This is a genomic window from Azoarcus sp. PA01, assembly GCA_001274695.2.
In the GTDB taxonomy this organism is placed as follows: domain Bacteria; phylum Pseudomonadota; class Gammaproteobacteria; order Burkholderiales; family Rhodocyclaceae; genus Aromatoleum.
Map to the genome: position 1 here is coordinate 1,492,403 of LARU01000002.1, position 57,193 is coordinate 1,549,595.

Annotated in this window: 49 protein-coding genes, 3 tRNA genes and 3 rRNA genes (2 of these 55 cut by a window edge); 18 read left to right on the forward strand and 37 right to left on the reverse strand. The window is 66.5% G+C overall.

What is annotated here, in order from left to right:
• From PA01_07880 to PA01_07890, 3 genes are all read right to left on the reverse strand, one after another.
• A protein-coding gene (locus PA01_07880) for an NAD(P)-dependent alcohol dehydrogenase (protein KON81532.1) crosses the window boundary here: on the reverse strand, nt 1-243 show its 5' end (the start). Its footprint begins 831 nt before the window's first position; the window shows 243 of its 1,074 coding nt (coding positions 1-243); the start codon lies at nt 241-243; its stop codon lies beyond the left edge, outside the window.
• Between the two features lie 147 nt (nt 244-390).
• Nucleotides 391-879: a sodium:proline symporter gene (locus PA01_07885; GenBank protein KON81533.1), complete on the reverse strand. Its 489-nt coding sequence runs from the start codon at nt 877-879 to the stop codon at nt 391-393.
• A 49-nt stretch (nt 880-928) separates the two neighbouring features.
• Entirely contained in the window at nt 929-2,230 is a 1,302-nt protein-coding gene (locus tag PA01_07890; protein ID KON81534.1) for a DUF1615 domain-containing protein, read from the reverse strand.
• Between the two features lie 314 nt (nt 2,231-2,544).
• On the opposite strand from PA01_07890, the gene PA01_07895 reads away from it, so the two are divergent.
• The 5 genes from PA01_07895 to PA01_07915 all read left to right on the forward strand — a co-directional run bounded on the left by PA01_07895 (nt 2,545) and on the right by PA01_07915 (nt 10,182).
• Nucleotides 2,545-3,825 (forward strand): exonuclease SbcCD subunit D C-terminal domain-containing protein, encoded by a 1,281-nt coding sequence (locus PA01_07895; GenBank protein KON81535.1) that lies wholly within the window; start codon nt 2,545-2,547, stop codon nt 3,823-3,825.
• Nucleotides 3,822-7,673 carry an AAA family ATPase gene (locus tag PA01_07900; GenBank protein KON81536.1) on the forward strand — a complete coding sequence of 1,284 codons (3,852 nt, stop codon included), beginning with the start codon at nt 3,822-3,824 and terminating at the stop codon, nt 7,671-7,673. Before PA01_07895 ends, PA01_07900 begins: the two co-directional genes overlap by 4 nt.
• Nucleotides 7,674-7,866: 193 nt before the next feature.
• Entirely contained in the window at nt 7,867-8,238 is a 372-nt protein-coding gene (locus tag PA01_07905) for a transposase (protein ID KON82384.2), read from the forward strand.
• On the forward strand, nt 8,235-8,564 hold the full coding sequence (gene tnpB / locus PA01_07910) for an IS66 family insertion sequence element accessory protein TnpB (GenBank protein ID KON81537.1): 330 nt from the start codon (nt 8,235-8,237) through the stop codon (nt 8,562-8,564). The genes PA01_07905 and tnpB overlap by 4 nt, the downstream gene beginning before the upstream one ends.
• A 61-nt stretch (nt 8,565-8,625) precedes the next feature.
• The gene (locus PA01_07915; GenBank protein ID KON81538.1) at nt 8,626-10,182 is read left to right on the forward strand and encodes an IS66 family transposase; all 1,557 of its coding nucleotides are present in this window, start codon (nt 8,626-8,628) and stop codon (nt 10,180-10,182) included.
• 107 nt (nt 10,183-10,289) lie between these two features.
• Here the strand turns inward: PA01_07915 and rrf are convergent.
• The 5 genes from rrf to PA01_07940 all read right to left on the reverse strand — a co-directional run bounded on the left by rrf (nt 10,290) and on the right by PA01_07940 (nt 15,426).
• A 5S ribosomal RNA gene (gene rrf / locus PA01_07920) occupies nt 10,290-10,402 on the reverse strand.
• A 96-nt stretch (nt 10,403-10,498) separates the two neighbouring features.
• Nucleotides 10,499-13,383: ribosomal RNA gene (locus tag PA01_07925) — 23S ribosomal RNA — on the reverse strand.
• Between the two features lie 260 nt (nt 13,384-13,643).
• Nucleotides 13,644-13,719: transfer RNA gene (locus PA01_07930), tRNA-Ala, on the reverse strand.
• A 15-nt stretch (nt 13,720-13,734) separates the two neighbouring features.
• Nucleotides 13,735-13,811 (reverse strand) — tRNA-Ile (locus PA01_07935).
• 77 nt (nt 13,812-13,888) lie between these two features.
• Nucleotides 13,889-15,426 (reverse strand): 16S ribosomal RNA (locus tag PA01_07940).
• The 16S, 23S and 5S rRNA genes sit together here with 2 tRNA genes alongside, the layout of an rRNA operon.
• A gap of 500 nt (nt 15,427-15,926) precedes the next feature.
• Here PA01_07940 and PA01_07945 point away from each other — a divergent pair.
• Nucleotides 15,927-17,237, forward strand: a complete 1,311-nt coding sequence (locus tag PA01_07945) for a DUF445 domain-containing protein (GenBank protein KON81539.2) — start codon at nt 15,927-15,929, stop codon at nt 17,235-17,237.
• A 110-nt stretch (nt 17,238-17,347) separates the two neighbouring features.
• Nucleotides 17,348-17,695 (forward strand): hypothetical protein, encoded by a 348-nt coding sequence (locus PA01_07950; GenBank protein KON81540.1) that lies wholly within the window; start codon nt 17,348-17,350, stop codon nt 17,693-17,695.
• Nucleotides 17,696-17,795: 100 nt separating this feature from the next.
• Here the strand turns inward: PA01_07950 and PA01_07955 are convergent, their stop codons facing one another.
• On the reverse strand, nt 17,796-18,362 hold the full coding sequence (locus tag PA01_07955) for a PRC-barrel domain-containing protein (GenBank protein KON81541.1): 567 nt from the start codon (nt 18,360-18,362) through the stop codon (nt 17,796-17,798).
• 302 nt (nt 18,363-18,664) lie between these two features.
• Complete coding sequence (locus tag PA01_07960; protein KON81542.1) at nt 18,665-19,321, reverse strand: MOSC domain-containing protein; 657 nt, start codon at nt 19,319-19,321, stop codon at nt 18,665-18,667.
• A gap of 268 nt (nt 19,322-19,589) precedes the next feature.
• Here PA01_07960 and lexA point away from each other — a divergent pair, with 268 nt between their 5' ends.
• Genes lexA through PA01_07980 form a run of 4 tightly spaced genes read left to right on the forward strand, consistent with a single transcriptional unit; the run spans nt 19,590 to nt 25,567 of the window.
• On the forward strand, nt 19,590-20,201 hold the full coding sequence (gene lexA, locus PA01_07965; GenBank protein ID KON81543.1) for a transcriptional repressor LexA: 612 nt from the start codon (nt 19,590-19,592) through the stop codon (nt 20,199-20,201).
• A gap of 34 nt (nt 20,202-20,235) precedes the next feature.
• Nucleotides 20,236-20,913 carry a translesion DNA synthesis-associated protein ImuA gene (gene imuA, locus PA01_07970; GenBank protein KON81544.1) on the forward strand — a complete coding sequence of 226 codons (678 nt, stop codon included), beginning with the start codon at nt 20,236-20,238 and terminating at the stop codon, nt 20,911-20,913.
• A complete protein-coding gene (locus PA01_07975; protein ID KON81545.1) occupies nt 20,895-22,328 on the forward strand; it encodes a DNA polymerase Y family protein in 1,434 nt (477 codons plus the stop codon). The genes imuA and PA01_07975 overlap by 19 nt, the downstream gene beginning before the upstream one ends.
• Before the next feature lie 38 nt (nt 22,329-22,366).
• Nucleotides 22,367-25,567 (forward strand): error-prone DNA polymerase, encoded by a 3,201-nt coding sequence (locus tag PA01_07980; GenBank protein KON81546.1) that lies wholly within the window; start codon nt 22,367-22,369, stop codon nt 25,565-25,567.
• A 329-nt stretch (nt 25,568-25,896) separates the two neighbouring features.
• On the opposite strand, the gene PA01_07985 is transcribed toward PA01_07980, so the two are convergent.
• From PA01_07985 to PA01_08020, 9 genes are all read right to left on the reverse strand, one after another.
• Nucleotides 25,897-26,385 carry a DUF1772 domain-containing protein gene (locus PA01_07985; protein ID KON81547.2) on the reverse strand — a complete coding sequence of 163 codons (489 nt, stop codon included), beginning with the start codon at nt 26,383-26,385 and terminating at the stop codon, nt 25,897-25,899.
• Nucleotides 26,386-26,636: 251 nt separating this feature from the next.
• Nucleotides 26,637-27,110 carry a VOC family protein gene (locus PA01_07990; protein ID KON81548.1) on the reverse strand — a complete coding sequence of 158 codons (474 nt, stop codon included), beginning with the start codon at nt 27,108-27,110 and terminating at the stop codon, nt 26,637-26,639.
• Nucleotides 27,111-27,177: 67 nt separating this feature from the next.
• The gene (locus PA01_07995; GenBank protein KON81549.1) at nt 27,178-27,621 is read right to left on the reverse strand and encodes a nuclear transport factor 2 family protein; all 444 of its coding nucleotides are present in this window, start codon (nt 27,619-27,621) and stop codon (nt 27,178-27,180) included.
• An 85-nt stretch (nt 27,622-27,706) separates the two neighbouring features.
• The gene (locus PA01_08000; GenBank protein KON81550.1) at nt 27,707-28,099 is read right to left on the reverse strand and encodes a YciI family protein; all 393 of its coding nucleotides are present in this window, start codon (nt 28,097-28,099) and stop codon (nt 27,707-27,709) included.
• A 64-nt stretch (nt 28,100-28,163) separates the two neighbouring features.
• A complete protein-coding gene (locus PA01_08005) occupies nt 28,164-28,532 on the reverse strand; it encodes a YciI family protein (GenBank protein KON81551.1) in 369 nt (122 codons plus the stop codon).
• A gap of 95 nt (nt 28,533-28,627) precedes the next feature.
• Entirely contained in the window at nt 28,628-29,416 is a 789-nt protein-coding gene (istB, locus tag PA01_08010) for an IS21-like element helper ATPase IstB (protein KON81552.1), read from the reverse strand.
• A 41-nt stretch (nt 29,417-29,457) separates the two neighbouring features.
• Complete coding sequence (locus PA01_18710) at nt 29,458-29,724, reverse strand: hypothetical protein (protein KAI5913075.1); 267 nt, start codon at nt 29,722-29,724, stop codon at nt 29,458-29,460.
• The gene (gene istA, locus PA01_08015; protein ID KAI5913076.1) at nt 29,721-30,983 is read right to left on the reverse strand and encodes an IS21 family transposase; all 1,263 of its coding nucleotides are present in this window, start codon (nt 30,981-30,983) and stop codon (nt 29,721-29,723) included. Before istA ends, PA01_18710 begins: the two co-directional genes overlap by 4 nt.
• Nucleotides 30,984-31,279: 296 nt before the next feature.
• Nucleotides 31,280-32,575, reverse strand: a complete 1,296-nt coding sequence (locus PA01_08020; GenBank protein ID KON82385.2) for an RNA polymerase sigma factor — start codon at nt 32,573-32,575, stop codon at nt 31,280-31,282.
• 350 nt (nt 32,576-32,925) lie between these two features.
• On the opposite strand from PA01_08020, the gene PA01_08025 reads away from it, so the two are divergent.
• Both PA01_08025 and PA01_08030 read left to right on the forward strand, forming a co-directional pair.
• On the forward strand, nt 32,926-33,180 hold the full coding sequence (locus PA01_08025) for a type II toxin-antitoxin system HicA family toxin (GenBank protein KON81553.1): 255 nt from the start codon (nt 32,926-32,928) through the stop codon (nt 33,178-33,180).
• Entirely contained in the window at nt 33,177-33,512 is a 336-nt protein-coding gene (locus PA01_08030; GenBank protein ID KON81554.1) for a type II toxin-antitoxin system HicB family antitoxin, read from the forward strand. The genes PA01_08025 and PA01_08030 overlap by 4 nt, the downstream gene beginning before the upstream one ends.
• Nucleotides 33,513-33,802: 290 nt before the next feature.
• Here PA01_08030 and PA01_08035 read toward each other — a convergent pair.
• Nucleotides 33,803-33,879 (reverse strand) — tRNA-Arg (locus tag PA01_08035).
• A gap of 135 nt (nt 33,880-34,014) precedes the next feature.
• Complete coding sequence (gene lysM / locus PA01_08040) at nt 34,015-34,530, reverse strand: peptidoglycan-binding protein LysM (protein KON81555.1); 516 nt, start codon at nt 34,528-34,530, stop codon at nt 34,015-34,017.
• Nucleotides 34,531-34,882: 352 nt separating this feature from the next.
• Between lysM and PA01_08045 the strand changes: the two genes are divergently transcribed.
• The 3 genes from PA01_08045 to PA01_08055 are packed head-to-tail and all read left to right on the forward strand — an operon-like array spanning nt 34,883 to nt 37,901.
• Nucleotides 34,883-35,341 (forward strand): c-type cytochrome, encoded by a 459-nt coding sequence (locus PA01_08045; GenBank protein KON81556.1) that lies wholly within the window; start codon nt 34,883-34,885, stop codon nt 35,339-35,341.
• A gap of 30 nt (nt 35,342-35,371) precedes the next feature.
• Nucleotides 35,372-37,285: a PhnD/SsuA/transferrin family substrate-binding protein gene (locus tag PA01_08050; protein KON82386.2), complete on the forward strand. Its 1,914-nt coding sequence runs from the start codon at nt 35,372-35,374 to the stop codon at nt 37,283-37,285.
• Entirely contained in the window at nt 37,269-37,901 is a 633-nt protein-coding gene (locus tag PA01_08055) for a response regulator (GenBank protein ID KON81557.1), read from the forward strand. Before PA01_08050 ends, PA01_08055 begins: the two co-directional genes overlap by 17 nt.
• A gap of 32 nt (nt 37,902-37,933) precedes the next feature.
• Here PA01_08055 and PA01_08060 read toward each other — a convergent pair whose 3' ends face one another.
• The 5 genes from PA01_08060 to PA01_08080 all read right to left on the reverse strand — a co-directional run bounded on the left by PA01_08060 (nt 37,934) and on the right by PA01_08080 (nt 45,653).
• Nucleotides 37,934-38,401 (reverse strand): hypothetical protein, encoded by a 468-nt coding sequence (locus PA01_08060; GenBank protein ID KON81558.1) that lies wholly within the window; start codon nt 38,399-38,401, stop codon nt 37,934-37,936.
• A 164-nt stretch (nt 38,402-38,565) separates the two neighbouring features.
• Nucleotides 38,566-41,649 carry a molybdopterin-dependent oxidoreductase gene (locus PA01_08065; protein ID KON81559.1) on the reverse strand — a complete coding sequence of 1,028 codons (3,084 nt, stop codon included), beginning with the start codon at nt 41,647-41,649 and terminating at the stop codon, nt 38,566-38,568.
• Between the two features lie 22 nt (nt 41,650-41,671).
• Nucleotides 41,672-42,760: a polysulfide reductase NrfD gene (gene nrfD, locus PA01_08070; protein ID KON81560.1), complete on the reverse strand. Its 1,089-nt coding sequence runs from the start codon at nt 42,758-42,760 to the stop codon at nt 41,672-41,674.
• A gap of 19 nt (nt 42,761-42,779) precedes the next feature.
• The gene (locus PA01_08075) at nt 42,780-43,520 is read right to left on the reverse strand and encodes a 4Fe-4S dicluster domain-containing protein (protein KON81561.1); all 741 of its coding nucleotides are present in this window, start codon (nt 43,518-43,520) and stop codon (nt 42,780-42,782) included.
• Between the two features lie 150 nt (nt 43,521-43,670).
• Nucleotides 43,671-45,653, reverse strand: a complete 1,983-nt coding sequence (locus PA01_08080) for a UvrD-helicase domain-containing protein (protein KON81562.1) — start codon at nt 45,651-45,653, stop codon at nt 43,671-43,673.
• Between the two features lie 293 nt (nt 45,654-45,946).
• Here PA01_08080 and dksA point away from each other — a divergent pair, with 293 nt between their 5' ends.
• Nucleotides 45,947-46,375: an RNA polymerase-binding protein DksA gene (dksA, locus tag PA01_08085; protein ID KON81563.1), complete on the forward strand. Its 429-nt coding sequence runs from the start codon at nt 45,947-45,949 to the stop codon at nt 46,373-46,375.
• 83 nt (nt 46,376-46,458) lie between these two features.
• Here the strand turns inward: dksA and lipA are convergent, their stop codons facing one another.
• The 11 genes from lipA to PA01_08140 form a co-directional block, all read right to left on the reverse strand.
• Complete coding sequence (lipA, locus tag PA01_08090) at nt 46,459-47,406, reverse strand: lipoyl synthase (GenBank protein KON81564.1); 948 nt, start codon at nt 47,404-47,406, stop codon at nt 46,459-46,461.
• A 46-nt stretch (nt 47,407-47,452) separates the two neighbouring features.
• Nucleotides 47,453-48,148 (reverse strand): lipoyl(octanoyl) transferase LipB, encoded by a 696-nt coding sequence (gene lipB / locus PA01_08095; GenBank protein KON82387.2) that lies wholly within the window; start codon nt 48,146-48,148, stop codon nt 47,453-47,455.
• Nucleotides 48,149-48,421: a DUF493 domain-containing protein gene (locus tag PA01_08100; protein KON81565.1), complete on the reverse strand. Its 273-nt coding sequence runs from the start codon at nt 48,419-48,421 to the stop codon at nt 48,149-48,151. It abuts the gene before it with no gap.
• Nucleotides 48,414-49,271, reverse strand: coding sequence for a D-amino acid aminotransferase (locus PA01_08105; GenBank protein ID KON81566.1), 858 nt, complete (start codon nt 49,269-49,271; stop codon nt 48,414-48,416). The genes PA01_08100 and PA01_08105 overlap by 8 nt, the downstream gene beginning before the upstream one ends.
• 31 nt (nt 49,272-49,302) lie before the next feature.
• On the reverse strand, nt 49,303-50,430 hold the full coding sequence (locus PA01_08110; protein ID KON81567.1) for a D-alanyl-D-alanine carboxypeptidase: 1,128 nt from the start codon (nt 50,428-50,430) through the stop codon (nt 49,303-49,305).
• 111 nt (nt 50,431-50,541) lie between these two features.
• Nucleotides 50,542-51,444, reverse strand: a complete 903-nt coding sequence (locus tag PA01_08115; GenBank protein KON82388.2) for a septal ring lytic transglycosylase RlpA family protein — start codon at nt 51,442-51,444, stop codon at nt 50,542-50,544.
• 19 nt (nt 51,445-51,463) lie between these two features.
• Nucleotides 51,464-52,606, reverse strand: coding sequence for a rod shape-determining protein RodA (rodA, locus tag PA01_08120; GenBank protein KON81568.1), 1,143 nt, complete (start codon nt 52,604-52,606; stop codon nt 51,464-51,466).
• Nucleotides 52,603-54,528 carry a penicillin-binding protein 2 gene (mrdA, locus tag PA01_08125; GenBank protein ID KON81569.1) on the reverse strand — a complete coding sequence of 642 codons (1,926 nt, stop codon included), beginning with the start codon at nt 54,526-54,528 and terminating at the stop codon, nt 52,603-52,605. Before mrdA ends, rodA begins: the two co-directional genes overlap by 4 nt.
• A 2-nt stretch (nt 54,529-54,530) precedes the next feature.
• Nucleotides 54,531-55,052, reverse strand: a complete 522-nt coding sequence (gene mreD / locus PA01_08130) for a rod shape-determining protein MreD (protein ID KON81570.1) — start codon at nt 55,050-55,052, stop codon at nt 54,531-54,533.
• A gap of 2 nt (nt 55,053-55,054) precedes the next feature.
• Nucleotides 55,055-55,951, reverse strand: a complete 897-nt coding sequence (gene mreC, locus PA01_08135) for a rod shape-determining protein MreC (protein ID KON81571.1) — start codon at nt 55,949-55,951, stop codon at nt 55,055-55,057.
• Nucleotides 55,952-56,008: 57 nt separating this feature from the next.
• Nucleotides 56,009-57,052, reverse strand: a complete 1,044-nt coding sequence (locus PA01_08140; GenBank protein ID KON81572.1) for a rod shape-determining protein — start codon at nt 57,050-57,052, stop codon at nt 56,009-56,011.
• A 109-nt stretch (nt 57,053-57,161) separates the two neighbouring features.
• Here PA01_08140 and gatC point away from each other — a divergent pair, with 109 nt between their 5' ends.
• On the forward strand, nt 57,162-57,193 hold the beginning of the coding sequence (gene gatC / locus PA01_08145) for an Asp-tRNA(Asn)/Glu-tRNA(Gln) amidotransferase subunit GatC (GenBank protein KON81573.1). The gene runs 256 nt beyond the window's last position; 32 of the gene's 288 nt are visible here — the first part of the coding sequence; its start codon is at nt 57,162-57,164; its stop codon lies off the right edge, out of view.

Consider the following 57,193-nt stretch of genomic DNA (forward strand, 5'->3'; position numbering starts at 1 on the left):
CTGCCCTTCGGCGTAGCCCTGCACGTTGCTGCCGAGCTGCTCGATGACGCCGACCGGCTCGTGGCCGATCGTCAGGCCGGCCGCAACCGGATATTCGCCCTTGAGGATATGGACGTCGGTGCCGCAGATCGTCGTCGTCGTGATGCGGAGCAGCGCATCGTTCGGACCGACTGCCGGAACCGGTTTATCGACGAGCTCGAGGCGACCGGGCGCTTTGAAGACGGCTGCTTTCATCGTGGTCATGGCAATGCTCCGGGGACGGTTGGAACAATGACAACAGTCTATTCCCCGATTCGGGGCGGCGCAAACGCCGCGCGAGTGGCCGGGACAGTGTTCGAAGAGGCGGCCTGCCGCAGGGCGGATATCCCCCTCGCCGGCGCCGCTGGCGCGCTATCGCGCCGTCAGCAGTCGGCAGGCAGCGGCTGCCGTGACGCCGAACACGACGTGGGCCGCGGCGGTGATCCAGTCTCTGGCGGCATCGAACCACGGGAACACGAGCGTGAAGCCGTACATGTTCAGCACGAACAGCGCGAGGCCGAACACGCCGCCGGCCGCCAACGCCCGGGGCGCGTCGAGCGCGGCGACCAGCGGCGCGAGCACCACGCCGTAAGCGATCGACAGCGCGAAATGCACGGCTGTCGCGACGAGCATCACGACGACATCGAACGTCGCCGGCGGCGGCAGCACGCCGGGCCCCATGACGATGGCGGCCGCGAGCCGGGCATCGCGAAAGAGGATTGCGGGCAGCGTGTCGGAGAAGATCCACCATAACGCGAGCTGCGCGGCGGTCGCGACGATTCCGGCCACGATTCCGGCGATCGCGCCGGTCGCGACGAGCCGCTTGGCGCGATCCGTGCTCCGGCCGGAGTCTGTTCGCATTGCTGGATCTCCTTGTGCCCGGCGCGTCCCCTTCGGAACTCGGTTGGCGTCACGCGACCGGTGCACGCTTCATGCATGCGCGATAGCGCATGTGCACCCGCTCGGCAAACCACGCAGTCGTCAGCTTGCGCTGGATCTTCGGGCTCTTGAGCTCGATGCGGGGCATCGCTTCGCGCGGCACGCGGGCTCCGGCGGCCTCATCGGCCATCGCGAAAACGCGCAGGTAAAGCTGGGTCCGTGCGAACGACTCGCGCTTTTCCTGCCGCAACCCTGCAAGGATCTCCGCGGGATCGAGCTTCAGCCGCCCGGACAGCGCCATCATCGCTTTCTGCGTCGCGCTGGCCTCGCCGCTCGGTGCCCCGTTTTGGTAACGCAGCAGATCCCCGTCGAGGACCAGTTTGACACCGGTCAGCCGCGCCACCGCCTGCTGGAATGCCGCATTGCGGCTGCTGTAATGGCCGGCGTTGAAATCGGCGAAGCGAAACAGCGGATCGTGATACGGCGCCGGGTAATCGAGCAGGTGCGCGATGCCGAAATAGAGCCCGCCCGGACGGGTGAATACCGCGTTGCGCAGCCCCTTGCCGACTCCGCCGCCGTATTCCGGGGCGGCCCGTGCATGCGTTTCGGCGAACGCGATGCTGACCTGCATCGGCCCGCCGGTATGCACGGGGTTGTAGCCGCTCAGCAGCAACCGGCCCCCGGGCAGCTCGGCAATCATGTCGTCGTAGAGCACGCTCATCTCCCGCTCGGTGCGCAGCGTATCGAGCCGGCGCTTGTACGTCTGGCCGTTTGGCGACGGTTTCGCCAGCGCCGCATCGAGCGCGAGCTTCGGGATATGAAAGCGCTGGCGACGCGCCTCGATTTCGCGCCACGCGATGCGCGACAGCCCCGGCACCACCGGATCGGCGACAAAGCCCGACTCCTGTTCGATGACGGCAATCGCGGCACAGAAGTTTTCGGCAGTCGGCGCGAGGCGCAACGCGACAAAAGCAGCGAAGATGTCGGCGGCCCAGCCGTTCCTGTCCCGCGTCACGCTGCGCGGCAACAGCTCCAGCACCCGCGCGACGCCTTGCTGGCGCCCCGGGTAACGGGACGCCAACATCGACGCGACCGGCGCCGGCAGGGAAATCGCCTCCGGCTGCTCCGCTGCCGCAGCTGCGGAAGGTGCCGCGGGGCGAACGACGGGCGCACGCGGGGGGGCAGGTGCGTGAGCCGTTTTCGGCGACCGCACCTCGACCGGCGCCGGCGCCTGCACCGCGACCGGCTCGGGGACTGCGGCGCAGCCTGCGAGCAGCGCGCATACGGCCAGTGCGAAACCTCGAATGTTCCCGATTCCCTGGGCTTTCCTCATCGTTTTCCCTGTTTGTCGGCGGACGAAAGCGAATTGTTCGTCCCGCGTCCGCCGAAGCTCTTGTGCCGTGACCGAGCGCCTGCGAAGCTCGCCGGGCCGGCGCGGAGGAACGGTTCGCATCGTACCGTACGGCGCGGTGGGCCGCTCGTGGTCGCAGTCGGCCGGCAATCCCGCACGTCCCGGCGAAGTGCCGCCTGCCGCCTGCTGCCTCGCGCACGGCGCCTGCGGCGCGCGCGCTCGGTGAACATCGTATCGATGCGACGACCCGGAGTGGGGCACAATACAATGGATCCGACCAAGGAATCGAGCTCCCGATGCGACTCCTGCACACGTCCGACTGGCATCTCGGCCAATCCCTGCACGACTTCGACCGCACTTATGAGCACCAGCAATTCCTCGACTGGCTGCTCGCCCTGATTGCCACCGAGCAGCCCGATGTCCTGCTGATTGCCGGCGACGTCTTCGACAACGCGAATCCGTCGGCCAGCGCGCAGCACCAGCTGTACCGTTTCCTCACCGCCGCTCGCGAGCGCATGCCGCATCTGTCGATCGTCATCATCGCCGGCAATCACGACTCGCCGGGGCGACTCGAAGCCACTTCGCCGTTCCTGGAGCTGTTCGACGCGGCCGTCGTCGGCCACGTCCATCGCCGTGCCGACCAGTCGATCGACGTCGAGCGCCTGGTGGTGCCGCTGAAGAATCGTCACGGGGTCGTCGCCGCGTGGTGCCTCGCGATTCCGTTCCTGCGCGCGGGGGACGTGCCCCGCATCGCCGGCGAAGGCGAAGGCGAGCACGACGCGTATCTCGCGGGCGTCGCTGCGCTTTATCGGCAGGCGCTTGCGGTCGCGCATTCCCGCCGCCAGCCGGGGCAGGCGATCGTCGCAATGGGACATTGCCACATGGCCCACGGCAAGCTCTCGGAACTTTCGGAACGACGCATCGTCGTCGGCGGCGCCGAAGCGCTGCCCACCGGCATTTTCGACGCGAGGATCGCCTACGTCGCGCTCGGGCACCTGCACCTGGCGCAAGCGGTCGGAGGCCGCGACCATATCCGTTACAGCGGCAGCCCGTTGCCGATGTCGTTCGCCGAGCTCGACTATCCGCACCAGGTCGTGTGCGTCGAGCTCGACGGCGAAGCTGTCGCCGAAATTCGCCCGGTACGCGTGCCGCGCAGCGTCGAACTGATCCGCGTGCCGAAGACCCATGCGTCGATCGACGACGTCCTGCCCTTGCTCGAAGCGCTCGATCCGGGCGCCGCAGCCGAACGTCCCGCGCATGCCCATCCCTATCTCGAAGTGCGCGTCCGGCTCGACGCGCCCGAGCCCGGCCTGCGCGCTCGAATCGAGGCGGCGCTTGCCGGCAAGCCGGTACGGCTCGCACGCATCGACCCGGCCAGTTCACCGCGGGGCGATGCGACCGGCAGTTCCGCGATGTCGCTCGGCGACCTCGAACGGCTCGCGCCCGAAACGGTGTTCGCGCGCTTGTGCGAACAGCGCCTCGGCGGCGATCCCGGCGAGCGCGAAGCTCTGCTCGACGCGCTCGCGGCGGCCTTCGCCGAACTCGCGATCGAACCTCCGGACGAGGCGTCCGCATGAAGATCCTCGCGATCCGCGGCAACAACCTCGCGTCGCTGGCCGGCGCGTTCGAAGTCGACTTCGAGGCCGAGCCGCTCGCTTCGACCGGGCTTTTCGCGATCAGCGGCCCCACCGGCGCGGGCAAAAGCACGCTGCTCGACGCGTTGTGCCTCGCGCTTTTCGACGACACGCCGCGCCTGCGCAGCGCCGGCGGACGAGGCATCGAGCTGCCGGACGTCGGAACGGAAACGACGTTGCCGAACGACCGGCGCAACATCCTGCGCCGTGGCTGCGCCGAAGCGCAGGCGGAAGTCGACTTCCGCGGCAGTGACGGCGTCGGCTACCGGGCCCGCTGGAGCGTGCGCCGGGCGCGCGGCAAGGCGAACGGCAAGCTGCAGCAGGCGGAGATGTCGCTGTGCCGCATCGACGATCTGCAGCCGGTCGGCGGGCGCTTGAAGTCCGAAGTGCTGCCGGCGATCGCCGCGCGCATCGGGCTTTCGTTCGAGCAGTTCACCCGTGCCGTGCTGCTCGCGCAGAACGAGTTCTTCACGTTTCTCAAGGCCGGCGAAGACGAGCGCGCGACGCTGCTCCAGACGCTCACCGCGACCGACCGCTTCGAAGTGCTGTCGCGGCGCGCCTACGAGCGCAACAAGCTGGAGCAGCAGAAACTCGAAGCCTTGAAGGCGCAACTCGAGCACCAGCAGCCGCTTGCCGCGGAAGAACGCGCGCATCTCGACGAGGCACGGGCCGGCATGAAAGCGGCGCTCGCCGAGCAGGAAGTACTGGAAAGGCAGCTGCAGTCGCAGCTCCAGTGGCACCGCGACCTCGACCTGGCGCGAGAACGTGAAGCCGAGGCCCGCGCGATGCTCGACAGGGCGCTCGCGCAGCGCGAAGCCGCGAGCGGGCGGCGCGAACACCTCGCGCGCGTTGAAGCGGTTCAGCCGGCCCGGGCGATGGTCGCCGACACCGAGCGCCTGGCACGCGAACACGACAGTGCCACTGCCCGCATGGCGCAGGCCGAAGCGGCGGTCGAAGCCGCTGCGAGCCTCGTCGCGACGGCGAACGCCGGCCGGATTGCCGCGGATGCTGCGCTCGCCTACGCCGAGGCGGTGCAGCAGCGCTTCCGCCCGCTGATCACCGGTGCGCGACAGCTGGACAGCGAAATCGCCGCGCTGCGTCCCGAGCACGCGAAAGCTGCACGCGCACGCGAAGAAGCGGCAGCGGCGCTCGCCAAAGCCCGCAACGATGCCGACAGCAACGCCGCCGCACGCAGCATCCGGCTCGCCCGGCTCGAAGCCGCTCGGACGTGGCTCGCCGCTTCGGCCCAGCTCGCACCTTTGGCAGAAGGCTGGATCAAGTGGGATTCCCTGCTCGAGCGCGCAGCACTCGAACGCCGCGCCCGACACGACACATGCGTCAAGCTGCAGCAGCTGACGCAGCAGGCGCGCAGCGAGGCTGACGCGCTGAAGGCCGCTCTGAACACGCAGGCCGCTACCGCGCAGGAGCTCGCGCGGCGGGAAACCGACATGACCGCGGCGGCGAACGCGCTCCAATGCTTCGACGTCGCGACGCTCGCGGCGCGCCGCTCCGGGATCGAAGCGAAACAGCAGGCCATCCAGTTCGCCGAGCGCACCTGGCGGGATTTGTGCACCCTCCAGGCGCAGTGCAACGAACTGGCCAGGCAGTGCGACGTGGAGCGCGAAGCCGTGGCAGCGAACCAGATGCGCGCTGCGGAACTGCGCGCGTTGCGGCCGGCCGCGGAAGCCGCTTTTGCGCAGGTCGACCAGAGCTGGAAAGTCGTGTTCGAGGCGACGCAGGCGAGCGTCGAAGCGTTGCGCGCACAACTTCGCCCGGATGCGCCTTGCCCGGTATGCGGCAGCCCCGACCACCCCTATGTTGCCCGGCACCCGGCTTTCGATGACGCGCTCACCCGGCTTGCCGGGGAACGCGAACGCTGCCAGGGCGTGCTGCACGAACTGACCATCGAGGAACAGGCGCTCGCCAGGGACACCGCGGCGCGGGAAAGGCAGCGGGTGGAAATTGCGCCCCGGCTCGTGGCACTCGACCGGCAGCAGGCGGCACTGCACGACGGGTGGCGTGATGCACGGCGTGATCTCGGCGAATTTTTCTCGCCGATGCCGGCTGACGACGGTGCGGCGATATTCGCGTGGCTCGCAGGCTGCAACATCGAACTTCGCCGCGCCGCGCAGGCTCTTGCCGCCGACGAAGCCGCGTACCGGCATGCGCAGGAAAAACGGCAGGCGGCGCAGCAGGCCCTCGACGACAGCCGCAACGCCGCGCATGACGCCCCCGAGACCGTCACACGGCTGCAATCGGCGGCCGATCGGACAGCGGCAAGCCTGCAATCCACCACCGAGATGCACACGCAGTGCGAAACCCGCCTCGCAGACCTGCTCGCCCAGCTCGACGCCGCACATCTTCAGCCGGCGGGCGACGAGCGGACTTGGCGCACGGCGTGGGAAGCCGATCCCGCGGCCTACCACGCCGGTTGTCGCGAGTCCGTCGCCGAGTGGAGCGCAAAACGGGACGCCGCGACGACGCTGCAGGCGGAGATCGGCCAACTCGACACCGAAGCAGTGGGACTTGCGCGCCTCGTTGAACAGGCCCAGCTGCAGCAACGGCACGCAGACGCGGCAGCCGAGGAGCTTCGCCGCGCGCTCGACGCGAAAGAGGCCGCCCGTCGCACGGTTTTCACCGGCATGACGCTCGCGGCCCAGTCCGGCCCGTCGACCCGGTTAGTCGCCGACGCCCTGGCCGTGGCCGAAATCGAAGCTGCGCTGGAGGGCGCGCAGGCCGCGGCTTGCAAGCGCCGGAACGGCTGCGAACAGGCTGCAAAGGAGGCCGGACAGCAACTCGCCAGCCGCCAGTCGACGCTCGCCGAGTTGACCCGGCAAGCGACAACGATCGCCGAATCCGCGCGCTGCGCCGCCGAAACGCTCGACCAGTGGCTCGCGGCGTTCAAGCGCCAGCAGGACCGGCAGGCCGAGATCGCCGACCTCGACCTCACCGCGCTGCGCTTCCTCTTGGCGCAGGACGCAGCATGGATCGCGACCGAGCGCGAACGGTTGCAGCAACTCGAGGCGGCGGTCGCGGGCGCGAATGGCGGCCTCGACAGGATGCGTGACCTACGCGAAGCGCACGAGCGCGCCCGCCCAACCGCGGCGCTGCCGGACGTCGACACGCCGGACGCCCTGCACGCCGCGCTCGGCGCAACCGTCTCTGGCATCGGCGCGTTGCGCGACAAACTCGGCGAGCTCGAACTCGCCCTGCGCCGCGACGCCGAAGTGCGCGAGCATTCGGCGAAGCTCGCCGAAGCGATCGAGACCCAGACCCGGGCGGCGCGCATCTGGTGGCAGATGAACGAACTCATCGGTGCCGCGGACGGCAAGAAATTTCGCAATTATGCGCAGCAACTCACGCTCGACATCCTGCTCGCTTACGCGAACGCCCATCTCAAGGATCTCGCGCGGCGCTACCGGCTCGAGCGCGTACCGAACAGCCTGGGGCTAATGGTCGTCGATCAGGACATGGGCAACGAACAACGCTCGGTCCATTCGCTTTCCGGCGGCGAATCGTTCCTGGTTTCCCTCGCGCTCGCGCTCGGCCTCGCGTCGCTTTCGTCGCATCGCGTGCAGGTCGAGTCGCTGTTCATCGACGAAGGTTTCGGCAGCCTGGATTCCGACACCCTGCGCGTCGCAATCGATGCGCTCGACAGCCTGCAGTCCTTGGGACGGATGGTCGGGGTGATATCGCACGTGCAGGAAATGACCGAACGCATCGGCACGCGCATCCACGTCAACCGCCTTCCGGGAGGGCAGAGCCGGGTCGTCGTGACGAAGGGGTTCTGAAACCGGAGGCTGTCGAGACGCAGGCTGGGTCGTGCGCGGAGCGGGCGACCGATTGAAAGGTTCCCCGGGGGCTTACTGCGGCCGGGCGGCGCGGGCGTGTCGTGGCTGGGTTGGCGGCAGGGTAAGCACCCGGCGAAGTCATCTGTGATGGAGCGCCGCGATTGAGGAGGATGGTGTCCACCATCAACTGATCGTGGACACCATCATGGAGATTGCGAAACCGCAACGCCAGAAGCGGCAGCACAGCGAGGAATTTCGGCAGGCGGTTGTTCAGGCGTGCGGCGAGCCTGGCGCGTCGGTGGCTGGGGTGGCGCTGGCCAACGGCGTGAATGCCAACCTGGTGAGGAAATGGATGGCCAAGCGCGGCGTGAGGCCGCCAGGCCAAAGCGTGCGGCGGGGTGAATTGCAGGCTGCCGTTTCCGAATTTGTTCCGCTCCACGTTGCGCCGGCATCGCCCCCGGACATCCGCATCGAGCTTTGCCGGGGCAACACGACGGTGCGCATCGAGTGGCCTGTGCAGGCGGCCGGCGAATGCGGCGCCTGGCTGCGTGAGTGGCTTCGATGATCCGGATCGACGCGGTCTGGCTGGCGGTGCAGGCGCTGGACATGCGGGCCGGTACCGATACGGTGCTGGGTCGGGTCGTTCAGGTGTTCGGTGAAGCGCGGCCGCACCATGCCTACCTCTTCGCCAACCGTCGAGGCAACCGAATGAAGGTGCTGGTCCATGACGGCTTCGGCATCTGGCTGGCGGCGCGCCGACTCCAACAGGGGCGCTTCCATTGGCCGGCCGGCGAGACGACGGCGACGCTGAGTCGGGCGCAGTTCGACGCCCTGGTGCTGGGGCTGCCGTGGCAGCGGATCGGCGACGACGGCATCATCCGGGTGCTGTGAGCCGCGGCAATTCTGACCTACCCTAATAGCCAACGAGCATCAGGGCGGGCATCATGCCCGCATGCTTCTTCCTGCCCGGCTTGACGAACTGAATGCGGATGAACTGCGCCACCTGGTGCAGGAATTGGCCGCCGAAGTCAGCCAGCAAGCGGCGCTGATCGGCCAGAAGGATCACGAGCTGAACTGGCGTCAGGCCAAGATCGACAAGCTCACGCATGAACTGGCGTTGCACAAGCGCTGGCGGTTCAGTGCCCGATCCGAGCAGCTGTCGGCCGAGCAGGCGCGACTGTTCGAGGAAACCGTCGACACCGACCTCGCCGCAATCGAAACAGAACTCGAACAGCTGTCGAGTCCGAAGCCACCGGACGAGAAAGCCAAGCCGCGTCGGCAGCCGCTGCCGCCGCATTTGCCACGCCACGACATCCACCACGAACCGGAGCAGAGGACCTGCCCCTGCGGCTGTCAGCTCAAGCGCATCGGCGAGGATATCGCCGAGAAGCTCGACTACACGCCGGGCGTGTTCACCGTCGAGCGGCACATTCGCGGCAAGTGGGTCTGTGCCCAGTGCGAGACGCTGATCCAGGCCCCGGTGCCGGCGCAAGTGATCGACAAGGGCATTCCGACCGTCGGCCTGCTGGCGCACGTGATGGTCGCCAAGTTCGCCGATCATCAACCCTTGTATCGGCTGAGCGGCATCCTCGATCGGTCCGGCATGACGATTCCGCCCTCGACGCTCGGCCAGTGGGTCGGCGTAACCGGCGTCGCGCTGCAACCGCTGGTCGACGCTCTCAAGGAGGCGTTGCTCGAGCGTCCGGTATTGCATGCCGACGAGACGCCGGTGGCGATGCTCAATCCCGGTGCCGGCAAGACGCATCGGGCGTATTTATGGAGTTACGGCACGCCGGTCTTCGAAACGATGAAGGCGGTGATCTACGACTTTGCTGACAGCCGGGCGGGCAAGCACGCGAAAGCCTTCCTCGGCGACTGGCGAGGGACGCTGGTCTGCGACGATTACGCGGCCTATAACGCCCTGTTTGCCCACGGGATCACCGAAGCAGGATGCATGGCCCATGCGAGGCGACGCTTCTTCAACCTGCATGCCAACCACCAGAGCCAGATTGCCGGCGAAGCGCTCGAGATCTTCGGCCAGATCTACGGCGTCGAGCGCGACGTGGCCGACCTGACCGCCCATGAACGGCTCCGAATACGACAGGCGAAAGCGCGACCGATCGCCGATGCCTTGCATACTTGGCTGATGACGCAACGACAACGCGTGCCAACCGGTTCGGCGACGGCCAAGGCCATCGATTACAGCCTGAATCGATGGGCGGCACTGACCCACTATCTTGACGACGGCCGGGTGCCGATCGACAACAACTGGATCGAGAATCGAATCCGGCCGGTGGCCCTCGGCCGTGGGAACTGGCTATTCGCGGGCAGCCTGCGCGCCGGCCAGCGGGCGGCGGCGATCATGAGCCTGATTCAGTCGGCCAAGCTCAACGGCCACGATCCGTATGCCTATCTGAAGGACGTCCTCGCCCGGCTGCCGACCCAACCGGTCAGCCGGATCAGCGAGTTGCTGCCGCATCGCTGGCAGCCCCAATCCGGCGCCTGCTGATCCGCGTTACCGGCCGTCAAGATGAGATGGCCGGTTGGATACGCGGCAGGTGGACGTCAAAAAGCCGCTTTCCGGTTCGGGAAAGCGGCTTTTCGGGTGAAGAGTTAGTCTGACGATGACCTACTTTCGCACCCGCATGGGCACTATCATCGGCGCGGTCCTGTTTCACGGTCCTGTTCGGGATGGGAAGGGGTGGTACCAGGATGCTATGGTCGTCAGACTGTAAGGGGTAACAAAGCGGAGAAGCGAAGTGTGTGGGGGAGGTGTGAGGCGTTTTTTTCGGTGAGTCGTCACGCGGTGTTCGATCCAGGGTTATAGGATCAAGCCTCACGGGCAATTAGTATCGGTTAGCTCAACGCATTGCTGCGCTTCCACACCCGACCTATCAACGTTGTGGTCTTCAACGACCCTTCAGGGGGCTCGAGGCCCCGGGGAAGTCTCATCTTGAGGCGAGTTTCCCGCTTAGATGCTTTCAGCGGTTATCTCTTCCGCACTTAGCTACCCGGCGATGCGACTGGCGTCACAACCGGTACACCAGGGGTGCGTCCACTCCGGTCCTCTCGTACTAGGAGCAGGTCCTCTCAAACTTCCAGCGCCCACGGCAGATAGGGACCAAACTGTCTCACGACGTTTTAAACCCAGCTCACGTACCACTTTAAATGGCGAACAGCCATACCCTTGGGACCGGCTACAGCCCCAGGATGTGATGAGCCGACATCGAGGTGCCAAACTCCGCCGTCGATGTGAACTCTTGGGCGGAATCAGCCTGTTATCCCCAGAGTACCTTTTATCCGTTGAGCGATGGCCCTTCCATACAGAACCACCGGATCACTATGACCTGCTTTCGCACCTGCTCGACTTGTCGGTCTCGCAGTCAAGCCGCCTTTTGCCATTGCACTATCAACACGATGTCCGACCGTGTCTAGGCGACCTTCGTACTCCTCCGTTACCTTTTGGGAGGAGACCGCCCCAGTCAAACTGCCTGCCATGCACGGTCCCCGACCCGGATTCACGGGCCAAGGTTAGAACCTCAACGACACCAGGGTGGTATTTCAAGGTTGGCTCCACGGAAACTGGCGTTCCCGCTTCACAGCCTCCCACCTATCCTACACAAGTCCCGTCAAAGTCCAATGCAAAGCTACAGTAAAGGTTCATGGGGTCTTTCCGTCTTGCCGCGGGGAGATTGCATCTTCACAAACATTTCAACTTCGCTGAGTCTCAGGAGGAGACAGTGTGGCCATCGTTACGCCATTCGTGCAGGTCGGAACTTACCCGACAAGGAATTTCGCTACCTTAGGACCGTTATAGTTACGGCCGCCGTTTACCGGGGCTTCGATCAAGAGCTTGCACCCCATCACTTAACCTTCCGGCACCGGGCAGGCGTCACACCGTATACGTCCACTTTCGTGTTTGCACAGTGCTGTGTTTTTAATAAACAGTCGCAGCCACCGATTCTCTGCGGCCCCTTCGCCCTTCGGCTGTTCGCCTACAAGCTAGCGGGGCATACCTTCTCCCGAAGTTACGGTATCAATTTGCCGAGTTCCTTCTCCTGAGTTCTCTCAAGCGCCTGGGTATTTTCTACCTGCCCACCTGTGTCGGTTTGCGGTACGGTCGCTCTTAGACTGAAGCTTAGAGGCTTTTCCTGGAAGCATGGTATCAACCACTTCGGGCTCAAAGAGCCCTCGTCATCACGCCTCAGCTTAGCCCCGCGGATTTGCCTACGGGGCACGCCTACACGCTTAAACCGGGACGTCCAACACCCGGCTGGCCTAACCTTCTCCGTCCCCCCATCGCATCTAAGAGCGGTACGGGAATATTGACCCGTTTCCCATCGACTACGCATTTCTGCCTCGCCTTAGGGGCCGACTCACCCTGCGTCGATGAACGTTGCGCAGGAAACCTTGGGCTTTCGGCGAGGGTGCTTTTCACACCCTTTATCGCTACTCATGTCAGCATTCGCACTTCCGATACCTCCAGCATCCCTCTCGAGACACCTTCGCAGGCTTACGGAACGCTCCCCTACCATCTCTTGCGAGATCCGCAGCTTCGGTTCATGGCTTGAGCCCCGTTACATCTTCCGCGCAGGACGACTCGACTAGTGAGCTATTACGCTTTCTTTAAAGGATGGCTGCTTCTAAGCCAACCTCCTAGCTGTCTGGGCCTTCCCACTTCGTTTCCCACTTAGCCATGTATTTGGGACCTTAGCTGGCGGTCTGGGTTGTTTCCCTCTTGTCCCAGGACGTTAGCACCCCAGGACTGTCTGCCGTATATCACTTTGCGGTATTCGGAGTTTGCTATCGCGGGGTAGATCGCAGTGACCCCCCCAACGATTACAGTGCTCTACCCCCGCAAGTGTCCGTACGACGCACTACCTAAATAGTTTTCGGGGAGAACCAGCTATTTCCGGATTTGTTTAGCCTTTCACCCCTATCCACAGCTCATCCCCTAATTTTTCAACATTAGTGGGTTCGGACCTCCAGTGCGTGTTACCGCACCTTCATCCTGGCCATGGATAGATCATCCGGTTTCGGGTCTACGCCCAGCAACTCAATCGCCCTTGTCAGACTCGGTTTCCCTACGCCTCCCCTATTCGGTTAAGCTCGCTACTGAACGTAAGTCGCTGACCCATTATACAAAAGGTACGCAGTCACCCCACAAAGGAGGCTCCCACTGTTTGTATGCATGCGGTTTCAGGATCTATTTCACTCCCCTCCCGGGGTTCTTTTCGCCTTTCCCTCACGGTACTGGTTCACTATCGGTCGATCACGAGTATTTAGCCTTGGAGGATGGTCCCCCCATCTTCAGACAGGATTTCTCGTGTCCCGCCCTACTTGTCGCACGCTCAGACCCGCCAGCCACTTTTCGCATACGGGACTATCACCCTGTATCGTCGGACTTTCCAGACCGTTTTGCTAAGTAAATGGTTTAGTCGTGCAGGCTCCTCCCCGTTCGCTCGCCACTACTTGGGGAATCTCGGTTGATTTCTGTTCCTGCGGCTACTTAGATGTTTCAGTTCGCCGCGTTCGCCTCCACACGCCTATGTATTCAGCGCGGGATACTCCAAAAGGAGTGGGTTTCCCCATTCGGACATCGGGGGATCAAAGCTCCATTGCCAGCTCCCCCCCGCTTTTCGCAGGCTTGCACGTCCTTCATCGCCTGTGATCGCCAAGGCATCCACCACATGCACTTAGTCGCTTGATCCTATAACCATGGACCCTGTCGCCAGGGTGCACCGTCATAGACGAACTCACGCTTGTGCGCACTCACCTGCCGCTGGTTCAAAGCGCAGGTGAATGCAAAAAATGCAATCACACCAACCCATGCAACAGCGCGCCTTGCGGCCCACTGTCGCACACTTTACTTCTTCCACTTTGTTAAAGAACACTGGCACTAGGCCTAAGCACTACGCACCGTCCGTGCGCACTGCTTAGCCCTACTCTCGAGCCCACCCGATGAGGCGGTGGTGGAGGATGACGGGATCGAACCGTCGACCCCCTGCTTGCAAAGCAGGTGCTCTCCCAGCTGAGCTAATCCCCCCCTGTCCTGCGGCGGTGGTGGGTCTGGTTGGGTTCGAACCAACGACCCCCGCCTTATCAAGACGGTGCTCTAACCAGCTGAGCTACAGACCCTCATGCCTGCGAGGCGCTCGTTGCCTGAACAACCGATAAGTTGTGGATACTGCGGCCGCCGCGGCCGTCTTCTCTTGAAAGGAGGTGATCCAGCCGCACCTTCCGATACGGCTACCTTGTTACGACTTCACCCCAGTCATGAATCTCACCGTGGTAAGCGCCCTCCCCGAAAGGTTAAGCTACCTACTTCTGGTGAAACCCACTCCCATGGTGTGACGGGCGGTGTGTACAAGACCCGGGAACGTATTCACCGCAGCATGCTGATCTGCGATTACTAGCGATTCCGACTTCACGTAGTCGAGTTGCAGACTACGATCCGGACTACGATCGGCTTTGTGGGATTGGCTCCACCTCGCGGCTTGGCAACCCTCTGTACCGACCATTGTATGACGTGTGAAGCCCTACCCATAAGGGCCATGAGGACTTGACGTCATCCCCACCTTCCTCCGGTTTGTCACCGGCAGTCTCGCTAAAGTGCCCAACCTAATGATGGCAATTAGCGACAAGGGTTGCGCTCGTTGCGGGACTTAACCCAACATCTCACGACACGAGCTGACGACAGCCATGCAGCACCTGTGTCCTGGCTCCCGAAGGCACTCCTCGATCTCTCGAGGATTCCAGGCATGTCAAGGGTAGGTAAGGTTTTTCGCGTTGCATCGAATTAATCCACATCATCCACCGCTTGTGCGGGTCCCCGTCAATTCCTTTGAGTTTTAACCTTGCGGCCGTACTCCCCAGGCGGTCGACTTCACGCGTTAGCTGCGTTACTCAGGAAGTTACCTTCCCGAACAACTAGTCGACATCGTTTAGGGCGTGGACTACCAGGGTATCTAATCCTGTTTGCTCCCCACGCTTTCGTGCATGAGCGTCAGTATCGGCCCAGGGGGCTGCCTTCGCCATCGGTGTTCCTCCACATATCTACGCATTTCACTGCTACACGTGGAATTCCACCCCCCTCTGCCGTACTCTAGCCGTGCAGTCACAAGCGCAGTTCCCAGGTTAAGCCCGGGGATTTCACACCTGTCTTACACAACCGCCTGCGCACGCTTTACGCCCAGTAATTCCGATTAACGCTCGCACCCTACGTATTACCGCGGCTGCTGGCACGTAGTTAGCCGGTGCTTCTTCTGACAGTACCGTCATCCACGCAGGCTATTGACCCGCGCGATTTCTTTCCGTCTGAAAGAGCTTTACAACCCGAAGGCCTTCTTCACTCACGCGGCATGGCTGGATCAGGCTTGCGCCCATTGTCCAAAATTCCCCACTGCTGCCTCCCGTAGGAGTCTGGGCCGTGTCTCAGTCCCAGTGTGGCTGATCATCCTCTCAGACCAGCTACGGATCGTCGCCTTGGTAGGCCTTTACCCCACCAACTAGCTAATCCGACATCAGCCGCTCCAATCGCGCGAGGCCCGAAGGTCCCCCGCTTTCCCCCTCAGGGCGTATGCGGTATTAGCTACGCTTTCGCGTAGTTATCCCCCACGACTGGGTACGTTCCGATGCATTACTCACCCGTTCGCCACTCGCCGGCAGGCCGAAGCCCCCGCTGCCGTTCGACTTGCATGTGTAAAGCATGCCGCCAGCGTTCAATCTGAGCCAGGATCAAACTCTTAAGTTCAATCCAACAAAGTACTCAAAGAATCTCTACTGACTTCCGTGAGCACTCAATCTTTGCAATGCCGAATCCACCCGAAGGCGATTCGACCACCGCAGCAACCCAGTACCCACACTTATCGGTTGTTCAACTTTTTAAAGAACCGCCACATCGCTGCAGCAAGGGAGCGAATTATACGGGCGTGATCGCGCCCGTCAACCCCCTTCGAGACATCTTCCGATATTTCCTTGTTCTCCTGTCGCAGGCCGTCTCAGACGCCGCGTCACCTGGCCACTGCCGCTCGCCGGATGGGCTGCAACCCTCTCGGTCCGGTCGAAGGTCTGGCCGCTTGCGGTTTCGTTCTTTTTCGCCACGAAGTCCGGCTTTCGCCGCGCGCTCCGATGCCGGATGAGCAAACGCTGCGCCCCCGGGAAGCTCCCGTCGCACCCCATATGCGTCACCGTTTTACTGCACTCCGCATTGCAAGCTACCCTGCGTGCAATGCCGCAAGCGCGGGCGTTTTCATGAGCACCTCCTACGGAGCAACTGATATGTCGTCCGCACTGGGGGACGCGAAGGCGCGTCAACTGGCGAAGATGAAACGGCTCGCCACCGCGCTGCTGGTCGCGGTCGCGGCGCTGTTCGTGGTCGCCCGCTTGCAACAAGGGGCCGGAATCTGGGCCTGGGTCGCAGCCTTTGCCGAAGCCGCGATGATCGGTGCCTTGGCCGACTGGTTCGCTGTCGTTGCACTCTTCCGACATCCCCTCGGGCTACCGATTCCCCACACTGCGATCATTCCGGCAAACAAGGAGCGGCTCGCCGACAACCTTGCGGCATTCGTTCGCGACAAGTTCCTCGCCACCGACACCCTCGTCCACAAGCTCCGTACGTTCAGTCCGGCCGAGCGGCTGGCCGGCTGGCTGCGGCAGCGGGACAACGCTGAAATCGTCGCCGGAAAGCTTGCCGGCGGGTTGGCCGGGTGGCTGGACTTCATCGACGACGAGCGCGTCCGCACCCTGCTCGCTGCAAGGATCGGGGAACGACTCAGGGCGATCGACGTATCAGAGATGGCAGGACAGATCCTCGACACTCTGACGGTCGACGCGCGGCATCAGGAATTGCTCGACGCCGCGCTCAAACGATTGGCACGCTGGCTCGACGACCCGGAGGTGCAGATCGCCTTCGCCGCGATGATCATCGAGATCGCCGGCAAGGAGTACCCGAAGACGTTGAAGACGGTCGGCCTCGTCACCAACACCGACGAATTCTCGCGCAGGATCGCCGCCGGCATCGTGAGGGGCATCAACGGCTGGCTGCACGATATCGGGGACGATCCGCAGCACCCGCGTCGGCGGGCCTTCGACGAAACGGTGGCCGAGTTCATTGCGCGCATGAAGAACGACGCCGACTTCAAAGCGCGGGTCAACGCCGCGAAGCTGGACGTATTGACGCATCCGCTTCTGGCCCGTTACCTGGACGGCCTGTGGGACGAGCTGAAAGCCTGGCTGCGCAAGGACCTTCATGAACCGCACTCGCGACTGCGGCAACGAATCAGCGCCGCCGCAACCGCCTTCGCCACCGCCCTCGCCGACAACCGCGCTTTGCGCGATTCTCTCGATGGCCATCTCGAATCTGCCATGGTCGCGCTCGCAGACGATCTGCGGGACGCACTGTCCCGCCACATCGCTTCGACGATCAGGAGCTGGAAAGACGAGGACCTCGTCCGCGAAGTCGAACTGAGCGTCGGGCGCGATCTTCAGTTCATCCGGCTCAATGGCACTATCGTGGGCGGCGGGATCGGAGTGCTGCTGCATGCGCTGACCTTGTTTGTCTAAACCCGGTGGTCGCGCAAACTTGCGATCATTGTCGGTGCACGCGCCGTGACCGGGAATCTTTTCGCCACAGGCGGTCCACTTCACACATCGAGCCATAACCAGGAAGATGCATGCAACGCGATCCGAGATTCGAAGCCCTTCTGAAAAACCTCAACCACAACCCGTCGAAACCTGTCGGCCTGCTGCAGAAGCTCGGTGCAATCGCCGCTGCTGCGGTCATCTTCGGTCTTGCACTGACGTTCTCGGTGATCTTCTTCGCCGTGGTGGTGGCAGCGGCAGTACTCCTCTGGGGCTATGTCTGGTGGAAAACACGCGATTTGCGCAAGGCGATGCGCGCCGCCCAGGCGCATGCCCGCGCGTCCCCCCATCAGCATCCGAAACCAGGCCAGGGAATCGTCCTCGAAGGCGAAGTTGTGCGCGAGGTTCGGGAAGAGCGCCGCGACGATACACGTAACTGACGAGCTCTCAGTGATGGGCGCGCGAAAAAAAGCCGGCACTCGTAGCGCCGGCTTTTGCCGAGTGGCGGGCGAACTTCGCCCGGCCATCATTCCTGAATGATTACGGAGTGACCCTCCAGCCCTCCGGATACGGCGCATTCGGATCCGCACTGCGCTCGATGTCCCAGGACGTGCCCTCCCCACGATAGCGCGTGGACTCGTCCGGCATCGGCTCGAGCGCCGAGAACTCGCTGATCGGCTGATCCATCGGCCGCAGCTCGACGTACTGCTCTGGACGGTACTCGGGCCCCGCCCTCAACTCATCCACGCCCGCGCTCAGACGCAGCTTGCCGTCTTCGTAGCGCATGCGGTTGAGCGGCACGGTGATTTCCCTGTCGCCGACACCGAGAAAACCCCCTGCCGAAATCACCGCATGGATGTTTTCGTCGTGGCGGCTGCGGACGACCGTTTTCACCGAACCGATTTGTTCACCGCTCGCATCGACGACCTCGGTACCCCGCAATTGGCTCGGGGTCATCGACTGGACCTGTCCTGCAGCTCCCATCGGCGAGCGCATCTGGTGCTTGGTCTGGCCTTCAGTGTACGAGCCCGCAACAGCCCCGATAGGGACCGCAACGAGCGCCGCAAGTGCGCCGGCCAGCAAAGACTTGCGATAGATCGAGCTCATATCATCCTCCTGCCTGGGGTGGCGTTCGTCTGACTGGTGTCTCGCCCGCGTTCCATCTGGACGAGCATCCTGTCGATCCCTGTTCCGCACCGAGCGCGCCACGTCCGGCCAATTCAGCTGCGGTCTAGGATCGAGGTAAGCTTATGATCGATCGGCACCTTTCTAAGTTCCGAAGCACGCCCACACGAGCAGCCAGTCACTGCCGTGCGCCGAGTGGCGGAGCAGCTCCACCCCATCGACTCCCGCCGGGAACGTGATCCCAAGGAAATAGGCCGGCGCCGAGCGGCGTCCCGCCGATGCAACTACCCTGCCGCCGCGCGCCTCAGCCACGCCAGCCGCTGGTGGATCTTGTCGCGCCACCCGGCGGCGAGGCCGGGCGTCTGCGCGAGCCGTTCGAGATCCGGAAGGGATGGGCGGTGTTCCTGCCACAGCAGCATCGCCTCCCTCAGCGTCGGCGCGTCAAAGGCCGGCGTCGACAAGTCGAGCGTGTCGCCAGATGACACCCGGCCCAGTTCGAGGACGCGCCAGTACCATCCCGTCAGGAGGTGTTCGGCAATGAAAGCCGCGATCCCTTCGCAGCCGAACCGTTCGTCGATTTTCCAGCAGGGAGTGCGAGGCTGGCACACCTGCAGCCGGACCGTTCCCAGACTCCAGATGTCGCCGATGCGAACGTCGCGCTCGTCCAGTTCAAGGGAGGAGAGATTTTCGCCCATCGCCCCCGGATGCAGCCTTTCCCTGGCGTCCGGGAAGCGGGCGGCAAGCTGTTCATAGTGGCCAGCGGGATAGAAATGCACCGCCTTGTCGGGACCGCCATGCACCCTGCGATCGGCTTGCTGGTCGCCGACAAATCCCTCGCGCGCCACTTCGGCGCTGCTCACCTGCGACTTGTACATGCCGGTCGGACGCCCCGACTCGGGCAGCGGCCGGATGCCGCCGATGAAGAGGGATACGTCGGCCATGGTGGAGTCTCCGTTGATCCGGTGATTTTAGCCCCGAAAGGCCCCGCCTCCCGTCCGGCACCAACGCGGCGATCGCCACGCCCAGGCGACGGGCACGGCTTACGCCGCTCGAATGGAAGGCTGCGCCTGCTGGATAAATAGCGCATTCTGTCTGGAGGTAGCTCATGGCAAAAACACACGCTATGATATGTATAAATATACAGTAATCTTGATGGACTGCCACCCGCCGAATCCGTCACTCAACCTTACCGTCCTTTCGCAGACGCCCATGATTTCTCGCGCTGACCCCCTCACCGCTCGCCAGGCCGAGATTCTCGACTTCATTCGCCACACCGTGGAGGGCGAAGGACGACCGCCGACCCGCGCCGAAATCTGCACCGCGTTCGGCTTTCGCTCGCCGAACGCGGCCGAAACCCATCTGCGCACGCTCGCCGCGAAAGGCGCGATCATCCTCGAGGAAGGTCGCGCCCGCGGCATCCGGCTCGTCGAGGCGCTGGGGCTGCCGCTGGTCGGGCACGTCGCAGCCGGCCGTCCGATGCTCGCGATCGAGCACATCGAAGCCCGCTACCAGGTCGACTCGGCGCTGTTCTCGCCGCGCGCCGACTACCTGCTGCGCGTGCGCGGCATGAGCATGCGCGACGCCGGAATCATCGACGGCGACCTGCTCGCGGTGCATCGCACGCCGCAGGCGCGCGCCGGCCAGGTCGTCGTCGCCCGCCTCGAGGACGAAGTCACCGTAAAAACCTTCATCCGCGACGGGCCGATCGTGCGCTTGCTGCCGGCCAATCCGGACTTCGAACCGATCGTCGTCGACACGCGCCATCAAGCGCTCGACATCGAAGGCATCGCCGTCGGCCTCGTGCGCAACGGCTCGCGGTGACGACTCCCTGCATCCCGGCCCTACACGCAAAGCGATGTCGACCTCTCCCCTCGCGACGCTCGCCCGGTTGCCGCCCGGCCTCGTCTGGCCGGCCGACCGGCTTGCCCGGCCGGCCGAAGCGGGCGTGCCAACCGGCTTTGCCGCGCTTGACGCACAGCTGCCCGGCGGCGGCTGGCCGCGCGGCGCGCTGATCGAGCTCCTCATGGACGCGTTCGGCATCGGGGAGCTCGCGCTGCTACTGCCGGCGCTGCGCGCCGCCGCTCCCGAGCGCTGGATCGCATGGATCGCGCCGCCGCATCTGCCGTACGCGCCGGCGCTCGCCGCAGCCGGCGTGCGGCTCGACCGATTGTTGCTGCTCACGCCGCCCGACCCGGCCACGACCTTATGGACGACCCGGCAGGCGGTCGCGTCGGGGGGCTGCTCGGTCGTGATCGCGTGGCTGCCGAACGCCCAGCACGCCGCGCTGCGCCGCCTGCAGCTCGCTGCCGAAGCGTCCGCGACCTCGCTGTTCGTGGTTCGCCCGGGCGGCGCCGCACAGCAGGCGTCCCCCGCGAGCCTGCGGCTGCGATTGCAGCCGGCGCCCGACGCCTTGGCGCTCGAGATCGTCAAACGGCGCGGTCCGCCCCTCGGGTGGCCGCTTCAGCTCCCCCTTCCCGAGCGCCCCGCCGCCTTCTCCGGCCGCGCTGACCGTCGATGCTCTGGTTTGCGCTGATCCTGCCCGATCTGCCGCTGCAGGTCTTTACGCGCGGCGTCGATGACGCGGGTCTCGTGGCGGTCGTCGAGCCGCAGCCGCGCGCCACGATCGTCGCCGCGACCGCGGCTGCCCGCGTGCGCGGCGTCGAACTGTGCCAAGGGGTCGCCGGCGCGCTGGCGGTGGTGCCCGAACTGGCCTTGTGCGAGCGCGATCCGACGCTCGAAGCGGCGACGCTGGCCGAGCTTGCGACGTGGGCCGGACAGTTCACGTCGTGCGTGAGCCTCGATCCGCCCGATGCGGTGCTGCTCGAAGCGAGCGCGAGCCTGCGCCTGTTCAGCGGCATCGACGCGCTCGCGCAGCGCATTGCAGCTGCTGCGCTGCCGCTCGGCCTGACCACGACGCTTGCCGCCGCGCCGACACCGCTGGCTGCCCGCTGGTTCGCGCGGGCGCGCCCGGGCACGCTCGTACGCCCGTCGCCCGACTGGGCGCGCGCGCTCGATGCGCTGCCGATTGAACTGCTCGCCGACGGGGCGCCGGTGCCGCCCGCAACGCTCGAACTGCTGCACGGCGTCGGCGTGCGCCGCATCGGCGAGCTCGCACGGCTGCCGCGCGACGGGCTCGCACGCCGGCACGCGAGCGTCGTCACCGACACCGTTGCGCGCGCCCGCGGCCGCGAACCCGATCCGCGCCCGCGCTTCGTCCCTGCCGAGCGCTTCGCCTCGCGCCTCGTGCTGCCGGCGAGCGTCGCACACACCGAACCGTTGCGCTTCGCGGCCGGGCGGCTTTTCTCGAACCTCGCCGCGTGGCTGGCTGCGCGCCAGGCCGGGCTCGATTGCTGCCGGCTGCATCTCGAACACGAGCGCGCGCCCGCGACCGTCGTCGAAATAATTACCGGCCGTCCGCAGCGCGATGCGGCGCGCTTCGTGCAGCTCGCGTGCGAACAGCTGGCCGCGCTCACGCTGCCGGCGCCGGTCGAGGCGCTGCGCCTGACGGCCGACGCGCCGGTCGCACTGCCGCCAAGCACGCCGGATCTCTTCGGCGGCGAAAACGAGGCGGCGCGCGAGGCCGCGGTGCGCCTGCTCGATCGGCTGCGCGCGCGGCTCGGCAGGGACGCGGTGCATACGGTGCTGCCGGTTGCCGATCATCGTCCCGAGCGCGCGTGGCGCCCGGCCGCGCCCGGCGCCCGTCCCGCCCCGCACTCCGCCATCCTCGGTCCGCGCCCGCTGTGGCTGGTGCAGCCGCCGCGCGCGCTCGGCGTCACGCGCGCCTTGACGCTGCTGAGCGACCCGGAACGCATCGAATCCGGCTGGTGGGACGGCGACGACATGCGCCGCGACTATTACGTCGCGCACACGGCCGAGGGCGCGCTGTGGTGGGTGTTCGAACGGCTCGACCCGCCCGGTGGCTGGTATGTGCATGGTTTTTTCGGCTGACCCCCGCGCGGGCAGGGAGCGCTACGGGGAGGCGCTTCATGAATAGTGCTCCGCCTCCGCTCTCCCCGGCTCCGGCCTATGCCGAGCTGCACTGTCTGACGAACTTCAGCTTCCAGCGCGGCGCCTCGCACCCCGAAGAACTGGTCGCGCGCGCGGCTGAGGCCGGCTACACGGCGCTCGCGATCACCGACGAATGCTCGCTCGCGGGGGTCGTGCGCGCGCATCAGCACGTTCGGCGCCTGGCGCGGCCGCTGCAGCTCCTGATCGGCAGCGAGCTGCTCCTTGCCGACGGCCTGCGCGTCGTGCTGCTCGCGACCGACCGCGCCGCGTACGGGCGGCTTGCGCGGTTGATCACGACCGGGCGGCGCGCAGCGACAAAAAGTCGTTACCAGCTGACGCGTGCCGATCTCGATCACGGGGTTCCCGGCTGTCTGGCGCTGGTCGTGCCGCCCGACGACGGGGCACTCGATGCCGCAGCGCTCGTTGCCGACGCGCGCTGGGTCGGCGAACGGTTTGCGGACGCCACGTGGCTCGCGGTCGAGCTCGCGTGCGGCCCGGACGATGCGCGCCGGCTCGAGGCGTTGCTGGCGATCGCTGCGGCCGCCGGCCTGCCTCCGGTCGCGGCGACCGGGACGCTGATGCACGACCCGTCTCGCCGGGCGCTCGCCGACGTGCTGACGGCACTGCGTCTGCGGGTCACGGTCGCCGAAGCGGGCCGGGCGCTCGCGCCGAACGCCGAGCGCGCGCTGCACGAGCGCGCGGTGCTCGCGCGCCGCTACCCTGCCGAACTTCTCGCCGAGACGCTGCGGATCGCTGCGCGCTGCCATTTCCGGCTCGACGAGCTGCGCTACGAATATCCGGCCGAGCTCGTGCCGGACGGCGAGACGCCTGCCAGCTGGCTGCGACGCCTCGTCGAGGACGGGCTGCGCTGGCGCTACGGCCACCCGCAGGACGACCTGCCGCCGAAAGTGCGCGCACAGGTCGAGCATGAGCTTGCGCTGATCGCCGAACTCGGCTTCGAAGCGTACTTTCTGACCGTCGAGGATCTCGTGCGCTTTGCGCGCAGCCGCGGCATCCTGTGCCAGGGGCGCGGGTCGGCGGCGAACTCGGTCGTCTGTTGGGCGCTCGGGATCACTGAAGTCGACCCCGAGCTCGGCATCATGCTCGTCGAGCGCTTCATCTCGAAAGAGCGCGACGAGCCGCCCGACATCGACGTCGATTTCGAGCACGAGCGGCGCGAGGAAGTCATCCAGTATGTCTATCGCAAGTACGGACGCGAACGCGCGGCGCTCGCCGCGACCGTGATCCGCTACCGCGCGAGAAGCGCGCTGCGCGACGTCGGCCGGGCGCTCGGGCTGCCGTCCGGCCAGCTCGAGCGGCTTGCGCGCGACCGCTTCTGGTTCGACGCCGGCCGCATCCGGCCCGAGCGCTTGCGGGAAGCCGGCTTCGATCCGGCGAGCCCCGGCGTGCAGCGTCTGGCGATGCTGACCGAAGCACTCGTCGGCTTTCCGCGCCATCTGTCGCAGCATGTCGGTGGTTTCGTCATCGCGCGCGGCCGGCTCGACGAGCTCGTGCCGGTCGAAAACGCCGCGATGCCCGAGCGCACCGTGATCCAGTGGGACAAGGACGACCTCGACGCGCTGGGGCTCTTGAAGATCGATGTGCTCGCGCTCGGGATGCTGTCGGCGCTGCGGCGCAGCCTCGCGCTGGTCTCGGCGTGGCGCGCCCGCCCGTTCACGCTTGCCGGCATTCCGCGCGAGGCGCCCGAAGTCTATCGGATGCTGTCGGAAGCCGATTCGATCGGCGTGTTCCAGATCGAATCGCGCGCGCAGATGACGATGCTGCCGCGCCTGAAGCCGGCGCGCTTCTACGATCTCGTCGTGCAGGTCGCGATCGTGCGCCCCGGCCCGATCCAGGGCGGCATGGTCCACCCCTACCTTCAGGCGCGCGCCCGGATCGAACGCGACGAACCGGTTTCGTATCCGCAACCGCAACGCTCCGGCGCCGACGCGGACGGCGCCTGCGTTCACCCTGACGGGGTGCGCGAGGTGCTCGAACGCACGCTCGGCGTGCCGATCTTCCAGGAGCAGGTCATGCAGCTGGCGGTCGTCGCGGCGGGCTTCACGCCGGGCGAGGCCGACCAGCTGCGTCGCGCGATGGGCGCGTTCCGGCGCCACGGCGAGCTCGAGCGCTACCGCGCGAAACTCCTCGCCGGCATGGCCGTGCGCGGCTACCGCGTCGAGTTCGCCGAGCGGCTGTGCGACCAGATCGAAGGCTTCGGCAGCTACGGCTTTCCCGAGTCGCATGCCGCGAGCTTCGCGCTGCTCGTGTATTGCTCGGCGTGGCTGAAGTGCTTCGAGCCGGCCGCGTTCCTGTGCGGGTTGCTGAACAGCCAGCCGATGGGTTTTTACGCGCCGTCGCAGCTGATCCAGGACGCGCGCCGCCACGGCGTCGTCGTGCTCGGCGCGGAAGTGACCGCGAGCGACTGGGACTGCACGCTCGAAGCGCTGCCGGACGCGTCGCCCGGCCACGCTCCGGCGGTGCGGCTCGGGCTGCGGCTGATCAAGGGCTTCAGTCGCGAAGCCGCCCTACGGATTGTCGCCGCGCGCACCCAACGCCCGTTTCCGGACGTCGACGAGCTTGCGCTGGGCGCGCGCCTCGACGCGGCCGCGCTCAAGCGGCTCGCCGAAGCCGGCGCACTCGAGCGCCTCGCCGGCCATCGGCGCCAGGCATTGTGGCAGGCCGCGGCCGGGCTCGGGCCCGAAGGCGTGCTGCGCGGCGCACGCATCGAGGAGCCGCGCGCCACGCTCGCGGCACCGTCCGAAGCACAGGCGCTCATCACCGATTATGCGCGGCTCGGTTTCACGCTCGGTCGCCATCCGCTGGCGCTGCTGCGCGCCAAGCTCACGACCATGCGCTTCGTGACCGCGGCCGAAATCCGCGACTGCCCGGACCGCAAGCTCGCGCGCATCGCCGGCCTCGTGACGTGCCGCCAGCGCCCCGGCACGGCCAAGGGCATCCTGTTCCTGACCGTCGAGGACGAGACGGGTCTCGCGAACGTCATCGTGCAGGCCGAACTCGTCGAACGGCAGCGACGCGAAGTGCTCGGCGCGCGCCTGCTCGGCGTATTCGGACAGATCCGCCGCGACGGCAAGGTCGTGCACCTGATCGCGCAACGCCTGGTCGATCACTCGGCACTGCTCGGTGCGCTCGATGCGCGCAGCCGGGATTTTCAATAACCCATTTCCAAGCGAATCAGCGCCTTTTGAAATTCGACGTGCCCGCGAGGACGCCCGCTCGAAATCGTCTCGATCACGTAACTGCAACGCATTCGTCGAATCACGGCGGGAAACCCGGGCCGCCGCGCAAGCGCACCGTGCTCGACGGGGAGGCTTACGTAAACGAATGGCCCGAGAAGTGACCGCAAGCGCACCCTTTTCACCGCCCTGAACCGACCGAGCCAAGCCGCCAGCGCGAGCGATGATCGCGGGGCTACCGCACCTTGCATGCCGGGTCCGCTTCTTCGTGAACGCCGCGGACCATCCGTCGCAACCCGTGGCTAGCCGGCTCATTCTGATCTTTCCCGTGCAGGGCGTGTGTTCGGCGCAAGTTCGGCGAGAATCGAAATTACCAACGCACCAAGCGCGATAATCTGAAGAATGGCGCGTGACGCGTGCGCAAACTCCCACTGGTCCCGCAGGCGCGTCCAATCAGCGGGCAGCGTCTCAGGTGACAGTGGCAACAGCGCAGCGTTCACCGGAGCAACCCAAATCCAGAAGATTGCATGCGTCACAGCAAGACACAATGCGGCAAGCAACGTCCAGGGAAGTGCTTTCGGGCGCTTACGGATAGCGACAACGAGCACTGCACTGGCGATAACGGCACCGATCTCACAAACCCCTGAAACCTTCCCAAAAGTCGGATAGAGCGTTTGCAGGAGGTGGAGCCACAGCGCTCCGTCATACTGGAGTTTGGCGGGCATCTCCAAAAGATGGGCAAACGCGGCGCTCAGACTGAGCGCCGTCAACATAATCGTGAGGAATCGCAGTATTTTCACAAGAGCTGTCTCACGGGTGTCGAGGACGTAGATCGCCGCGTCACGAAACAGGTGAGTAAGCGATGCCTGGCCAACGTCCTTGTCTGCTTCGAGATGGCGTAGCGCTCGGAGCGGAGCGGGTTGGCGGCGAAGTGCGGCTTTGACGAGTGTAGAAGTCTTTCGATTGCTGCACGTTGTCCGTGACGATTGCAGTCCAGAGTTTCATGGCATGTCTCCGCCAACACAGGCAAAGCCGCACGCCAGCGCGGCGCTCAGCCGCGTCGGGCCGCCTCGATGGCAGCGACATCGATCTTGCGCATCGTCATCATCGCTTCGAAGGCACGCCTGGCCTCCTCGCCCCCCACGGCCAGCGCCTCGGTCAATACGCGCGGGGTGATCTGCCATGAAACGCCCCACCGGTCCTTGCACCAGCCGCAGGCGCTCTCTGCCCCGCCGTTGCCGACGATGGCGTTCCAGTAGCGGTCGGTTTCTTCCTGGTCGTCAGTAGCGATCTGGAACGAAAAGGCCTCCGTCTGCGGAAACGCCGGCCCACCGTTGAGGCCGAGGCAAGGGATGCCCGCAACCGTGAATACCACCGTCAACACGTCGCCGGCTTTGCCGGATGGGTAATCAGCGGGCGCTCGGTGGACGGCAGTCACCCGGCTGTCGGGGAAAGTCGCCGCGTAGAAGCGGGCGGCGCCCTCGGCGTCCTTGTCGAACCAGAGGCAGATCGTGTTCTTGTGCATGGTCTCTCCTTTCGTAATCGGTCGTCATCAGCACGTCACGATTGATCTCGACCTGGTGTGGGGGGCGTCAGGGTTCCAGCCACAGCGCCTTGTCGCTCTGCGGGTCGAACGGGGCGGAGAAGTGTTCGTGCACGACCCGCCATGCGCCGTGCTGCTTTCTATAGCACGTTGTCATGCGCATCCAGCCGGACATCTCCTTGCCGTCCGGTCCGGTGCCGCCACAGCGGTTGAGGCCGTGGACGAAGGCCAGATCGTCGCCCGCGGTGATCTGAAGGTCGTGGAGTTCGAAAATCATCGGGCCCGTGCACATCGTCATGCAGCTTTCCCAGTGCTTGCGGTAGGCGTCGGCGCCCTTGAACTGCAGTTGCGCGATGGCATCGAAGGCGACGATGTCCGGCGCGTAATGGGCGAAGATCCGGTCGATGTCCTTGGCGCGAACGGCGTGCGCCCAGTCTTCCAGTTGGCTGCGAAGCGCGGTTTCAGTGCGGGCAAGGGTGGATAGGGTGTCCATGGCAGGTCTCCTTGGTGCGGGTGAAACGGGTGTGTCTACCTGTTAGTCGATCGACGAGGGGCCAAATCGACATCGGTTCGCGGATTCAGCGGGCGGATTCCGCCGCGACGAAACCCAGCGCCTGCAGCGTCTGCAAATCCTCCGCGACCGGTCTCACTTCGACGCAGCCGAACTTCGCCCCGGGAATGCGCGACGCCACCTGGATCGCCTCGTTCAGGTCCCGAGCCTCGATAAGGTAGTAGCCGCCGAGTTGCTCCTTGGTCTCGATCCAGGGCCCGTCGGTGACCGAAACCCGGCCGTTGCGCACTCGCACGGTGCTGGCGGCATCGGGCGGTAGCAGCCGGTTGCAGTCGACGTAATGGCCGCTTTGCCGGAGGGCGTCGGTAAACTCGCGGTACTCCTCGAAGTGCTTGTCCGCATCGGCGCGGGGCATCTGCTCCATCACCTTCTCGGCACAGATCAGGCACAGGTATTTCATGACCGGTTCTCCTCGTGAATGGTGGAGGGGGGCCGCTATCGGCCGCCGTGGCGCTCAACAGCCTTCAGGGTTCGCGTGTCGTAGCGTCGCCCCGGGTGACGGTCTCGCGGATCGGCCGGACGGGACGCACTTCGATGCTGCCGACGCGCGCAGGCGGGATTCCCGCCGCGAGGCGGATCGCCTCGTCGAGGTCCTTCGCCTCGATCATGTAGAAGCCGGCAAGCTGCTCCTTCGTCTCGGCGAAGGGGCCGTCGGTCACCGACACCTGGCCTCCGCGCACGCGCACGGTCGTGGCGGTCCGGACCGACTGCAGCGCCTCCGAGGCGAGACAATGGCCGCTTGACCGGAGCTCCGTGTCGTAGGCGACGCAGTCGTCGTCGCGCAGTTCGTCGAGTCGTCGTTCATCGAGGTAGACGAGGCACAGGTATTTCATCGCTTTGCTCCTGTCACTGACCGGCACAATAGAGCCACCGATGATCGGCATATAGGAGCCAGCTGGAAGGGGCTCTGACGAACGTCTGCGGGGGTTCAAGATTGGCTGTTTTTTGGGGTTCCGACAAGGGCTGTTTTGGCCTTGTTCGGACCCTGCCGCGGGGTGCGGTAAGAGGCTCCGTCGAGCGTCAGGCAGTAGGCGTTGTGACGCAGGCGATCGACGGTGGCGGAAGCAAGTAGGCGGTTACCCGGGAAGGCCTGGTCCCACTCGGTGAAGTCGAGGTTGCTGGTGACGACGGTGGCGGTCTGCTCGTAGCGTTCGGCGATCAGGTCATGCAGGTCTTCGTCGGCGGGCGAACGCAGCGGTTTCAGCCCGAAGTCATCGATGATGAGGACCGGCACGCGCGCCAGTTGCTGGAGCTTCCGTTCATAGGCTCCGGTAGCCCGCGCCGCGTTGAGGCTCGCGAGCAACTGCGAGCAGGACGCGAAGACGACGTCGTGACCCTGGCGCACCGCGCAGTGCCCGAGCGCCTGCGCGAGATGGCTCTTGCCGGTGCCGCAGGGGCCGACGATGAGCACCGGGGCACGTTCATCGATGTAGCGCCCGGTCGCGAGATCATGCACCAACGCGCGGTTGGTCGAGGGCAGCCGGTCGAACTCGAAGCCTTCGAGCGTCTTGGTAGCGCGAAACGCGGCGCGACGCAGCCGCGTGGCGAACTTCTTCTGCTCGCGCCGCGCGACCTCGTCCTGGATCAGCAGCGCGAGGAATTCCGTATAGGCGAGCTTCGCGTCGATCGCCTGGCGATTGCGCGCGTCGAGCGAATCGAGGATGCCGGAAAGGCGCAGTTGTTTGAGTTGCGGTGCCAGTTCGGGGGCGGGATTCATGGTGGGACTCCTTGGGTAAAGGGGGCGCGCGGTGCACCCGGTCAGTGAAACGACGTCGGATCGTCGGCGAAGAGCGCCGCGGTCGCACGGGCGAAACGGGCGCGGCCGGCGTAGGGTTCGGTACTCACGGGGGTGAGCGGCTGCAAGTCGTGGCCGCCGGCGAGGATGGTCTTGACGGTGCGGTAATGCGGGCTGTCGTGGGCGAGTGCACGCTCGCAGGCCGCCTCCAGGCGCGCAGCGCCGTAGCGGCTCTTCAGCTGCAGCACGCCCTGCGCGGCACGCAGCCGCTCACTGATGCGGTCGCTCAAGAGCCGCCCGATGAGCTGGGCGCACGCGGTTCCGATCTCCGCGGCCTGTTGCAGACACCAACTGCGGTCGTGCGCGAAGAAACGTTGCGCCGAGGGCGGCAGATGATCGATGACGGTGCGCCGCTCGCCGGGACGACGGGCGCGGGCATGCGTGGCAACGGGTTTAAGTCCTGATAGACCGTGACCACGCTGTCGGTCGCGCGCAACCACAAACTCTTGCCGACCAAGGTGAATGGCACGGAGTACAGCACGCGCTCGAAGCTGACGTGGCAGTCGCGATGCACCGACACCTGATGCCAAGTGCCCAGATCCGGCGGTACTGCGGGCAACGGCCGCAGCACACTGCGCTCGACGGCGAAGCTGTCCAGCGGTTTGATGCGTGTCGTGCCGTGAATGCGCAGCCCGGCTTCCTTCAACACCCAGTCACGCGCCTGCGCGTTCAGATCGGCCAGATCGCGGAAGCTGCGCGTGGGCAGGAAGTTGCCTTTGACGTATTTGACGCCCGCCTCGACGATGCCCTTCTTCTGCGGCTCCTGGGGCGGACAGGCGTCGATGCGAAAGCCGTAGCCTTCGGCGCATTCGGCGTAAGCACGTTGCACTTGGGGGTCGTGCGCGCACGCCTTGGTGATGGCGCACTTGGCGTTGTCGATGATGAGGCGCGCAGGCACCGCGCCGAACCACTCGAAGCCACGTCGGTGGCAACCGAGCCAGGTGCGCACGCTCTGGTCCCACACGAATTCGACATACTGGTGCCGCGAGAAACACAGCGTCATCACGAAGGCCCATGTGCGGCGCAGTTCGCCGGAGGCGGGATCGACGAGCTGCGGGCCGGCGCCGAAATCGACCTGGGCTGCCTCGCCCGGCGCGAACGACAACCGCACCGTCGCCTCGGGCGGGCGCTCGCGCTCGATCGTGGCGACAAGCCGGCGCACGCTGGAATAGTGCCCGGTGAAGCCGTGCTCACGTTTAAGGGTGGCGTGGATCACCACGCCGGAGACCCCCTGTGCGAGCCACTGCTCGACCAGCGGCCGGAACGCGGCGATCGATGATTGCGCCGTCACCGGCAGCCGCGGACTGCCGATCGCCGCGGCGATCTCGGCATCTTCCGGAACCGGGTGCTCCGGATCGAGCCAGCCGCGGGCTGCGGCCAATTCGCGGAAACGGGCCGCCTTGGCCCGTCCCATCAGCTTCGCGCGCGCAATCTCGCGCTCGGAGTCGCCCTGGCGCATGCGCATCAGGGCCTGGCGGTACTCGTACATCTCGATGCTCCTGCGGGCCACCGGCTCCCTCCTGCCAAACCAAAACCCGGCAGGGTAGCGATGGACCGCTCAAGGTCGAGACGTCCGTCAGAACTTTGCTGGCTCCATTACGCCGATCCGGCGCTGGCGCCTATGTGCCGATCACGCCCTGGCCTCAATGTGCCGATCACGCGCTGGCTCCATTGTGCCGATCATCAACTGGCTCCTATGTGCCGGTCGGTGACAGCTCCTTCGAAGGGCGTGTTCGAGTGCGGCTTCCGTACCCCCTGGTCGAATGGCGCGCCGCAAGATCGACATCACGCCCCCAACTCCGCGAGCCGCCGCTCGAGGAAGCGACGCTCGGGTGCTTGGCGGGCCAGTGCCAGCGCGCGTCGGTAGGCCGCCCGCGACTCCTCGGTTCTGCCCAGACGCCGGCACAGATCGGCGCGGGCGGCGTGCGCGAGGTGGTAGTGGGCAAGCTCGCCGCGCGCGAGGATCGCATCGACCGCTGCCAGCCCGGCTGCTGGCCCGTCGTGCATCGCGACCGCCGCGGCGCGATTCAGCTCGACCACCGGCGACGGGTCGAGCCGCAGCAACACATCGTAGAGACCGACGATCTGCGCCCAGTCGGTTGCGGCGGCGGTGGGCGCCTCGGCATGCACCGCGGCAATTGCCGCCTGCAGCACATAGGGGCCGGCACCGCCCGAGACCAGGGCGCGCTCGACCAACCCGATGCCTTCGATGATCAGCGCCCGGTTCCACCGCGAGCGATCCTGCTCGTCGAGCAGCACCAGATCGCCCTCCGCCGTCGTGCGCGTCTCACGGCGCGACTCCTGCAGCAGCATCAGCGCGAGCAGCCCGATCGACTCAGGCTCGGGGAGCAGCTGGGCGAGCAGCCGGCCGAGCCGGATCGCCTCCCCCGAAAGCTCGGCGCGCGTCACCGAATCGCCCGTCGAAGCCGAGTAGCCCTCGTTGAAAACCAAATAGATCACGCGCAGCACGCTGTCGAGGCGGACCGGCAGCTCCGCCTGCGGTGGCACTTCATAGGGGACGCCTGCGTCGCGGATCTTGGCTTTGGCGCGCACGACGCGCTGTGCGAGCGCCGGCGGCGTGACGAGGAAGGCACGCGCGATCTCCTCGGTGGTGAGGCCGCACACTTCGCGCAGCGTCAGCGCCACCTGCGCTTCGGCCGACAGCGCCGGGTGGCAGCAGGTGAAGATCAGCCGCAGGCGGTCGTCCTCGACGCTGTCTTCGTCGGCGGCCTCCTCGCTCGCCGGGTCGGGCCGGTCGTCGAGGTCCTCGACGAAGTCGAAGCGTGCACGCCGGCGCAGGCCGTCGATCGCCTTGAAGCGGCCGGTTGAGACGAGCCAACTGCGCGGGCTGGCCGGCATGCCCTCGCGCGGCCACTGCTCGAGCGCGGCACGAAAGGCATCGTGCAGCGCCTCCTCGGCGAGGTCGAAGTCGCCGAGCAGGCGGACCAACGTCGCGAAGATCCGACGCGACTCGGTCCGGTAAATCACCTCCAGCTGCACACGCACCGTCCCCGCCGCTCCGCCGGGCGCTACCGCCGAGCGCTGGGGCGATTCGTCCGGTGAATCCTTACGGTCGTCCATTCGGGCCTCCCGAGAGCGTTTCGGCATTCGGAGATTTTCGTGCATCAGACCGCTGGCAGTCCGGTATGCCCGCAAGCGGCCGGTTTTGAGCAACGGCCTTGCCGCGCTGCAGTGGTGCCTGCCCGCTTGCCGTTGCCAACGAAGCCATACGTGTCGGTCCATCGCCTACCATGACATCTGCGTAGCGTGCGGATCGACATCGAGAAAGGCGGGCGGCGCGCAGTTATAGTGCATCAGCGCGATGTTCGCGGCGAGCCTGCTCGTGCGCCTGTCGCCATCCTCGAAGGTCTACAAGTAGCTGTGTGAAGAAGGCCGCTTGTATTGGTTCCACTTTTTGATACCATCAGCGAATGAATGCTACGCACCGCAAAACCCTGATCGCCATCTTCACGGACCCGGCTTCCAGGTCGCTGGAATGGCGGCGCATCGAGGCGTTGTTGGTGGCGATTGGTTGTCAGGTGATCGAGGGTAACGGCTCGCGGGTACGGTTCGAGAAGGGCGGCATCATCGGCACCTTCCACCGCCCCCACCCGGTCAAGGAAGCGAAGCCCTATCAGGTGCGCGATGCGCGCCAATTTCTGGAGAACCTTGGGGTGAAACCATGAACACGATGACGCACAAGGGCTATGCTGCTCGCGTGGAATACAGCGAGGAAGACGGTTGCTTCGTCGGACACATCGCCGGCATCCGGGACGTGGTCGGCTTTCACGGCGAAAGCGTTGCAGAGCTGCGAGCCGCATTCGAGGAAGCCGTCGATGACTACCTCGAAACCTGCAAGAAGCTGAACCGGGAACCGAACCATCCGTATTCCGGGCAGTTTCGCTTGCGGCTGTCGCCGGAGTTGCACGCCCGGGCCGCGATGGTGGCGGAGACGAAAGGCAAGAGCCTGAACGCTTGGGTTGCTGATGCAATTGAAAAGAGTATTGCCGCCGCGTGACGGTTTCAAGCAATGCAGGCCCAGCCGGGGCAGGCAAACACCGGAAAGCGGGCCAGTCGGGTGCGGGAACAGTCGGTCGGCTTTGACCGATCAGTAAAACGGGGAGCGGGGAGACCGACGGCCGCAAGGGCCGGTCCTTGTCCTGCTCAACATGATCGAGAAGAACTAAACGGCCGTACTGAGCGCGCTTGAGGGATAAGTCCGGGACGAAACGGTAAGTGCCAGATTCGTCCGTCCCGCCGACATGAAAAAGCCCTGATTTCGCGAGAAAATCAAGGCTTTTCAGTATCTGGCGCGCCCGAGACGATTCGAACGTCCGACCCCTGCCTTCGGAGGGCAGTACTCTATCCAGCTGAGCTACGGGCGCTTGGGGGCGATTAGTCGGGGCGAGCCCCGGAATCGAGCGCGCAAGCTTATACCTGTTCGGCTGCAAAGTCCATGCGGCCCTGCCTGTCCGCTACCCCGTGAGCGACGTCGCCGGGGGCGCGAGGAAGAAATCCGGTCAGCCCTGCGGCGGGATGCGCAGCACCTGGCCGGGATAGATCTTGTCGGGGTGGGTCAGCATCGGCTTGTTCGCCTCGAAGATCGTGTTGTACTTGTTGGGGTCGCCGTAATACTTCTTCGAGATCGCGGAGAGCGTGTCGCCACTCGCAACGGTGTGGAAGCGGGCTTCGGGCTCGGCACCGGGGGCGCTCAAGCGATCGTCGACCCGCTCGACGCCGCGCACGTTGCCGGCGGCAAGCAGGATCTTTTCCTTCGTTGCCTGATCGGGCGCGGTGCCGGACACGGTGACGACGGAGGTCGCGGCGTCGAATTTCACGTCGAGGTCGGAAGGAGCGAGGTTCATGGACAGGATGTACTGCTTGATCGCTTCAGCCGCTTTGGCATTCGCGGCGCCCGTATCTGCCGTCGCTGCGGGAGCGCCTGCGCTCGCCGGTGCTGCCGGGGCAGCGGCATGGGCCTCGCTGCCACCGAAGAGTTTCTCGCCGGCATCCTTGATGAACGAAAAGAGTCCCATCTTTGCCTCCGTCTGGAAAAGTTCGCATCGAACGCATACAGCATAGACGAGACGGGCGTGAAGATTTTTACGTTTGCATTACTGTTACAACCGGGACGCATCGCGTGCGGCGCGGAGTTGCGAGCCGGTGGCTGCTCGGGCGGCGTTCTGGATCCCGTTGCGGAGCAGGCGATAGGGGCGCCGGAGGCGACGATGGCCGGCCGTTCGCAAGCGGTGAAGCTGCGCTTTTCCCCACCTCCCGTTCCTGTCTGCGTCGCACGGGCAGCCCAAATCATTCGACATCCGCGGCCGGGCTGATGGGCCCGGATATACTTCGCACCTGGCTCGTCCCCAACCCCAGACAGGAGCAAGCATGTCGAGACCCCGAGTTCAGTTCGTGAGGCGCCCTGGTCGCCTGATGCTTTCCGCTGTCGCGGCATTCACCGTCGTTCAGCTCGCCGGCTGCGGCAAACAGGCCGCGCCCGATCCGGAAACGACCGCGACGCTGATCCAGCCGGTGGCGCGGCTGGACCTGAAGGTCGCGAAAGCCACCGCGGGCAGCCGCAGCGGCGAGGAAATTTACCAGAGCGTCTGTGCGAGCTGCCATGGCACGGGCGCGCTCGGTGCGCCGAAAACAGGTGATGCCGCTGCATGGGCTCCGCGGATCGCGCAGGGATTCGACACGCTGACGCAAAACGCGATCAACGGCATTCGCGGGATGCCGCCGCGCGGCGGGGGGGCGGATCTGACCGATATCGAAGTGCAGCGCGCAGTCGCCCATCTCGCGAACACCGCGGGCGGGAATTTTACCGAACCGCCGGTCGGTCAATAAGCGGTCAGTCCAAGAGAGGAAGGGTGGTCGATGGTCGCCCTTGCCGAGCTTCCGGCCGCGACCGAACGTTCATTTCCGGTCGGCGCGTTCGCGGGCGTGCAGTTCCTGCGCTGCGTGCTGGCCGTCGTCGCCGTCCTGCTCCTGTTCGCAGCTCCCGCTCACGCGGCGCCGCCGGCGGCAGCGGCGTCGGCCGCTGAAATCCGCATCGGCGTCCTTGCGTTCCTCGGCGCCGAGACGACGGTCATCGAATGGTCGCCGGTCGTGAAGCATCTCCAGACTGCGCTGCCGGGGCGCCAAGTCAGGCTCGTGCTGCTCGATCATCAGGGGCTCGACGACGCCGTTGCAGCCGGTACGGTCGACTTCGTCATCACGAATCCGGGCCACTACATCGAACTCGAAGCCAAGTGGGGCGCCAGCCGGATACTGACGCTCGACGCCAGCCCCGGCCGCGCACCGGGACGTTCCATCGGCTCGGCCGTGATCAGCCGTGCGGATCGCCCGGAAGTCCGCGCGTTCGACGATCTGCGCGGACGACGCGTCGCAATCGTCGCGCGCGAAGGCTTTGGCGGCTACCAGACAGTGCATCGCGAGCTGGCGGCGCTCGGCATCGATCCGGAGCGCGATTTCGCCGAGCTGAAGACCGTCGGTTTTCCGATGCGCCAGGTGCTCGAAGCGGTCGCGAACGGCGACGCCGATGCAGGCATCGTGCGCGCCTGTCTGTTGGAAAGCCGGGCGGAGTGGGCGACCGCGTTCAGGGTTGTCGGCAGGCGAGACGAAGCCGACTTCCCTTGCGCGACTTCGACCCGGCTTTACCCCGACTGGCCTCTGGCGACCCTTCGCCATACCTCGCCGGCACTGGCCAAGACGGTCGCGATCGCGCTGCTCGCGATGGCGCCGGCCGAGAACGGCATGGCGTGGGCGGTGCCGGCCGATTACCAGTCGGTGCACGAGATGTTTCGCGAACTGCAGATCGGCCCGTACGCGAATCTGCGCGAGCCGACCCTGATGATGCTGGCCGAGCGCTACTGGCCGTGGGTCGCGTTCCTGGCCGTGCTGCTTGCGGCGTGGATTCTGTACACGGTGCGTGTCGAGCATCTCGTCCACCTCCGCACCGCCGAGCTTCGCGCTGCGCTCGCCGTGCGCGAAGCACTGGAGGCACGAATGCGTGCCGGCCAGGAGCAGGCCGACCACCTCGCACGGCTGTCGGTGCTCGGCGAACTGTCCGGGACGCTCGCACACGAACTCAACCAGCCGCTCGCGGCGATCGGGAACTATGCCCAAAGCCTGCGCCGGCGCATCGACAACGGCCGCCTGAGCGGCGAAGCGGTGCGCGAAGCCTCTTCCGAGATTGCCGGGGAGGCGGAGCGCGCGGCGGCGATCCTCGGGCGCATCCGCGATTTCGCGAAGAAACGCGCCGCGGTGCGCGAGATCGTCGCGCCGCGCGAGATCGTCGGCGAGGCAGTCGCGCTGTTCCGCGGCATGCTCGCGAACGCGCCGGTGATCGAGGTGATCGACGAACTGCCGCCGTCGACGAGCGTCGAGGTCGACTCACTGCAGATCCAGCAGGTCCTTCTGAATCTGCTGAAGAATGGCTACGACGCTGCGCGCGGATTAGCTCCCGAGCGACAGCGCCTCATCGTGACTATCAGCCGGGGCGGCGACAACGTGCGCATCGTCGTGCGGGATTTCGGCACCGGCCTTGACGCGGCGACCCACGCACGGCTGTTCGAGCCGTTCTTCAGCACGAAACCGGATGGTCTCGGGCTCGGTCTTTCGATCTGCCGCACGATTGCCGAAGCGCACCGCGGCCGCCTTACCGCCGAGCCGGTCGCCGACGGCCGCGGTGGCGCCGAGTTCCTCCTGAGCCTGCCGCTTTCGACGACCGCTTCGTCTCCCACGGCCCCTCTTTTGGAGTCCGGTTTCGCCAATGCCCCGAACCGATGACTGCATGATCCACGTCGTCGATGACGACGCGGCGTTTCGCCGCTCGCTCGTCTTCCTTCTCGAATCGGTCGGCTGGGGCGTGTGCGCCTATGCGTCGGCCGAGGAGTTTCTGGCCGCGCACGAGCGTCCGCCCTCCGACCTCGGCTGCCTCGTGTTCGACATCCGCATGCCGACGATGAGCGGGCTCGAACTCCAGGCGGCGTTGCGCGCGCGCGGCTGGCCAGCGCCGATCGTGTTCATCACCGGCCACGGCGACGTCGAGCTCGCGGTCGAGGCGATGAAGCACGGCGCGAGCGACTTCCTGCAGAAACCTTTCCGCGACCAGGCGCTGCTCGACGCCGTCGCGACCGCGGTGCGCCGCTACGCCGAAGACCGCTCGCAAACCGCGCTTCGCGATGCGGCGTTGGCCTCGCTCGCGCGCCTGTCGCCGCGCGAACGCGAAGTCGCACGGCTCGTCGCGCAGGGCCTGCCGAACAAGCTCGTCGCGCGCGAACTCGACATCAGTGAAAAGACGGTGCACGTGCACCGTCAGCACATCATGGAAAAGACCGAAGTCGGCAGCGCGGCCGAACTCGCGCGCCTGATGCTGCGCGCCGACCCGGCTGCGCTCGACTGAGCGGGGAAGTTCACCCCCGCCCGTGCGCGGCATTAGCGAACGGACCCGCCGCCACCCGGGCCGATCCCGCCACCCGGGCCCATTCCGCCGCCCGGCCCCATCCCGCCGCCGGGTCCCATTCCGCCCCCGGGGCTCGCCCCGCGTGGCCCCATGCGGTCCGCGGGGCCGAGGCGCTCGCGCTCCCCGGGATCCATGTGGTTTCCCGGCCCCATCATCCCGCGGCCGCGCATCGGCGGCTCATCTGGGAGCGTCACCCCGCGCTCCTTCGCACGCTCCACCATCCGCTCGTGATGCTCGGCGCGGATCTGCTCGCGCTCCTCGGCGGTGCGCGCCGCGCGCATGCGGTCGCGATGCTCGGCCCGCTCTTGCTGCGTCATGAGCTGCGAGCCGTAGATCGGGGTGGTGTCGTCGACCGGCGGCATGCCGCCCGCCGGTTGAGCGAGCGCGCTGCCGGAAATCCACGCGGCGGCCAGCGCGACCAACAACGTCTTGAGTTTCATCGAAACCTCCATCGTCGAGTTGCTCGAAACCACTTTTGCGGTGGCGCGCTTCGCGGCTCAGCGATGTCGCGCCGGTGCGCTTGCGGCGATCCGCTCCAATTCAATATAGGCCGCCCACCGTCCCGATTGTCATCGTTTTTACATTCGGTTTTTCTATCCCCCGGTCAAATCCGCTCGAGCTTCGCCGGCAGGCCGTTGCGCACCGCGGTGCCGGCGACCGCATCGACCCAGATCGCCTCGTTGCCGCGCGTCGGGTCGACGAGGCCGAGATCGTTGAGGTTGATACCGGCACGCAACTCCGGCCGGTCGGGCTGGCGCTCGCTGCCGAACTTGTGCGCGCGGGCGCCGAGTTCGCGGTGGCCGTAGCCATGCTCGACGGCCACGACGCCGCGCATCACGCCTTCATGGACGATGACGCGGCAGGTGGCGTGGCCTCCCGGGGTCGCGATGCGGGCGAGATCGCCGGTCGCGAGCCCGAGCCGGGCAGCGTCCGCGGGATGCACGATGACCGGATTGTCCGGGTGCAGGCCGGTGATCCGCGTCGCGATGCTGTAGGAGTTCTGCAGCGCCGACTTGTAGCTGACGGCGAGCAGCGGCCAGTCGGCATCGCTGTGCACGTCGCGCAGCGGCGTGCCGTCGGCGAACACGGGCGGCTGCCACGTCGCGCAGCCGGTGAAACGGCGGCCGGTGAGGCTGTTCTTCGCGCCGCCGACACTGTCGTTCCACAGCCACAGTGCGCCTTTGAAACGGCTCGTCTGCCATTCGCCGTTCGTTTCGTCCTTCGCCTCTTTCGCCGGCTGGTAACGGCCGCCGCGCGTGTAGAGGAACGCGACCTTGCGCCATTCGTCCGCTTTCAGCGTCGCTTCGAGCAGCGGCCGCAGGCGCTCGACACCGGACAGGGCGAGATCCTCGTCAGTCGCGTCACCGACCGGCGCCTTGCCGGCGAACGCAATATTCGCGCCGCCGCGCAGGTACCAGTCCTCGGGGCGCTCGAGCGCAACGCGCCTGCCGTCGGCGTCGGCGAGCCCCTCCGGGCCGAAGCCCGGCAGCGCCATCGCTTTCGCCAGCGCGATGAACAACCTCTCCATGCCGATCGCCTGGCCGTCGGCAGTTTTTGCGGCCTTCGGCTCGACCACCGGCCAGCGCGCCGTCGTCGCTTTCGTCGGCACGCCGTTCCACGGCGCGGTCCAGCCCCAGCTCTCGTACATCAGCGAGTCCGGCACGATGTAGTCGGCGAACGCGTTGCTCTCGTTGATCAGCGGATCGACCGCCACGATCAGCGGCAGCTTCTTCGGATCGGCAAGCTCCTTCTCGACGAGCGCTCGCACGCCGGGGATGCCGTAAAGAGGATTCGCGCTCCACAGCACGAGCGCTTTCACTCCGTACGGGTAACCGCGCAGCATCGCCGGGAACCACTCGGTGCCGAGCCCGGGCGCGTTCGGGAACCACGCGTCACGCGCCGGGTAAGGCTTGCCGGCAGCCTTGCGGCGCGCGAACTCGGCGGATTTCTCGTACGGCACGTTGCGTCCGAGCGGCGTGCCGGCGGGCTTGAGCGCTCCGGGGAAGGATTCGAGGTCGTAGCGCGGACCGGCGCCCGCATCCTTGAAGCCGCCGCCATTGACGACGAAGCCGCCTTTCCAGTTCAGGTTGCCGATCAGCGCGTTCAGCGTGACGACCGAGTACGCGTTGTAGAACCCGTTGCCGGCCATCATGCCGCCGTGCGCAATCGCGCTCGCCTTGCGGCCGTGGCGCGTGAACTCGTCGGCGAGGCCGATGATGACCGCCTCGGGCACGCCGCAGATGTCGGCATAGTCGGCGACGCTCAGCTTCAGCGCCGACTCGCGCAGCAGCTCGAACGACGTCTTCACGGCGATCGCGCGATCCCCGATCGTCACCGCGCCGGCGGCTTCGAGCGGCGCCGCCGCAGTGGCAGCCGCGGCGGGCGCCGGCTTGCCGTCGGCACCGACGACGAGGTATGGATCGGCCTCCTGGTACCTGTCCGCTTCGGCGATCGTCATGCCGAGGTCCGAGCCGCGCAGGAAGCGGCCTTCACGCGGATGACCCGGTTCGGTGATCACGAGCCACGACGCGTTGGTGAAGGACGGCTCGCCCGCCGCTTCCGCAACAGCGAGGTTCGGCAGCGCGAGATACGCGGTGTTCACGCGGCCGTTCTCGAACATCCAGCCCATCATGCCCATGACGAGCGCGCCGTCCGTGCCCGGGCGGATCGGCACCCACCGCCCGCGTTCGCCGGCGGCGCGGTTGTCCGCGTTCGTCAGCACCGGATCGACGACGACGTACTCGAGCCGGCCTTCGCTGCGCCCTTTCGCGAGCAGCGTTCCGGTGCGCTTGAACGGGTTGCCGGCGTTGCCCGGTGCGGTGCCGATGAACAGCACGAACTCGGCGTTCGCGAGGTCCGGTTTCGCGTGCGGCATCTTCTTCAGGTCGCCGAACAGCGCCCCGGAGCCGGTGCGGTACGCACCGCCGCAGTAAGAGCCATGGCCGATGAAGTTCAGCGTGCCATACGACTGGTTCCAGAAGCGCCGCGCGAACGCTTCGCGGCCGTCATTGACGCTGGTCCACACGGCGACCTGATTGACTTTCGCGCCGAGCTGCGGCGCTTGCGCATCGATTGGCGCCTTCAGCTCGCGCAGGGCCTTTAGCCCGTCGACATGACCTTCGCCGAACAGATCGCCCCCTTCGACGAGCTCGCGCACGAGCTGCTCGAACGGGATCGGCTGCCACTGCCCGGAGTTGCGCGGACCGACGCGCTTCAGCGGCGTCAGCACGCGGAACGGCGAGTTCATCTGGTCCATCGCGGCGTTGCCGCGGCCGCACGCGGTCGAGCGGCCGGCGAGGCCCTGGTCCTGGAAGCGCGACAGCGCGACGAAGCTTTCCTTCACCGACGCCTTCATCGGCAGGTGCGGCTCGGTCGACAGCGGGCTGTACGGGTTGCCGGCGACGCGGATGACCTTGCCGGTCGTCTTGTCGACACGGACCCGAATGCCGCACTGCGTCGTGCAGCCGAGGCAGCCGGTGTAGCTGACCTGCTGGTTCGGGTTCGGATGCAGTTCGCCGGTTTCGGCGTCGACGGTGAATTCCGGCTCGGGCGAGCGGCCGTGGAGGTTGTGCGCCGGGGGTTCGTCCCCGGCGAAGCCGGACATCATGCGGCCCAGCGTCTGGGAGAATCCGGCGGCGAAGACGGCGAGGCCGCCGGCGGCGATCAGTTCGCGACGTTCGATTTTCATGATGAGTGTCCCGTGATTCGAATCAGGCGCCGGCCTTGCCGAGCCGCTCGAGCGGCAGCAGCGTGGTCAGCACGACGAAGAGAAAGATCCACAGCCCGACGGTGCCGACGATGCCCATCAGACCTTCGGCACCGAGCGGAAGCTGGTAGCTGTAGTAGCCGGCGCCGGTCTTCGGCACTTCCTGTCCGCCAATGAAAATCGTCCAGCGCATCATCCACGCCGAGTGCAGCGCGAGCAGGCCGATCAGCAGGCCTGACGCCGGGCGCTTCCACGCAAGCAGCAGCGTGACGACCGTCGCGGCGACCGCCCAGACGGCGCTGACCTGCCAGTTCGCCGACGGGGCGAGTTCGGCGAGCGCCTGCGCATGGGTCGGCGAGGCGCCGCTCAGCCCGAGCGCGAGCCAGACGCCGCCGACGGCGAGCGCGACGAACTGCGTCGCGGCGAGCGCCGTCGCCATGCGGCGCGTCACTCCCGGCTCGCCGCCGCCGGGCAGCGCGCAGTTGAACAGCAGCGTCAGCCCGAGCCCGCCGGCGAGTGCCGTGACGAAGAACTGCACCGGCAGCAGCGGCGTGTGCCACAGCGGGCGCGCCCGCACGAGCATCACCTCGACGCCGGTGTAGAGCGCGACGAGCGCGGCGCCGACGAACGCGAGCAGCGCCGCGGCGACGAGCGCGTGGCGGCTTTCGTGACCGCCGTAGGCGATGCGGCGCGCGAGGCTGGCGAGCTTGCCGCCCTCGTCGGCGTGGCGCACGAGCAGCGGACGGTAGGCGAGCCACGCGTACAGAATCAGCCCGGTCAGATAGACGGGGATGAAGAATGCGCCCCACGACATCCACGAGGTCGGCGTGAAGTAGGCATAGAAATGCCAGAAGCGCGCCGGCTGGTGCAGGTCGGCCAGCAGCGCGACCGGCGCCGTCAGGCCGCACACCAGCGCCGCGAGCAGCGCCAAACGCGAGATGCCTTCCCAGCCGGCACGCCGGAACACCAGGCCCGGCAGCGACACGAGGAACGCGCCGTACGACAGGCCGATGAGAAAGAAGTACTGCACCGCCCATGGGAGCCACGCGATTTCGCGCGCGACGTTGACGGTTTCGACGATATCGGCATTCATGATCGGTCTCCTGTTGCCGTCAGCCGTGGCGCCTGCGCGGCTGCCACAGCGTGCCCTGTCCTTCGACCTTGCCCTGGAAGCGCTCGTCGAGCCCGATGTAGAACACGCGCGGCTCGGTCCCCTGCTCGGGCTTGAGCACTTTCACGTCGGCTTGCGCCGCGTCGAGCCGCTGCCGCAGTTCCCCGTCCGGGTCGTTGAGGTCGCCGAAGATGCGCGCGCCGCCGACGCACGTCTCGACGCACGCGGGCAGCAGGCCGGCGTCGACGCGATGCGCGCAGAACGTGCATTTGTCGGCCTTGTTCGTCTCGTGATTAATGAAGCGTGCATCGAACGGGCAGGCCTGCACGCAGTACGCGCAGCCGACGCAGCGATCGCCGTCGACGACGACGATGCCGTCGTCGCGCTTGAACGTCGCGCCGACCGGGCACACCGGCACGCACGGCGGCGCATCGCAGTGGTTGCACAAGCGCGGCAGCATGTACGTGCCCGCCGGCTGATCGGCGTCGGTGAGCTTGACGCTGTACGTCGACACGACGGTGCGGAAGCTGCCTTCGGGCACCGCGTTTTCCTGGATGCACGATACGGTGCAGGCCTGGCAGCCGATGCATTTGCGCGCATCGACGAGCATCGCCCAGTGGTGTGTGCCGTCGGCGGCGAGCGCCGGTGCCGGGGCGATCGCCGCTGCTGCGGTCAGCACCGGGATGCCGCGGAGGAAAGCCCGTCGGGATTGCGACATCGCGGGCGGTTTGGGGTGTGTCATGACAACGCTCCTGGCAAATGGGGGAGTCGCTGTCACTTTAGGCTGCCGGCGATGCCGCGAGAATCGGCTGTATCGGCGAGCCGCCTAGATGAATTTACCTATTGCAGGGGCCCACGCGAAGCGCTTCCGCGGTGCGGCGAAGTCATGACTTCAGCGCCCTTCGAGCATCGCCATCAGGTTCGCGATGCGCGCGCGGCCTTCTTCCTTCGACACCGGCGCGTTCGACTTGCGGTCATTGACTTTCACGTCGCCGCCCATCTCCTCGATGAAGCGCGACGGCTCGCAGGTGCGCGCTTCCTTGCCGGCCTTGCGCCGCTCGCACCACGTGATGTTGAGGCTCCTCTGCGCGCGCGTGATGCCGACGTACATCAGGCGGCGCTCCTCCTCGATCTTGTCCTCGTCGATCGAGGACTGGTGCGGCAAGAGTCCTTCCTCGACGCCGACGAGGAACACGTGCTTGAACTCCAGCCCTTTCGACGCGTGCAGCGTCGCGAGCTGCACGCCGTCGAACTCGCTGTCGTTCTTGTCGAGCATCGAGATCAACGCGATCGTCTGCGTCAGTTCGATGAGGTTCTTGCCGTCCTCGTCGCCTTTCCTGCCGAGCCAGCCGACGAAGTCGCGCACGTTGCTCCATTTCGACTCCGCCTCGCGCGGGTCGAGATGCTCGAACAGCCAGGCCTCGTAGCGGATCGCCGCGAGCAGATCTTCGAGCACGCGCGACGCCGGCTCGCGCGTCGCGCGGTACTGCTGGCGGTTTATGAAGTTGCCGAACTCCTGCACCTGTTCGAGCTGGCGCGCGGATAGCGCGTGCGCCGCGCCTTCCTCGAACGTCGCGGCGAAGAGGCTCACATGGCGCCGCCCGGCATAGCTGCCGAGCGCTTCGAGCGTGCCGGCGCCGATGCCGCGGCGCGGCGTCGTGATCGCGCGGATGAACGCGAGGTCGTCGTCCTCGTTCATCAAGAGGCGCAGGTACGCGATCAGGTCGCGGATCTCGGCCTTGTCGAAGAACGACTGGCCGCCGGAGATCACGTACGGGATTTTCTGGTTGCGGAGCTGCTGCTCGATCAGCCGCGCCTGGTGGTTGCCGCGGTACAGCACCGCGTAGTCGGAAAACTTCGTGCGGTGCTCGAACTTGTGCGCGCTGATTTTCGACGCGACCCATTCGGCTTCGTGCTCGGCGTCGCGGCACGCGGTCACCGTGACCTGGTCGCCGGCGCCATGTTCGGACCACAGCCGCTTTTCGAACAGCTTCTCGTTGTTCGCGATCAGCGTGTTCGCGGCGGTGAGGATGCGCTTCGACGAGCGGTAGTTCTGTTCGAGCTTGATGACCTTGAGCTTCGGGTAGTCCTGCTGCAAGAGCTTCAGGTTCTCGACGTCGGCGCCGCGCCACGCGTAGATCGCCTGGTCGTCGTCGCCGACCGCGGTGAACGCGCCGCGCACGCCGGCGAGGTGGCGCAGCAGCGTGTATTGCGCGCGGTTCGTGTCCTGGTATTCGTCGACGAGGAGATAGCGCAGCTTGTTCTGCCAGCGCTCGCGCACTTCCGGGTGTTCGTCGAAGAGGCGCACCGGCAGGCTGATCAGGTCGTCGAAATCGACCGCCTGGTACGCGCGCAGCGTGAGCTCGTATTCGGCGTACAGCAGCGCCGCGGCCGACGCGAGCTCGTTGTCGGCGAGCTGCGCGGCCTGCTCCGGCGTCACCATCGCGTTCTTCCAGCCCGAGATCTGCCACTGCATCGCTTTCGAGCGCGCCTTGTCGGCGTCGCGCGTGATGTCGGCGACGATCTGCACCGTGTCGGACGCGTCGAGGATCGAGAACTGCGGCTTGAGCCCGCAGTGCTTCGCTTCCTGGCGCACGATCTTCACGCCAAGGGCGTGGAACGTGCACACCGTCAGCCCGCCCGGCACGCGCCCGCCCATCAGCCCGGCGACGCGCTCCTGCATCTCTTTCGCCGCCTTGTTCGTGAACGTGATCGCGGCGATGTTCGCGGGATTCAGTCCGCACGCGTTGAGCAGGTGCGCGATCTTGTGCGTGATGACGCGCGTCTTGCCGCTGCCCGCGCCGGCGAGCACGAGGCTCGGTCCGTCGAGATAGTGGATCGCGTCGCGCTGCGGGGTGTTCAGATGAGCGGACATGGGCGTCGAGGGGGCAGGACTGCGGCAAAAGGATGGCGCCGGCACGCGGCACGCCGGCATTCTAACCGATCAGGCCGGCGCCCCCGGCTCCGGCGCTGGCCCCGCAGATGACAAGGGCGGCGAAAGCTTTCAGAATGGGCCGCGTGATGATCTCCAACGACGGGATTCCCGTTTGATCGGAATATTCGCCGCTCGGGCAGTCGCGATGCCGGGAATCGAAGCGATTTTGCAACCTTGCAGTGCCGTCCTGCGAATCCTGCCGGCCGGCATGGACGTAACACGGAGAGCTCTTTATGAACAATTCATCACCCCGCAAGCGCCGCCTGTCGGAAGCCGAGCTGCTCGGCATGTCGGCCGACGACTACATGAACGCCGCGCAACTCGAGTTCTTCCGCGAGCGGCTGCTCGCGCTGCAGGCGGAACTGCGCGAGAACAGCGAGGAAACGCGCTCGCATCTGCGCGAGACGATCGCGACACCCGACGAGGCCGACCGCGCGACGCAGGAAGAAGAGCAGGTGCTCGAGCAACGCATCCGCGACCGCGAATTGAAGCTGCTGCACAAAGTCGAAGCGGCGCTGCGGCGCATCGAGGACGGCACTTACGGTTATTGCGAAGCGACCGGCGAACCGATCGGCATCGGCCGCCTGCTCGCGCGGCCGACCGCGACGCTGAGCCTCGAGGAGCAGGAGCGGCACGAACGGGCCGAGCGGCTGTTCCGCTGACCACGGCTGACGGAAGCGTCTCCGAACGAAACGCCGGCCGCGCCGGGTTTCCCCGAACGCGGAGCGAGCCGGCCTGATTCCGCTTACACGACGCCGGCGCCGTGCGCCTGTTGGTCGGCCCAGTAGCTCGAGCGCACCATCGGCCCGCACGCGGCGTTCCTGAAGCCCATCGCGAGCGCCTCGCGCTCGAACATTTTGAACGTGTCCGGATGCACGTAGCGCAGCACCGGCAGGTGGCCGGTCGAAGGCTGCAGATACTGGCCGATCGTCAGCATCTCGACGTCGTGCGCGCGCAGGTCGCGCAGCACGTCGAGGATCTCCTCGTCGGTCTCGCCAAGGCCGACCATCAGGCCGGACTTCGTCGCCACGTCCGCGTGGCGCGCCTTGAATTCCTTCAGCAGCCGCAACGAATACGCGTAGTCCGCGCCCGGGCGGGCCTGCTTGTAGAGGCGCGGCACCGTCTCGAGATTGTGGTTCATGACATCGGGCGGCGCCCGGTCGAAAATCTCGAGCGCGATCTCGAGGCGGCCGCGGAAGTCCGGCACGAGCACTTCGATGCGCGTCTTCGGTGCGGCCGCGCGCGTCTCGCGGATGCAGTCGACGAAATGCTGCGCGCCGCCGTCGCGCAAGTCGTCGCGGTCGACGCTGGTGATGACGACGTAATTGAGCCGCATCGCCGCGATCGTCGCCGCGAGTTCGGCCGGCTCGTTCGCGTTCAGCGGCTCGGGCCGGCCGTGGCCGACGTCGCAGAACGGACAGCGGCGCGTGCAGATGTCGCCCATGATCATGAACGTTGCAGTGCCTTTGCCGAAGCATTCGTGGATGTTCGGGCACGACGCTTCCTCGCACACGGTGTGCAGCTTGTGCTCGCGCAGGCTCGTCTTGATTTCGTTGAAGCGCTCGGCTTCGTGGCCGGCGCCGAGCCGGATGCGGATCCAGTCGGGCTTTTTCAGGCGCTCGGCGGGGACGATCTTGATCGGGATGCGCGCGGTCTTGTCTGCGCCGCGCTGCTTGCGTGCCGTGCTGTCCATGCGGGTCTCTCGTGTTGTGGGTCGGGGCGGGTAAGCCGTTCAGGGTTCAGGCCGGCGGCCGGTCGGCGGGGTACACCGGTGGCAGCAGGCGCTGCAGGGCGGCGAGCAGGTGCTCGCCAACATTCGCGACGTCGTCGGTGATGCCGAAGTCCTTCATCCGCACTGTCCGGAGGCCTTCGTAACCACAGGGGTTGATCGACGAGAACGGCGCCAGATCGACGTCGACGTTCACCGCCAGGCCGTGATAGCTGCGCCCGTTGCGCACGCGCAGCCCGAGCGCGCCGATCTTCGCGCCGTCGACATAGACGCCCGGTGCGCCGGCCTTGCGCTCGGCGCCGAGGCCGTAGCCGGCGAGGCAGTCGATGACGGCCTGTTCCATCAGCGTCACCAGCTCGCGCACCTTGAGGCAGCGGCGGTGCAGGTCGATCAGCAGATACGCGACGAGCTGGCCGGGGCCGTGATACGTGATCTGCCCGCCGCGGTCGATTTTGACGAGCGGGATGCCGACGTCACGCAGCAGGTGTTCCGGCCGGCCCGCCTGGCCGAGCGTGTACACCGGCGGATGTTCGAGCAGCCAGATCTCGTCCGGCGTGCCGGCGCTGCGGGCGTCGGTGAAGGCGCGCATCGCGTGCCACGTGGGTTCGTACTCGACGCAGCCGAGGCGGCGGACGATCAGCGCCGGAGCGCCGGCAGGCTGCGATGCCTGTGCCGCAACGCCCGCCAGCTCGCTGCCGGCGATCATCTAGAGCACCACCTTCACGAGCGGGTGCGCGGTCAGTTCGCGATACAGCGCGTCGAGCTGCGGCTGCGACACCGCGCGGATCGTGCAGGTCAGCGCGAGGTAATTGCCTTTGCGCGACGGGCGCATCTCGACCAGGCTGGCATCGAAGTCCGGCGCGTGGCGCAGCACCACTTCGACGACGGCCTGGGCGAATTCATCGACTCGCGCGCCCATGATCTTGATCGGGAAGTCGCACGGGAATTCGAGGAGAGTCGGTCGGGTTTCGTCAGCCACTGCGCATCACCGTGTTCTTGAAGTCCTGGTACCAGTCGTACATTCGGCGCGCGACCGGGCCGGGAGTTCCGCTCCCGACCGCGACGCCGTCGAGCGTCGTGATCGCGAGCACTTCCTTCGTCGACGACGTCATCCACACTTCGTCGGCAGTGCGCACCTCGTCTTCGAGGATCTCGCGCACCTGATAGGGCAGGCCGTGGAGCGCCGCGAGCTCGAGCACGACGTCGTACGTGATGCCGGGCAGCATCAGATGGCTTTTCGGCGGTGCGAGCATCGTGCCGTCCTTGACGATGACGATGTTCGACGCCGCCCCTTCGGTGAGGAAGCCGTCGCGAAACAGCACCGTCTCGACACAGCCGCTGTCGATCGCGCCCTGGCGCAGCAGGCAGTTCGCGAGCAGCGCGGTGCTCTTGAGGTCGCAGCGCAGCCAGCGGAAATCGGCGGCGCTGACTGCGGCCACGCCGCGCGCGAGCTGCTCGGCCGGCGGCGTGACGAGCTCGTCGCTCATCAGGAACACGGTCGGCCGGATCGGCACCGGGAACGCGTGGTTGCGCCCGTCGCCGCAACCGCGCGACACCTGCAGATAGACCGACTGGTCCTCCCACGGGTTGCGCGCGACGATCTCGTTGATGATCCCGGACCATTCGGACGGCGCGTGCGGATTCGGCAGGCGGATCGCGTCGAGCGTATGGGCGAGCCGCTCGAGATGCTGCGCGAGACGGAACGGCCGGCGCGAATACACCGGGATCACTTCGTAGCCGCCGTCGCCGAACAGGAAGCCGCGGTCGAGCGGCGAAATCCGCGCGTCGGCGAGCGGCAGGAACGTGCCGTTCAGAAAGCAGATGCTCATCGGCGTCTCCGCATCGGCGTTACAGGCTCGGTTACAGGCTCTTGATCCACAACAGCAGCGTGTCCCACAGGCGGCCGAAGAAGCCGGCCACCGGCACGTCCTGCAGCGCGACGACCGCGTGTTCGCCGAGCGGCTTGCCGTCGAGCGTCAGGCGCAACGTGCCGATCGGCTGGCCTTTCTGGATCGGCGCGATGACCGGCTGCTGGCTGACGAGCGAGGCCTCGATTTTCTCCGACTGCCCTTTCGGCAGCGACATCACGAAGTCGCCGAGGAAGCCGACCGCGACGTCGTCCGCCTGGCCTTTCCACACCTGGAAGCGCGACAGTTCCTGGGCAGCCGAATAGAGCTTGACGGTGTCGTGGAACTGGAAGCCGTAGTTCAGCAGTTTCAGCGACTCCTGCGCGCGGATCGTGTCCGAATCGGTGCCGAGCACGACCGAGATCAGCCGGCGCGGACCGCGCTGCGCCGACGAGATCAGGCAGTAGCCGGCGCTGCTGGTGTGGCCGGTCTTCAGGCCGTCGACGGTCGTGTCCAGCCACAGCAGGCGGTTGCGGTTCGGCTGGGTGATCTTGTTGTACGTGTACTCTTTCTGCGAGTAGTAGCGGTAATACTCGGGGAAGTCGCGCACGATCGCCGCGGCGAGCAGCCCGAGGTCGCGCGCGGTCGTGTAGAGCTGCGGGTCGGGCAGGCCGGTCGAGTTCGTGAAGTTTGTGTTCTTCATGCCGAGGCGCTTGGCTTCGGCGTTCATCATGTGCGCGAACGCTTCCTCGGAACCGGCGAGGAGTTCGGCCAGCGCGACGCACGCGTCGTTGCCGGACTGGATGATCATCCCCGCAGTGAGCTCGCCGACGGTCACGGGGCGGTTCGGTTCGATGAACATCCGCGAGCCTTCGCTGCGCCACGCTTTGTTCGACACCGGCACGACCTGATCGAGCGTGATCGTGCCGTTCTTCAGCGCTGCGAACGTCAGGTAAGCGGTCATCAGCTTCGTCAGCGAAGCCGGCTCGATGCGTGCATCCGGTTCCTGCGCCGCGAGCACCTGCCCGGTGGCGTGATCCATCAGCAGCCAGGCTTTGGCGGCCAGCGTCGGCGCGGGGACATTCTGGGCTGAAGCGGGAAAGGCGAGCAACGCGAGAAGCAGGACAATGAATAAACGCATGAGGACCTGATCGAGAACCGGAAGGTGAGGAAGGGACAGCGGAGCCTGCGATTATAGTGGGTCGAACGGGCAAAGCCGGCGCGGATCCGATGCCGCGCGGGTGATCATGTTTCAGCGTGTAACAACAAACGGGCGGATGTCCAGCGCGGCCGCGAGGCGGCCGGCTTCATCGCGGGCTTCGGCGGCGGACGCGAACGGCCCGAGCTGCACGCGATAGCGGCTGCCGTCTTCATGGAGTTCGACGCGGTCGGCGAGCGTTTCGAACTCGTCGCGCACCCGCGCGCGCAACCCTTCGGCCTTCGCGGCCGACGAAAACGTGCCGAGCTGAAGGAACACGCCGCGCCCCACCCTCAATCCCTGCGCGGGCTGCGAGGGTGCGCGCAGCGCGATCTCGTGCGGCAGGATCGTCTCGACTTCGACCGGCGCGCTGCCGGCATTCACGTAGCCGAGCCGATGCGCGCCGGCATACGAGAGGTCGATGATGCGGTCCTTGTGGAACGGGCCCCGATCGTTGATGCGGACGACGATCGCGCGGCCGTTCGCCGGATTCGTCACGCGCGCATAGCTCGGGATTGGCAGCGTCGGGTGCGCCGCCGTCATCGCGTACATGTCGTAGGGTTCGCCGCTCGACGTCGGCTTGCCGTGGAAGCGCCGGCCGTACCAGCTCGCGCGCCCGCGCTGGCGAAACGCCCTCAGCGCGGTCGCGGGAACGTACTGCTGGCCGAACACCGTGTACGGCCGGTTGGCGAAACGGTGCAGCGGCTCGAGGCGCGGTTCGGCGTCCGCGATGGCGTCGAGGTCCGCCGGAATGTCGGTGCCGGGGCCGTCGTCCTTGTAGTATCCGCCGCGCCGCGCGGCCCGGCCGGCGCCCTCGGGCGCCTGCATCGTCGTGTCGCGCGACGGAGTCGAGCCGCAGCCGGACAGGCCCGCCGCGAACGCCCCGGCGAGCGCCAGCGCGAGCACCAGCGAGCGGACGCCGGCCGCAGTCATCGGATCGCAATCGTTCGAACGCACTCGAATTCCTCTTCTTCTTTCAACTTTTCGCGAGCACACGGCTGCGCTGGATGCTCATGAGGATACCGACGCCGAGGCACAAGGTCACCAAGGCAGTGCCGCCGTAACTGATGAACGGCAACGGCACGCCCACGACCGGCAGGATGCCGCTGACCATGCCCATGTTCACGAAAGCATAGGTGAAGAAGATCATCGTGATCGAACCGGCCAGCAGGCGCGTCGCCAGCGAAGGCGCGTGCGCCGCGATGAAGAAGCCGCGCAGCAGCAGCAAGAGATAGGTCGCCAGGAGCACCAGCGCGCCGAGCAGGCCGAACTCCTCGGCGAGCACCGAGAAGATGAAATCGGTGTGGCGCTCGGGGAGGAACGCGAGATGCGTCTGCGTGCCTTCGGTCCAGCCTTTGCCGAGCACGCCACCCGAGCCGATCGCGATCGTCGACTGGATGATGTGAAAACCGCGACCGAGCGGATCCTGGGTCGGATCGAGCAGCGTGCATACGCGATGCTTCTGGTATTCGCGCAGCATCTGCCAGTCGACGCCGGGCTGGCACAGCTGGTCGCCGAAGCCGACGATCGCGCCGATGCCGACGATGCCGACCAGCGCGACCGGCACGATCAGCTTCCACGACAGGCCGGCGAAATAGATCACGTAGAAGCCGGCAGCGGCGACGAGCAGGCTCGTGCCGAGGTCCGGCTGGACCAGGATCAGCGCGACCGGCACTGCGAGCAGCGCCCCGGCGACGACGAACTCGCGCAGCCGGATGTGCCCCTCGCGCTGCTGGAAATACCACGCCAGCATCAGCGGCATCGCGATCTTCATGATCTCGGACGGCTGGATGCGCGTGACGCCGATGTCGAGCCAGCGCGTCGCGCCTTTGGACGTCTCGCCGAACAGGTCGACGGCGACGAGCAACAGCACGCCCCCGGCGTACAGCGGCAGCGCCAGCGACAGCAGCCGTTGCGGCGACAGGCGCGCGGCGAGCCACATCGCCGCGACGGCGACGCCGGAATTGACCAGCAGCGACGCGATGCGCTCCGGCGAAGCGCTGTGCATCAGCCCGAACGCGTAGCCGAGGAGCACCGCGAGCAGGCCGAACAGGAGCGGGTCGATCGGCCGGATCGCGGCGACGAGCAGACGCAGCGGGCTGAAGCGCTGTTCGGTCACGGCGTCGCCTCGTCGTGCCCGGCGTGGGAGTCGTCCTCGGCCTCCGCGGCGCCGGCGTCTTCGCGCGCGGGGGCGTCGAGACGCGCACCGAGCAGGTGATAGTCGATGACCTGGCGGGCGATCGGCGCGGCCGACTGCGCGCCGAACCCGCCGTTCTCGACCAGCACTGCGAGCGCGATCGTCGGGTTCTCCGCCGGCGCGTACGCGATGAACCACGAGTGGTCGCGCAGCCGCTCGCGCACCCGGCCGGCGACGTATTTCGACCCTTTCAGCGAATACACTTGCGCCGTGCCGGTCTTGCCGCCGGCGCTGTACGGCGCGCCGGCGAAAGCTCGCGCGCCGGTCCCGGACTTGTTGACGTCGACCATCGCGTCGCGCACCGCGGCCAGATGCGCCGGCTTGATCGCGAGCTGGCGGATCGGCTCGGGCTGGATCGCGCGCCGCTCGCCGCTCGCCGTATCGATGACGTGGCGCACGACATGCGGCCGGAACACCTTGCCGCCGTTGACGATCGTCGCCAGCGCGTTCGCGAGCTGTACCGGCGTGTAGGCGTTGTACCCCTGGCCGATGCCGACCGAGATCGTCTCGCCGCCGTACCAGCGCTGCTGCTCGGGCTTCTTGAAGCGGCCGCGCTTCCACGCCGGCGACGGCAGCACGCCTTCGGCTTCGCCGGGAATGTCGATGCCGGTGCGCGCACCGAAGCCGAGCGGCGCCATGAAGCCGGCGATCCCTTCGATGCCCAGATCGTTCGCGAGCTGGTAGTAATAGGTGTTGCACGACACGACGATCGACTTGTGCAGGTCGACCGTGCCGTGACCGCCGACCTTGTCGTCCATGAAGCGATGCCCGGCGAAGCTGAAGTAGCCCGGATCGGCGATCGCCTGGTTCGCGCTGCGCTTGCCGGTCGTCAGCGCAGCGAGCGCCATGAACGGCTTGAACGTCGAGCCGGGCGGATAGGCGCTGAAGATCGCGCGGTTGAGCAGCGGGTGGTCCGGCGAGTCGTTGAGCTCGTTCCAGTCGGCAGTCGAGATGCCGTCGACGAACAGGTTCGGGTCGAAGGTCGGTTTCGACGCCAGCGCCAGCACGCCGCCGGTGCGCGGGTCGATCGCGACGAGCGCGCCGCGACGGTCGCCGAACGCGGCTTCGGCGACTTTCTGCAGCTCGATGTCGAGCGTCAGCTCGAGATCGCTGCCCGTCGCCGCCGGCGTGCGCGAGATCACCCGCACCGCGCGTCCGCCGGCGTTCACCTCGACCTGCTCGACGCCGGTCACGCCATGCAGTTCCGCCTCGTAGCTGAGCTCCAGCCCGCTCTTGCCGATGTGGTCCGAGCCACGATAGTTCGCGGTGTCGCCGCGTTCCTCGATGCGCTCCTGGTCGCGCAGATTGATCCGCCCGATGTAGCCGATGACGTGCGAAGCGACTTCGCCGTGAGGGTAGTCACGGAACAGGCGCGCCTGGACTTCGACGCCGGGAAAGCGGTAGCGCCGGGCGACGAAACGCGCGACTTCGGCGTCGTCGAGGCGCGTGCGGATCGGCACGCTCTCGAAGTTGCGGCTCTCCTCGAGCAGCTTGCGAAAGCGCCGCCGGTCGCGCGCGTCAATCGTCACGATTTCGCTCAACGCGTCGATCGTCTCGTCGAGGTCGGCGACCTGCGACGGCGTGATCTCGAGCGTGTAGGCGGCGAAGTTGCGCGCCAGCGTCACGCCGTTGCGGTCGAGGATCGCGCCGCGCGTCGGCACGATCGGCACGAGGCCGATGCGGTTGTCCTCGGCGCGGGTGTGGAAGTACTCGTGGCGAACGACCTGGAGGTAATAGAAGCGCGCCGCGAGCAGACCGAAGCACACCAGCGCGACGATGCCCGCGACCAGCACGCGGCGGCGAAAACGCCCCAGTTCCTCCTCGGGAGTGCGAAATTCGGTCATCGTCAGATCGGCCGGTTATCGTCCCGGTCCACCGGCCGATACTGCGGCAGCAACAGCAGGAAGTGCAGCGGAAGCCACAACGCGGCGCTCGTGAAGCTCGACAGGAAATACCCCCAGCCGGGAAATTCGGCGCCGGCGACGAGCCGCACCAGCACCATGATGAGCTGCGTTAGGAACAACATCGGCAGGATGTGCAGCGCCTGCTGCAACGGCGGAAACCACAGCACGCGACGCGCGATGGACGTCGCGAGGTAGGCGAGCACGACATACGCGAGCGCGTGCTGCCCCATCGCCGCGCCCTGCCCGATATCGACCAGCAGGCCGAACACGAAAGCCGTCCCCATGCCGACGCGCCGCGGCTCGCGGATGCACCAGAAAGCCAGCACCAGCGGCACCCAGTCGGGCACGCCGGGGAGCCGGCCGGTCGGGATGTACGCCAGGCCGAGCGCGACGAACAGGCTCAGGAACACGAACCAGTTCTTCGCCGGCTGCAGGATGCGACTCGATCGATGGGTCGGCTGCACGACTATCCTTTCCGCTCGGTGCGCCGCAGCGGCGCAGCGTCGGGCTGCGGGCGCGGCGGCGGAGCTTCGGCCCGTCCGAGCACCAGCACCTGCGTCGTGCGCTCGACCGCGGCGACCGGATCGCACAGCACGACGGCAAACGTCTGCGCCTCGTGGTCGACGCTGACGACTTCGGCCACCGGCAGTCCGGCGAGGAAAATGCCGTCGAGGCCCGACGTTTCCAGCCGGTCGCCGACGAGCACATCGACTCCGGACAGCGTGAAGCGCAGCTCCATGCGTCCCTGGCCTGCGCCGAACAGCACGCCGCGCAGCCCGTTGCGCGCGACCTGCACCGGCACGGCCTGGTCCTTGTCGGTCAGCAGCGTGACTTCCGCCTGCACCGGATACACGCGCGTGACCTGCCCGATCATGCCCTGCGCGTTGACGACCGCCATTCCGGCCGCGACGCCGTGCTGGCTGCCGCGGTCGAGGATCACCTTGCGCGAGAACGGGTCGGGCCCGTCGTAGAGCACTTCGGCGGCGACGCTGCGCACGCCCGGCGCCGGCGCCATCTGCAGCAGTTCCCGCAGCTGCGCGTTGTCGCGTTCGAGCTGCTCGAAGCGCAGCAGCCGCTGCGCCGCATCGAGCTGGCTGCGCCGCAGCTCGGCGTTGTCGTGCTGCACTTCGACGAGGGTCGCGAAATAGACTGCCGCGTTACGGACGAAATCGACCGGTGCGGCCGCCGCCATCTGCAGCGGCCAGGTCGCGACCGACAGCCCCTGGCGCACCACTTCGAGGTAACGGAACCGCAGGTCCGCGACCAGCATCGCCAGGCACACCGAGACGAGCACGAGCAACCGCACGAGCGGCGTCGGACCTTGCTTGAAAACGGGCGGAGACTGATGGCCGGCCAGCGACATCGCGGCGACTAGGCGGGGCGAGCAGCGCGCGGCAGGCGCCGCCGCCCGGGACTCGCCTTATTCCGAAGCGAAGATGGAACCAAGCTTGTCCATTTTCTCGAGCGCCATGCCGCAGCCGCGCGCGACGCATGTCAACGGCTCGTCGGCGACGATCACCGGCAGGCCGGTTTCTTCCATCAGCAGCCGGTCGAGGTCGCGCAGCAGCGCGCCGCCGCCGGTCAGCACCATGCCGCGGTCGGCGATGTCGGCGCCCAGTTCGGGCGGCGTCTGTTCGAGCGCGATCTTCACTGCCGAGACGATCTGGTTCAGCGGCTCGGTCAGCGCTTCGAGGATCTCGTTGCTCGAGATCGTGAAGCTGCGGGGAATGCCTTCGGCGAGGTTGCGGCCCTTGACTTCCATCTCGCGCACTTCGGAGCCCGGAAAAGCGGAGCCGATGCCCTTCTTGATGTTCTCCGCGGTCGTGTCGCCGATCAGCATGCCGTAGTTGCGGCGGATGTAATTGACGATCGAGTCGTCGAACTTGTCGCCGCCGACGCGCACCGACCCCGCATACACCATGCCGCCGAGCGAGATCACGCCGACTTCGGTGGTGCCGCCGCCGATATCGACGACCATCGAACCGGTCGCGTCCGACACCGGCAGCCCCGCGCCGATCGCCGCCGCCATCGGCTCCTCGATCAGGTACACCTGGCTCGCGCCGGCCGCGAGCGCGGCGTCGCGGATCGCGCGCCGCTCGACTTGGGTCGAGCCGCACGGGACGCAGACGATGATGCGCGGCGACGGCGAGAACATCCGCGAGTCGTGCACCTTCTTGATGAACTGCTTGATCATCTGCTCGGTGACGACGAAGTCCGCGATCACGCCATCTTTCATCGGCCGGATCGCGGTGATGTTGCCCGGCGTCTTGCCGAGCATCTGTTTCGCTGCGTGTCCGACGGCCTGGATCGTGCGCTTCGCGTTCGGCCCGCCTTCGGTGCGGATCGCGACCACCGACGGCTCGTCGAGCACGATGCCTTTGCCCCGCACGTAGATCAGCGTGTTGGCAGTGCCGAGGTCGATCGCCAGATCGTTGGAAAAATAGGAACGCAGGAAACCAAACATGGACAATTCCGAGACCAATGAAGACGGGGCAGATGTACCGGCCAGAACAGGCGGCAAACGAATATGATAACCTACAAACCTTTGTGGCTTAAGCAGGTTTTGTTACCTCATGTCGCTCTCCACTGAACAGGTCCGGCGCAT

What these genes read in the sequence shown, in the direction of transcription:
- lysM (KON81555.1), bottom strand. Translation starts at nt 34,530, where the DNA reads ATGGGACTCTTTTCGTTCATCAAGGATGCCGGCGAGAAACTCTTCGGT.
- PA01_08000 (KON81550.1), bottom strand. Translation starts at nt 28,099, where the DNA reads ATGAAATACCTGTGCCTGATCTGTGCCGAGAAGGTGATGGAGCAGATG.
- PA01_07900 (KON81536.1), top strand. Translation starts at nt 3,822, where the DNA reads ATGAAGATCCTCGCGATCCGCGGCAACAACCTCGCGTCGCTGGCCGGC.
- istB (KON81552.1), bottom strand. Translation starts at nt 29,416, where the DNA reads ATGAATCCCGCCCCCGAACTGGCACCGCAACTCAAACAACTGCGCCTT.
- PA01_08020 (KON82385.2), bottom strand. Translation starts at nt 32,575, where the DNA reads ATGGACGACCGTAAGGATTCACCGGACGAATCGCCCCAGCGCTCGGCG.
- lipA (KON81564.1), bottom strand. Translation starts at nt 47,406, where the DNA reads ATGGACAGCACGGCACGCAAGCAGCGCGGCGCAGACAAGACCGCGCGC.
- PA01_07975 (KON81545.1), top strand. Translation starts at nt 20,895, where the DNA reads ATGCTCTGGTTTGCGCTGATCCTGCCCGATCTGCCGCTGCAGGTCTTT.
- PA01_07960 (KON81542.1), bottom strand. Translation starts at nt 19,321, where the DNA reads ATGGCCGACGTATCCCTCTTCATCGGCGGCATCCGGCCGCTGCCCGAG.
- tnpB (KON81537.1), top strand. Translation starts at nt 8,235, where the DNA reads ATGATCCGGATCGACGCGGTCTGGCTGGCGGTGCAGGCGCTGGACATG.
- dksA (KON81563.1), top strand. Translation starts at nt 45,947, where the DNA reads ATGAACAATTCATCACCCCGCAAGCGCCGCCTGTCGGAAGCCGAGCTG.
- PA01_08075 (KON81561.1), bottom strand. Translation starts at nt 43,520, where the DNA reads ATGACACACCCCAAACCGCCCGCGATGTCGCAATCCCGACGGGCTTTC.
- imuA (KON81544.1), top strand. Translation starts at nt 20,236, where the DNA reads ATGTCGACCTCTCCCCTCGCGACGCTCGCCCGGTTGCCGCCCGGCCTC.
- mrdA (KON81569.1), bottom strand. Translation starts at nt 54,528, where the DNA reads ATGACCGAATTTCGCACTCCCGAGGAGGAACTGGGGCGTTTTCGCCGC.
- PA01_07945 (KON81539.2), top strand. Translation starts at nt 15,927, where the DNA reads ATGAGCACCTCCTACGGAGCAACTGATATGTCGTCCGCACTGGGGGAC.
- PA01_08055 (KON81557.1), top strand. Translation starts at nt 37,269, where the DNA reads ATGCCCCGAACCGATGACTGCATGATCCACGTCGTCGATGACGACGCG.
- PA01_08025 (KON81553.1), top strand. Translation starts at nt 32,926, where the DNA reads ATGAATGCTACGCACCGCAAAACCCTGATCGCCATCTTCACGGACCCG.
- PA01_08005 (KON81551.1), bottom strand. Translation starts at nt 28,532, where the DNA reads ATGAAATACCTGTGCCTCGTCTACCTCGATGAACGACGACTCGACGAA.
- nrfD (KON81560.1), bottom strand. Translation starts at nt 42,760, where the DNA reads ATGAATGCCGATATCGTCGAAACCGTCAACGTCGCGCGCGAAATCGCG.
- PA01_07980 (KON81546.1), top strand. Translation starts at nt 22,367, where the DNA reads ATGAATAGTGCTCCGCCTCCGCTCTCCCCGGCTCCGGCCTATGCCGAG.
- lipB (KON82387.2), bottom strand. Translation starts at nt 48,148, where the DNA reads ATGATCGCCGGCAGCGAGCTGGCGGGCGTTGCGGCACAGGCATCGCAG.
- mreC (KON81571.1), bottom strand. Translation starts at nt 55,951, where the DNA reads ATGTCGCTGGCCGGCCATCAGTCTCCGCCCGTTTTCAAGCAAGGTCCG.
- PA01_07895 (KON81535.1), top strand. Translation starts at nt 2,545, where the DNA reads ATGCGACTCCTGCACACGTCCGACTGGCATCTCGGCCAATCCCTGCAC.
- PA01_08030 (KON81554.1), top strand. Translation starts at nt 33,177, where the DNA reads ATGAACACGATGACGCACAAGGGCTATGCTGCTCGCGTGGAATACAGC.
- PA01_07915 (KON81538.1), top strand. Translation starts at nt 8,626, where the DNA reads ATGCTTCTTCCTGCCCGGCTTGACGAACTGAATGCGGATGAACTGCGC.
- PA01_08045 (KON81556.1), top strand. Translation starts at nt 34,883, where the DNA reads ATGTCGAGACCCCGAGTTCAGTTCGTGAGGCGCCCTGGTCGCCTGATG.
- istA (KAI5913076.1), bottom strand. Translation starts at nt 30,983, where the DNA reads ATGTACGAGTACCGCCAGGCCCTGATGCGCATGCGCCAGGGCGACTCC.
- PA01_07950 (KON81540.1), top strand. Translation starts at nt 17,348, where the DNA reads ATGCAACGCGATCCGAGATTCGAAGCCCTTCTGAAAAACCTCAACCAC.
- PA01_07955 (KON81541.1), bottom strand. Translation starts at nt 18,362, where the DNA reads ATGAGCTCGATCTATCGCAAGTCTTTGCTGGCCGGCGCACTTGCGGCG.
- PA01_07890 (KON81534.1), bottom strand. Translation starts at nt 2,230, where the DNA reads ATGAGGAAAGCCCAGGGAATCGGGAACATTCGAGGTTTCGCACTGGCC.
- PA01_07990 (KON81548.1), bottom strand. Translation starts at nt 27,110, where the DNA reads ATGCACAAGAACACGATCTGCCTCTGGTTCGACAAGGACGCCGAGGGC.
- PA01_07885 (KON81533.1), bottom strand. Translation starts at nt 879, where the DNA reads ATGCGAACAGACTCCGGCCGGAGCACGGATCGCGCCAAGCGGCTCGTC.
- PA01_08065 (KON81559.1), bottom strand. Translation starts at nt 41,649, where the DNA reads ATGAAAATCGAACGTCGCGAACTGATCGCCGCCGGCGGCCTCGCCGTC.
- PA01_08105 (KON81566.1), bottom strand. Translation starts at nt 49,271, where the DNA reads ATGAGCATCTGCTTTCTGAACGGCACGTTCCTGCCGCTCGCCGACGCG.
- PA01_08110 (KON81567.1), bottom strand. Translation starts at nt 50,430, where the DNA reads ATGCGTTTATTCATTGTCCTGCTTCTCGCGTTGCTCGCCTTTCCCGCT.
- PA01_08080 (KON81562.1), bottom strand. Translation starts at nt 45,653, where the DNA reads ATGTCCGCTCATCTGAACACCCCGCAGCGCGACGCGATCCACTATCTC.
- PA01_08140 (KON81572.1), bottom strand. Translation starts at nt 57,052, where the DNA reads ATGTTTGGTTTCCTGCGTTCCTATTTTTCCAACGATCTGGCGATCGAC.
- PA01_08060 (KON81558.1), bottom strand. Translation starts at nt 38,401, where the DNA reads ATGAAACTCAAGACGTTGTTGGTCGCGCTGGCCGCCGCGTGGATTTCC.
- lexA (KON81543.1), top strand. Translation starts at nt 19,590, where the DNA reads ATGATTTCTCGCGCTGACCCCCTCACCGCTCGCCAGGCCGAGATTCTC.
- PA01_07995 (KON81549.1), bottom strand. Translation starts at nt 27,621, where the DNA reads ATGGACACCCTATCCACCCTTGCCCGCACTGAAACCGCGCTTCGCAGC.
- PA01_08050 (KON82386.2), top strand. Translation starts at nt 35,372, where the DNA reads ATGGTCGCCCTTGCCGAGCTTCCGGCCGCGACCGAACGTTCATTTCCG.